The following is a 57671-nucleotide window of genomic DNA, read 5'->3' as shown; positions in this document are numbered from 1 at the left end:
GGCTGGCGATCTGTTCGCCGGTTGCCGCATCAAGCAGGACGCCGCGGGCCGACCCGGTGCCATAGTCCAGTCCGATGACATAGGTTGCGATCATCTCGCCTGCCGCCTTCCCAAGCCCTTTGCGCTGACCGAACGTGCGATTCCGTCGATCAGGCGTAGGAGAGAGATTTCACACACGCAGCCGGTTCACGCATGCTCGCACGTCCTCCTGGACATTACCCTCTTATCTATCGATATATCTATAAGTCAATGTATTATTGCATATATTTATACAAAAGATATCACGCTTTCCCGTGAACGCTGCTTTATCTCGCCTGGGTTTATGGCTAAATCTCAGAGCGAACTGGGGACACGGAATGCCCAAGACAAATGCCATGGCGGAACGCCCCGCCCTTGTAAACAGCGGTGAGATCCTCTCGTTGATTGCGACCGGCGCCGCCACGTCCAGGTCGGCGCTGCTCGAAGCGTCGGGACTGTCGCGTGTGACCGTTACCCAACGGCTGAATGCGCTGATCGATTCCGGCCTGGTCCGCGAGACGGCGCGCACGATGCCGAGCGGCGGCAGGCCGACGCGCGTGCTGGGGATCAACGAACGGGCGGGGTTCTTTCTCGTTGCCAATATTGGCGAAACCTACATCCATCTTGCGGCCATGGATCTCGAGCCCGCGATCGTTTCGCAAAGCACGATCCCGTTCAATGCCTCGGACGGACCGGCGGCCTCGCTCGCGCAGATCGCCGACGGTTTCGACATCCTTGCCGCCGAGGCTCAGGCCAGCCACGGCTCCCTTTTCGGCGTCAGTCTCAGCATGCCTACGCCGGTCGATTTCAAGCACGGCCGCGTCGTCGGTCCCTCGGTGCTGCACGGTTGGGACGAGTTCGATATTATCGGCTGGCTGGGCAGCCGTTTCGATGCGCCGATCTATGTCGAAAACGACGTGAACCTGATGGCGATCCACGAGCACCGTCAGAATTTCCGGCATGTCGACGACATGTTCTTCATCAAGGCGGGAACGGGTATCGGTAGCGGCATTGTCGCCGGAGGCAAGATCTTTCGGGGTGCTCAGGGCGCGGCCGGCGATATCGGCCATATCCAGTTCAGTTCCGACAACGCGCCCTTGTGCCGTTGCGGCAAGCTTGGCTGCGTGGAAGCGCGCGCCGGCGGGTGGGCGATCGCCCGCGATCTCTCGAGCCGGGGCTTCAAGGCCGAGAACGCCCGCGATGTCATTTCGTTGGTTGAAATGCAGAAGCCGGAAGCGCTGATGCTGCTGCGCAGCGCCGGCCGGGTGATCGGCGAAGTCGCCTCCGACGTCGTCAGCATCCTCAACCCCAGCCTGATCGTGGTCGGCGGCACACTGGCCAGGGGCGGCGAGTTTCTGTTGTCGGGCATCCGCGAACTCGTCTACCAGCGCTGCCTTCCGCTCGCCACGCGCGAGTTGCAGATCGTGCTTGCCAACCCGCAGAAGGACAGCGCCCTTTTCGGCGCCGCCTATCTGGCGCTGGAGGACATCTTCAGCCTCGAAAAAGTGGAGGATTTGATCGATAGGCGGACCAGCGACCGATAGGCTCTGGCCTAGGTGACGCCCATGATCATGGCGACAAGGTCCTTCTGGACGCCTTGGCGCACGTCCATCTCGCCGACGCTCCGGCCTTGCCGCATGACGACGGCGCGATCCGCCACGCGCACGACGTGGTCCATATTGTGGCTGACGATGATGACCGACAGGCCACGCTCCGGCAGGCGTCTGACCATCGTCAATATCTCGTCGGATTCGCGCACGCCAAGTGCTGCCGTCGGTTCATCCAGAATGACGACCCGGCGGGCAAACGCCACGGCGCGCGCGACCGCCACGGCCTGGCGCTGACCGCCCGACATCAGGCCGATCTCGTGGGAGGGTGAGACGTGGCTGACGCTCAGCGCACTCGCATGTTCCCGCCACTGCCTCTGCTCTTGCCGTGCGGAGAGAAAGCCCAACGGACCGAGCCAGCGTGGCCACGTCTGCTCGCGCCCGATCAGGAAATTGTCGGAAACGGTCAGATTGTCGAAAACGGCAAGGTCCTGAAATACGGTCTCGATGCCCGACGCCCGCGCGTCGGCGGGCGATCGCAGCCGCAGCGGACGACCATCAAGCTCGATGGCACCGGAATCCAGCGTCACGATGCCGGTGATCGCCTTGATGAGGGTCGACTTGCCCGCGCCATTGTCGCCGAGCAAGGCGACGATCTCGCCTTCGCAAAGGTCGAGCGACGCCCCGGCCAGCGCGGTCACAAACCCATAGGCCTTGCGCGCTTCGCGGACCGAGAGAACCAGGCGTTTGTCCGAGATGCCGTTTGAAATCCGTTCCGGCGAGGCGGCGCTCATTGGTTGACCTGCCTCGCCCGCAGCGTGCGAATGCGGTTTTCGATGTGTTTGCGCAAGACATCGAGTTCGAGCGCCACAAGGATGCCGATGCCGATCGCCACCGACGACCAGAATGGCGAAACGTCGAGCTGCTGCAGGCCGCTGCGGATGGTGGCGATAATAAGCGCGCCGAACAGCACGTTGGTGATGCTGCCGCGACCGCCAAAGAGACTTGCTCCACCGACAACCACCGCCGTGATGGCATCAAGCTCGTAGCCGACACCGGAAAGCGGCGAAGCCGATCCCGTGCGGCCATGATAGAGCATGCCGGCAATGCCGGCCGTCGTTCCACAGATGGCATAGGCGCTCATAATGAGCCTGTCGCGCGGCAGGCCGACCCATTGCGCGACATCCGGATTGCCGCCCACCGCGTAGAGCCAGCGGCCCCATTGCGTACGCCGTAACAGCAGCCAGAACAGACCGGCAAGGATCAGCACCATCAACGCGCCGGCGGGTATGCCGAGCACCTTGCCGTTCGCCAGCCAATGCACGGCGGGCGAGACGCCGACCAGCGTGTTGCCGCCGCTGATCAGCAGGACTACGCCGGCAACGATGCCGAGCATGGCCACGGTGACAACGAGAGGCTGCGGAATGCCGCCCTTGACGATGAGCAAGCCGTTGATCAGGCCGACGACGAGGCCGACAAGCGGATAGATGACCAGGGCAATCGAGCTGGGCTGGTCGACGCCGGTCAGGGTAGCCACCGTTACGACGCTGAGCGCAATGACGCTGCCGACCGAGACATCGACGCCGCGAACCAGAATGACGAGGAATTGCCCGAGGCCCAGGGCGCAGACGATCGCGCTCTGGGCAAGCAGGTTCTGAAGATTGCGCACCGATATGAAATGCGGGGCTAGCAGGCCGAACGCCACGACCAGGGTCACCAGAATAATGATCGGCCCGGCCTGCAGGAGCAGCAACACGATCGAGAGCGCATCGCGGCGTCCCGTCGCCGTGCCGGACGACTTCCCCGCAATGTCGACATCGGCTCCCATCGGTCGCGCTATTTCACGACGTCGTCGACATTGCCGGCCACCACGTCGGAGACCATCTTCAGCATGCCGCCGGCATTCTGAGACGTCTGGACGGGTTGCGCCGGCACTACCACGAGCTTTTCGACGCTCTTGCCGCGCACCAGCTCGGCGGTCGTGTCGGTCGCGGTTCTGGCTATCACCTCGAACGGATAAGGCACCGTGAATTTCCAGTTCTTGTTGCCGGCGGCGATCGCCTTCAGCGCGTATTCCTGGCCGCCCACGGAACCGACAATGGCATTGGATCCGGCGGCCTCCAGCGCCTGCAGCGTTCCCTGCGCCGAAACGTCGAAGATGTCGTAGATGCCGACCAGATTGGGATGCGCGTTCAGCATGCCCTCGGCGATCGTTCTCGATTTCTCGGGATCGCAACGGGCGTCGCCCTCGGCGACGATGTTGAACTTCGTGTCCTTCACGGCATCTTTGAACGCATTGATGAACGCATCGGTGTCCGCCAGGCCGGCAATACAGCGGATGACGCCGATCTCGCCTCCCGCGGGGATCTGCCTGGTAAATTCCTGCACAACCGCCTTCTCTGCCCCGACCGGATCGTAGTTCACCTGAGCGGTCAGGTCATCGATCGGCGGGGGCGCACCGTCGAAGGACAGCACCTTGATGCCTTGCTTGGTCGCGTCATTGAGCGCACTGACCAGTTCCTTGGAGGTGGCGCCCGTGTTGACGGCGATGACCTTGTAGCCCTCGGCGGGCGCATTGACGATTTCCTGGATGAAGAAGTTGACGTCGCCACGCGACGTCCCCGATTTGACGTCGATCTGAACGTCTTCGATCTTTCCCGCGCGGCCCTTGGCGACATTGTACTGCCGCACATAGGCCTGGTCGCCAAGGTACGAAAACAGCATCAGCCCCTTGGGCTTCTCACCGGCAAAAGCGCCAAAGGCGATGCAGCAGCTCGCCGCAAGCAAGGTCGCAGCGGAGGCGTGCAAAAGTAGCTTCGATTTCATTTTGTCTCCTCCCAGAGTGTCGAGGCTACTTCCCGATAGCCTCTCGCAACGCTACACCGCCTTCGCATATATGTCTATATTCATCACAATTATAAGGCAATTTTGTTTATTTATAAACATAAGTGAGGGCGCGACAGGCTGGGATTTCCGAACGATGACGTCGCGAGGACCATCTCTTCAAAAGCGCTTGGGCTCCAGATCTTGAGTTGACGCAAATAGCTCGGAAGCGGCGCCTCGCCCGAAAATCCTCCATGATTTCAAAGCTCCAGGCCACGTCCATTGTTGCGTCAGCGAACGTGTCGCTGACGCTTGATGGTACTATGGCGAAAAGGTCTTGATCGTGCCGGCGGCGGACGGATGATTTTGAAGCAACTCAAACCGGCAGGCGTTCGTCGCGTGCCTGCCGCCTGGGAACTAGGCCGCGAGGACCAGTTGCGCCGCCCTTTCGGCTATCATGACGGCAGGCGCGTGCGTGTTGCCGGATATGATGGTCGGCATGACCGAGCAATCGGCGACGCGCAGACCTTCGATGCCCCTGACCCTCAGTTCAGGGTCGACCACGGCGGTGTCGTCGGTTCCCATCCTGGCCGTGCCAACCGGATGAAAGATGGTCGTGGCGATATCGCCCGCGGCGCGGGCGAGGTCGTCGGGCGTCTGGATATGCACGCCCGGTTTGAACTCCTCCGGCTTGAACTCAGCCATCCGCCTCGTCGCCATCAGCCGGCGCGCGGCGACAATGGAACTGGCCGCGACTTCGCGGTCGCCATCGGTCGAGAGATAATTCGGCGCGATGGCCGGGTGATCGCCGAAGCGCGGCGAGGCGATGCGCACTGTCCCGCGCGACTGCGGCCTCAGATTGCAGACGGAGACCGTGATGGCCGGAAAATCGTGCAGCGGCTGCCCGAATGCTTCCAGCGACAGCGGCTGGACATGGAATTCGACATTCGCGGTCTCGAAACGCGGATCGGACTTCATGAAGATGCCGAGCTGGCTTGGCGCCATCGACATCGGACCCGAGCGCTTGAAGGCGTATTCCAGCGCGATGCGCGCCTTGCCCGACAGCAATGCCTGCCGCTCGTTCAACGTCCGTGCGCCGGTGATCTTGAACGCGGTGCGTATCTGGAGATGGTCCTGCAGGTTCTCGCCGACGCCGGCCAGATTATGCAGGACGTCGATGCCATGCCGCTGCAACAGCGATCCCGGGCCGATGCCGGAGAGCTGCAGGATCTGGGGCGTGCCTATCGCGCCGGCCGACAGGATGAGTTCATCCGCCACCGAGACCTTTGTCGGCGCACCCTTGTGGCGGAACTCCAGGCCCGTCGCCCTGCGGCCCGTCAGCACAACGCGCTCTGCCTGCGCCCCGGTCAGGATGACGAGATTCCTGCGATGGCGGATCGGACGGATGAAGGCGCGAACCGCGTTGAAGCGGAAGCCGGCCTTCTGGTTCACCTCGAAATAGGACGATCCGAAATTGTCGCCGGTGTTGAAGTCGTCGACCTTCGGCACGCCGAGCTCCTCGGCGGCCTCGCGCACGGCGTCGAGGATCGGCCATGAGAGCCGCTGGCGTTCGACGCGCAGCTCGCCGCCCTGGCCGTGGAAGAGGCCGTTCAGCCGCTGGTGGTCCTCCGATTTCCGGAACAGCGGCAGCACGTCATCCCAACCCCAGCCGGGATTGCCGAGCTGGCGCCAGTGGTCGTAGTCGGCGGCCTGGCCACGCATGTAGATCATGCCGTTTATCGAGGAGCAGCCACCCATCACCTTGCCGCGCGGATAGGCGAGCGAGCGGCCGTTCAACCCCGGCTCCTCATCCGTGCGGTAACACCAGTCGGTGCGCGGATTGCCCATGCAGTAGAGATAGCCAACCGGAATGTGGATCCAGTGGTAATTATCAGACCCGCCGGCCTCCAGCAGCAGCACGCGTTTGGCCGGATCGGCGCTCAGACGGTTGGCCAGCACGCAGCCGGAAGAACCCGCGCCAACGATCACATAGTCGAACGTTCCGATGTCAGCGCGCTGGCTCATGCCTGCTTCGGCCCCGATATCAGATCGTTCCACAGCGGACGCATGGCATCGGCCATGGCGCCGTAGAGGCGATAGCGCCTGTCGTAATGCGCGGTCATTGCCGGGTCCGGCTGATAGACGGAGCGCGGCCGCGTCATCGCGGCAATGCCGGCCTCATAGTCGGCAAACAATCCCGCCGCGACACCGGCCCCGATCGCGGCGCCAAGCGCCCCGGTCTCGCGCGCCTCGGGCACGGTGATCGGCACGCCGAGGCCATCGGCGAACATTTGCGGCCAGTGCGGACTGCGCGATCCGCCGCCCGACAAGACAGCGCGGTCGAAGCTCACGCCGGCCTTTGCCAGAACCTCGATATGCCGCCGATGTTCGAACATGACACCCTCGAAAAGCGCGCGCAGCAGATGGCCTTCCCTGTGCCATCCGCCGACGCCATAGAAGCCGCCACGATAATCCGAACCGAGGCGCGAGCCATAGAGAAACGGATGGAAGATCGGATCGTCGGCCGCCGGCGGCACATCGGCAATCCGCGCGTTGCAGTGTCCGAAAGGGTCGTCATGGTGATGACCGCGCTCGACAAGCTCACGCACATACCATTCGAGGTTTGCCGCCGAGGTGGCGCTGGATTCGATGTTGACGAAGCGGCCGGGTCCGAACCGCGCCACCATGAAGACGCCGGCATCAACCCCCGCCGTCCGCGAAAACACCTGGTTGATGGACCACGTTCCGGCGATGATGGACGCCTCGCCTGCCCCGACAACACCGGCGCCCATGGCGCTCGACACCACGTCGAAATAGCCGGCGATCACCGGCGTACCGGCCGCGAGACCTGTCTGCGCCGCGGCTTCGGCCGTTACAAACCCCGCGACATCAGCCGGATCGAGCAGGCGCGGCAGTTTCGCCCTGGCATCCTCGAGCCCATAGAGCGCCAGAAGTTCGTCATCGTAAGCCGCCTCGGGCATTCGCACGAAGCCGGCCCCGGACATATCGGAAATGTCGCTCACCCGCTCTCCGGTCAGCCGGAAGGTGATGAAGTCCTTGCACAACATGACGGTGGCCGCGCCGGCATAGAGCCCTGGCTGATCGGCCTTCACCCAGGCAAGCAGGGTTGGCGTCTGCGATGGCCAGGGCTTCTGCAGGCAGATCGCGTGCAGCGCATCGCCTGTCCTGGCGTCGAGCGACGCCGCGAGCTCGGCAGCGCGCGTATCGAGTGACTGGATACCCAGCAGCGGATTGCCGGCCGTGTCGACAAGGTAGAGGCCGTTGCCATGGCCGGCGCATCCGACGGCCGCGATCGCCGATGCATCAATCCCGGCCGTCGAAATGCAGGTGCGGATCGCCTCGCGCGCATTGGCCCACAGCTCGTTCAGATCGCGCTCGACATGACCGGGCCGCGGCGTATGCGACCGGCCGTCGATCGCATGCATGGCGATCTGCCGGCCGGCGAGGTCGAACAGGACCGCCTTGATGACTGTGTTGCCGGCGTCGAGGCCGAGCAGATAGCGCTGTCGATCAGCCACGATTGTAGATGTCCCATGCTTCGTCGCCGCTGGCCTCATTGTGGATCAGGGCCATCAAGGCGCCAACCACCGCCTTCGGGTTAGAGTGCTGGTAGATGTTGCGGCCATAGACCAGCCCCCTGACGCCGGTTTTCAACAGCGCTGCCGACTTGTTCAGGACCACCTTCAGATCCTCCTTGCCGCCGCCGCGAACCAGCACCGGCACCCTGGCCGCCTCGACGACCTTGTGGAAATCTTCCGCATGCTCCGTCGGGTCGGCCTTGATGATGTCGGCGCCCATCTCCGATGCCAGCCGCACCAGCGTGATGATCTTCTCGGCGTCGCCATCGACCTGATAGCCGCCTCGCACATCGTTGGGCAGCATGACAAGCGGCTCGATCATCAACGGCATGCCATAGCGATGGCAGGCAGCGCGCACGCGGCTGATATTCTCGACGCATTGGCGGAAAAGCTCGGGCTCATCGGGCAGCATGAACAGGTTGACCACCACGCATGCGGCATCCATTTCGAGCGCGCCGATGATCGGTTCGTCGGCATTCTGCAGCATGGACCACATCACGCGATGGCGCTGGGAATTGTAGGGATTGCCCATGTCGATGCGCATGACAAGCGCCGGCTTGTCCTTCTCCGGACGCGCCTGCAGCAGATCCGCCTGCCCATAGGCCATCTGGATCGCGTCCGGCCTGGCGCGGATCAGGGCATCGACGACATCAGGCATGTTTTCCAGACCCGCCAGAAAGCTCGGCTCGTTGCAGACGCCGTGATCGAGAGCCACGTCCAGGCATTTGCCGTTCGTGAACATGCGGTTCATGCGGGCCTTGGTGCTCAAGCGCATGCGGTACTCCTGTCCTGTGTGCGTTGGTCGAGCGTCTCGCCTGAGACGCCGTGATAGGTTTCGAGGTCTCCGATAAACCTCTGCACTTCCTCGCGCCGGCGATTTGCGTTCCAGCGCTGATCGTGCCCGAGAATTGTGGCGACCCGCTCGATCAGTTCTCTCGAAAGCTGCCCCCTGATCGCCAGCGACGTGCGCCGTTGCAGCAGGTCCGACAGGCCGACAACGAATTCGCCCGAGATCAGGTAGACGATCTCGGCTCCGGTGATTTCGGTCCGCTCGTCGAGCCTGACGTCGTCGGCCCGACCGTGGCAAAATGCCATCACCGCGACGGCATTGGCACCATATGCCGCGATAAGATGATCGGCGCGTGATCGGTCGATGCCGTACTCCTTGATCAGGGCTTCGACCGTATCCGCCCCGTCGCCGATGAAACCGGCGCCGCCACCGATTGCCAGCGCCAGGGTTGAAGTCAGCCGTGGCTTGCCGAGTTCGCCGAGCACGGCGTCGGCTGTCTGCTCGGCGAAAGCGCGGAAGGTCGTCCACTTGCCGCCGATCATGCAGAATTGCGGAACGTCGCCTTCGAGCCGGTGCACGAAATGCCCCCGCGAGATGCGCCCGGTGAAGGCATGATCGCTCTTCGGCAGGGGCCGGATGCCGCTATAGCTGTATACGACCTGCGAGGCGTTGACGTCGATCTCGGGGAAGACCAGGCGCAGCGAACCCAGGATATAGTCCAGTTCCTCGGGTTCGCAGCGAACGCGGTCGACCTGGCTGACACGGATATCGGTCGATCCGGCCAGCACCTTGCCCAGATACGGGAAGACGATGCACACCCGGCCGTCCTGGTTCTCGTAGAAAATCATGTGACCATTGAGCGCGCGATAGAGCGGTTCGCAGTCGAGGATCAGGTGAGATCCCTTGGTGCCTTCGACAAGGCGGCCATCGGCGGGAGCGCCAATGCCCAGCTGCGCGAGGGATTGATCGACCCATGCGCCGGTGGCATTGACCAGCACTTTCGCCGTGACATCCAGTTCGATGTCGGCGACGCCATCGGTAACGATCAATCCCGCCCCTTCCCGGGACAGTTGCGCATAGTTTAACGCGACGCTTTGCGGGGCGAGGCGCGCGGTATCGAGGAGCAGCTCGATGCCGAGCCTTTCCGGGTGGCTTATCCATGCATCGTAATAGGTGGCCGAATAGCGCAGCTTCGGATCCAGACCGGGCCATTGGGCAAAGGTCCGCCGCGCGCCGCGAAACACATGGCGAGGCAGGACGCGGCGGTGACGAGTGGTCCAGTCGTAGAGGGCAAGACCGGCCTTTACCGCAAGGGCTCCGCGGTTCGACGGCGTTTCGGACAATCCCAGGAAATTCGCGGCTCCGTTCAGCAGGCCGGAGAATGTCGAGCGGATGGGGATCGTCGTCGGCAACGGCTTCACCATATGCGGTGCGTTGGCCAACAGGGCGTCGCGCTCCGCCAGGGATTCCCGCACCAGGTCGAACTCGCCGTTTTCGAGATAGCGCAACCCGCCATGGATCATGCGCGACGGCGCCGCGCTGCAGCCCGAGCAGAAATCGTTGCGTTCGACCAGCAGCACGCGCAGGCCCTGCAGGGCCAGCTCGCGGAACACGCCGATGCCGTTGATGCCTCCGCCAAGAACAATGACGTCGAATGCACCGTCGAGGCGGATTTTCCTGAGATTTTCGTCTCTTTGTTCGGGCATGGCTTCGCCGTTGACCACCTGAGGCGTGGCCGATCTTTCTTCGGATTGTGCGTTTAGTGTCAGGCGTCGAGATCAGTCAGATTCTGTTTCGCCGCCTCGCTGATGCGTTTGATCTCTTCGTCTGAAAGCCGGATACGCCCGGCCCTGGCGTTTTCCTTCGCCTGTTGCGGGTTGCGCGCGCCGCACAGCGAGAAGGTGATCCCCGGTTGCTGCAGCGTCCAGGCAATCACGATCTGGGCCTCGGTGGCGTCATGCGAATGCGCGATCGGGCCTATCTCTCCCATCAGCCGGGCGACCTTTTCGCGATTGGATTTGGAGAAGCGCGGATTGTCCTTGCGCTGGTCGTCTCCGGAGAACACCCGGTCGGGGCCGACCTTGCCAGACAGAAGTCCTAGCCCCAGCGACGAATAGCTCAGGATCGAGACGCCATTGTCGATGCAATAGGGCGCCAATTCGGCCTCAATGTCGCGCGCCACCATGCTGTATTCCTGCTGGATCGCGTCGAGCTGGCCCGCGGCAAGGTAGGCCTTGACGTCGGCCGGAACCACATTGCTGGCGCCGATCGACCGGATCTTGCCCTGCGCCTTGAGACGCTCCAGCGCCTCCATTGTTTCGGCGACAGGTGTCGTCGGATCCTGCCAGTGCGTGATGTAGTGGTCGATATAGTCCGTGCCGAGCCGCTTCAGGCTCTGCTCCACTTCATAGGCGACGGAGTCGCGCCCGAGATAGCGATGCACCGGCTTGCCATCGTAATCGAAAAAGAAGTTGCCCCTGATCGTGTGCCAGACAAGTCCCAGCTTTGTCGCGAGAACCACCTTGTCGCGCCGGCCCTTGATGGCCTTGCCGACGATCTCTTCCGACAGGCCCTGGCCATAGGCCGGCGCGGTGTCGATCAACGACACGCCCTCGTCGATGGAAGCGCGGATAGCGTCGATCGACTGGCTCTCGTCGGTTCCACCCCACATCCACCCGCCGATCGCCCAGGTGCCAAGTCCGACCGCGGACGCTTCGATGCCGGATCGGCCGATCTTCCGTGTCAAGGTTTCAAGCGACATCTCGAATGCTCCCGGTATTGCCCAATACGGCGTGGGCCGTGTCCTCGTCGACGACGAGTGATTTCAGATAGCCGCCGTTCAGCGCGGCGCGGATCGGCTGTACCTTTTCGACGCCGGAGGCGACGCCCATGACCATGCGGCAACGCGAGAGGTCAGCTGGGTCCAGGGCAACCAGACGCGAATTCGGCGGATAGTCGGCGATCGTCCCGTCTTCCCGGATAAGGTGGGCCAGGAACTCGCCGACAGCGCCGCTCCTGGCCAGGATTTCACGGTCCGGACCCGAGGTTGGCAGCAGGTCGAAGTAGCTCGACCCCGGCGTCTGGATCGAGCCGATGCCGACCAGCGCGATGGCAGCCTTGCGGGCAAGGTCGAAAACCTCACGCACCGACGCCATGTCCATCAAGAGGTCGCGCTGCGTGGAGCTTTCGGCAAAGAGCGGCGCGTGCAGAAGCAGCGTCGAGCCGCCGAGCCGCTCGGCCAGCCGCGTCGCGAGATGATTGACATCGGTGTAGAACTTGCCCTGAACCCCGCCGGTCAGCGGAACCACCGTCACGTCGAACGCACGCTCGGCTTCGATGTTCTCGACGACGGCGCTGACCGCCTTGCCTCCGGTAATGGCAATGACGTCGCCGTCGCGCAGAGTTTCGAGCAGCTGGTTCGCCGCGGCGCGGCCGACCTGCTGCAGCGTGCTGTCGGGACTGCCGATCACCGTCGGCGTCACCAGCGCGCTCTGCAGCCCTGAGAACGCGACGAGCTTCTGCTCGATCTCCACCAGCAACTGGAACGGGCTTTCGATGGCGATCTTCAGCATGCCGAGCTTGCGCCCCTGCGCGATCAACCGGTTCACCTTGGACGGCGACAGGTTGAGCGCGGCGGCGATGTCGTTCTGCTTCATGCCGTCTATGAAATGCAGCACCAGCACGGTGTGGATCTGCCGGATGGTCGAGAACTCTTCTTTGCCGTCAGCCATGGTTTTGTCCGATCCCCCGTCAGCCGCGACGCTTGTTCAGATAGTGGTCGATCGTCACCGCGGTCAGCAGGATCGAGCCGCGGATAATGTCCTGCCAGTAGATGGAAACGTCCAGCAGGGCGAGCGAACTGGACACCACGGAAAGCAGGATTGTCCCCAGGATCGCCCCCAGAATTGTGCCCGAACCGCCCTTGAGGCTTGCGCCGCCGATGACCGCGGCGGCAATCACGTTCAGTTCCATGCCGACGCCGAAGGTCGGCTGCGCCGAGCCGAACCGCGCCATGTAGATGATGCCCGCGACCCCGCTCAGCGCAGCGCAGAGCGTGGTGGTGAGGAAGATCACCTTGCTCGTGCGGATGCCGGAATAGGCCGCCGCCTTTTCGTTGCTGCCGGTGTAGAACACCTTGCGAAAGATCGTCGTGCGCCGAAGCATGAAGTCGAAGACCACGACGAACAGGACGAAAATGACGATCACCACCGGGATCGGTCCGATCGAACCCTGTCCGATGAACTTGAACTCCAGCGGCAACGTGTAGAGGCCGAGCGGACGCCCGCCAGTGCCCAGCAGGCAAAGTCCGCGCGCGATGACCATCACCGCCAGCGACACGATGAAATGATGCAGGCCGACCCGGGTGACGAAAAAACCCATGATCGCACCGATCGCCGTACACGCCGCGATGGCGATCAGCGACGCCGTCCAGGGGTCCAGCCCGTTGAGGAAGAGCCAGCCGGCGATCACCATCGCCAGCGCGGTGACCGAGCCGACCGAAAGGTCTATGCCGCCCGAGATCAGCAGGATTGTCATGCCGACGACGACAATGCCTTCGACCGCGAAGGCCATCGCCATCGCCCGCATGTTGTCCCAGGTGAGGAAGTAGGGCGACGCGAAGGACATCACGATGAACAGCACCGCGATGATCAGGATAAGGCCGGTCTCGCGCATCCTGAACAGACGGCCAAGCGCGTTGCCGGCTGAGCCCGCCTCACCATCCACGGAGTTGGTTGTCGTTGCCATGGTTCCCTCGACACTCATGCCGCGCGCGGCCGTTCGTCCGCGATCGATGCCAGGTACATGATGTTCTCCTCCGTCATGTCGTCGCCGGCGACCTCGCCTGTTATCCGCCCCTCGCGCACAACCAGCACGCGGTCGCACACGCCGATCAGTTCAGGCAGTTCCGATGAGATGATAACCACGCCGACGCCGCTGCGGGCGAGATCGCGGACGATCCGGTGAATCTCGGCCTTCGCGCCCACATCGACGCCTCGGGTCGGCTCATCCAGAAAGATCACTTTCGGCGCCACCGACAGCATCTTGGCGATCGCCACTTTCTGCTGATTGCCGCCCGAGAGCGTGGAGACCGCATCGTTGACATGGCCGCACTTGAGCGCCAGGCGGCGGCCCAGTTCCTGTGCCTGCCTTGTTTCGCGGCCAGCGTTGATCAGCCCCGCGCGAGAAGCGACCCGTTCGACCGCGAGCGCTGAAATGTTCGAGGCGATCGACATGTCGAGGAACAGGCCCTCGCCCTTGCGGTCCTCGGAGAGATAGACCAGGCCGGCGTCGATGCTGTCGCCATAATGCGCCAGCGAAAGCGGCTTGCCGTGCAAGGCGACCGTGCCGGTCACGTCGCCTTCGAGACGGCAGATGCCCTTGACGATTTCACTGCGCCCCGCGCCGATCAATCCTCCGAGGCCGAGGATCTCGCCCTTCTTCAATTTAAAGGAGACGTCGCGGAAGCGCGCGGCTTCGCAGAGGTTGGAAACGTCGAGGATGATCTCATCCGACTTCTCGTCCGCGCGCTGCTTTTCCGGATAGAGCTTGTCGATGACGCGCCCGACCATCGCCGCGACCACCTGTTCGGGCGTCGTATCGCTGATGTCGTGCGTGGTGATGTAGCGGCCGTCGCGCAAGACCGTGACGCGGTCGCAATTGTCGAAGATCTCGGCCATGCGATGCGAGATGTAGATGATGGCGATGCCCTGGCCCGCCAGCCGGTGGATGATCTCGAACAGGATCTTGGCTTCGCGCTCGGTCAGCGCGGCGGTTGGTTCGTCGAAGATCAGGATGCGGCAATCGAGCGTCAGCGCCTTGGCGATCTCGACCAGCTGCTGCTGGGAAATGGAAAGCGTGCGCACCAGGGCGGAAGCATCGATGTCGCCGAGTTGCCGAAGGATGGCCGAGGCGCGTTTCCTCAGGTCCGCGTAATTCATCAGCAGGGCTTTGCTGGTGTTGGTCACGCCCATGAAGATGTTCTCGGCGACCGAGACATCAGGGCAGAGCGCGATCTCCTGATGCACGAAGCCGATGCCGAGCTTTTGCGCCTCGGTCGGCGACGCGATGGTGACCGCTTTCCCGTCGATGACGATGTCGCCGCTGTCGGGACGCAGGATGCCGTCAATGACCTTCATCAGGGTCGATTTGCCGGCGCCGTTCTCGCCGGCGATCGCGTGGATTTCGCCCCGGCGCAGTTCCAGATCGACACCCTGCAGCGCCTGGACCGGTCCGAACGACTTGCTGAGGTTCGATATCTTGAGGATGACAGGGTGATCCATTGCATTCACGACAGCGTTGGAAGGAAAGGCCCACGCCATGAGGAGGCGCGGGCCAGAGAGGTTGCGGTCTTAGCTCGGGTCGCGACCTTCCATGTACTTGTTCAGGTCGAACGAGTCGGCGTTCTCCTTGGTGATGACCGCAAAGCCGTTGTCGGCAAAGGGGATCGCCATCGGATTGTACCCCGAGGTCTTGTAGTCGTTGAACGGATCGATCAGGTCCGGATGCGCCGCCATGAAGGTTGCGACGAAGCCGAGATAGCCCTGCATGCCCTGGTTCGGGCTGAGCGCCATGTGGATGTTGCCGGCCTTGATCTGCTCGAGCGTCGCTGGCGTGATGTCGGCATGCATGATCAGCACCTTGGCCTTGGCTTCCAGAACCGCGGCCACCGCGCCTTCAGCCGAGCCGGCTTCCGGAATCCACAGCGCCTTGAGGTTGGGATTTGCCTGCAGCATCGAGGCGACCGCCTTGTTGGCGACCGTGGCATCCTGGTTCGAGGCCTGACGGCCGACCAGTTTCATCTTCGGGTAGTTCTTGGCGAGATAGTCGATCAACGCGGTGACGCGAAGATCGTGGTTGCTCTGGCCGGGGTTCTCGAGAACCGCGTATTCGGCGCTGTCGCCGACCTGCTTGACGATCTCCTCGGCGGCGAACTTGGCTTCCGCCAGATTGTCGGAGGTGATGTAGGAGACGCGCTTCGACTTCGGCGAGTCGGCGGCGAAGGTCACGACGGTGGTGCCGTTGGCGATCGCCGCGTTGATGGGCTCGATGAAGGGGTCGGCCTGCATCGGATGCAGCAGCACGCCGGCCGGCTTCTTGATCAGATCCTGTTCGAACGATGCGATCTGCTTGGTGATGTCATAGTCCGGGGTTCCGGAAAAAACCGTCTTGCAGCCCATGGCCTGGGCGGCCTGCTTGAAGCCCTGGTAGACCGGAACCCAATAAGGATGCGCCGAAACCATGACGTTCATGACGTAGGTCTCGCCTTCCTTGCACTGGAATTTGCTCTGGGCCGATGCGATGCCCGTGGACATGAGCGCAACAGCCATCGTGGCCGCGCTCAGCGCGCCGGCCAGTTTTACCCTTTTCATGTTTTCCTCCGCTTGAAGCCCAAGGTGATGGAGCCCATCACCTGCATGGTGCAAGAAATTTCACTACATGAAATCCCTCGCGATCCTGCATAGGCGGCTTGAGAGTGCCCGTCAAGGCTTTTGGTAGAAAAATCAGTACATGAAATTTCGTGCAGGCCTACGAGCGCGGCAGGCGCCGCAAGATCCGGCAACACGAACTGGAGAAAGGGCTACGATGTAGCGGCGGCCCGCTACGAAAATCCACCCAGACTGTTGAAATCATACCGAAGACGCGACCCCATGGCAGCGTCTTGTCCCCGAAATCTTCAATGATTTCAGCCGTTAGCCCACTACCCGCGCAAAGCCTGATCGATGGCTTCACCCAGCCGCTCGACAATAGCGTCGACGGCCGCGACGTCGCAGATGAAGGGCGGCGCCAGCAGTACGTGGTCGCCATTGGCGCCGTCGACCGTGCCCCCCATGGGATAGACGAGAAGCCCGTTGGCCATCGCGGCCTTCTTGATGCGCGCGTGCAGCTTCCGCTTCGGATCGAAAGGCTGCTTCGTCGAACGGTCCTCCACCAGCTCGACGCCCATGAACAGGCCGCGCCCTCTGATATCGCCGATGTTGGGATGGTTGCCGAAACGCTCGCCAAGCCGGCGCGCCAGATGCGCGCCCATGGCTTTCACATTGTCCATGAGCCTGTCGCGAGCGATGACTTCCTGGACGGCGAGCGCCGCGGCACAAGCCATGGGATGGCAGATATAGGTATGGCCGTGCTGGAAGAGGCCCGAGCCTTTGGCGAAGGCGTCGAATATCTTTCGGCTAAGCAAGACCGCTCCGATCGGCTGATAGCCACCGCCCAGCCCCTTGGCGATCGTCATCAGGTCGGGAGCGACGCCGTCCTGCTCGCAGGCATGCAACGTTCCGGTGCGGCCCATGCCGCACATCACCTCGTCGAGGATCAGGAGCACGCCATGGCGGTCGCAGATATCGCGGATGCGGCGCAAATAGTCCGCTACCGGCGGCACCGCGCCGGCCGTCGCGCCGACGACCGTCTCGGCAACGAAGGCCATCACCGTCTGCGGCCCGAGTTCGAGGATCTTGTCCTCGAGCGCTTGCGCCGCCCGGGTGGCATAGGCCTCGTCCGTCTCGCCGGCTTCCTGGAAGCGATAGGCGAAGCAGGGATCGATGTGGTGCGTCTCGATGAGCAGCGGCCGGAACTGCGCGCGGCGCCATTCATTGCCGCCGGTCGCAAGGGCGCCGAGCGTATTGCCATGATAGCTCTGCCGGCGTGCGATGATGTTGCGGCGCTGCGGCTGACCGATCTCGACGAAATACTGCCGCGCCATCTTCAGCGCCGCCTCGACCGCTTCCGAGCCGCCGGAGACGAAATAGGCATGGCTGAGGCCGGCCGGCGCGTCGGCCACGAGCCGGTCGGCCAACGCTTCGGCAACGTCGCTGGTGAAGAAGGAGGTGTGGGCATAGGCCAATGTGTCAGCCTGCCGGTGAATGGCGGCGATGACATCGGGATGGCCGTGGCCGAGACAGGAAACGGCGGCGCCGCCGGAGGCGTCGATATAGGCGCGCCCATCGCTGTCGAAGAGCTCGATGCCCTTGCCGCAGCTGGCGACCGGAAGCGCGGTGTTGATCTGGCGATGCAGGATATGGGTCATGATGTTCTCCGGCCGCGCGGCGGCAAGATGTGGATGTCGAGTTGCGACAGTTGCTCCTCGGTGCGGCGGATGGCGGCCAGCGCCTTGTCTCCACCCTTGCCGGCGATCAGCGCCGCGAGGATTTCGCCGACCACGAAGGCCGGCGTCATGGTGTGGAAGAAGGATGGGCTGTCCGTCGCAACCAGCACCGACAGAGCTGCAAGGCCAGCGAGCGGCGAGACCGCGCTGTCGGTAAGCGCGATCACCGGCACGCCACCACTCGCGGCACGCCGGGCCAGCTCGACGGTAAGCCTGGTGTAGGGAGCGACGCTGGCCACGAACAGCATGTCTTGCGACGTCGCGAGCCGGATCGCGTCCGTGCCCGCCCCGGACGCTCCATCCAGCATGACCGTCTTCTCGCCGAGGAAGGACAGGACGTAGCCGAAATGCGCGACGACTGGGTGGCTGGAGCGCAGTCCGAGGCAGAATATCCGGCGCGCGGCATAGAGCCGCTCGGCCGCCGCGACAAGCGTGTCGAGCCGTTCGGGTTCGCCCAGCCGGGCGACCTGCTCGGCCAGCGACCTCACCATCTCGCCCGCCAGGGCGCGGTCGCCGACCTCGCTTTGCCGCGCGAGCTGCGCGCCCGCCTTGCCGGCAAAGCCGAGCTCGCCCTGCCGCATGGCATTCGCATAGAGCGAGCGAAGCGGCTCGTAGCCGTCGAAACCCAGCCGCTTGGCCAGCCGCACCATCGTCCAGGGCTGCAGGCCGGCGCGGCGCGCCTGCTCGCGCATGGACAGCAATGCGACGTCCTCTGGATTGTCGATGAGATAGCGGGCGGCGTCCTGCAACTGCGAAGGCAAACTGTCGAAAACCTCGACGATGGCATCGGTGAGCGGTGCGCGGATCATGCCGACAACGATAGACGCGAATGCATGACTATGCAATATATGTTGCAATACTTCCTAATTTTGCAACAATTGGAGCAACCGATGCCGGACCAGAATCGCGTTGCGATCGCCGTGGCACCAAACGGCGGCCGGCGCATGAAAGCCGATCATCCAGCCTTGCCGACCACTCCGGACGAGTTGGCGCTGGTGGCGGCCGCCTCGCTCGAGGCCGGCGCCGCCATGATCCATGTCCATGTCCGCGACGACGACGGGCGCCACCTTCTCGACGCCGAAGCCTACCAAGCCGCGACCGCGGCGATCAGGACAAGCGTCGGTGACAGGCTCGTCCTCCAGATCACCAGCGAGGCGCTGGGCATCTACCGGCCGGAACAGCAGATGCAGGTGGTGCTGGAAGCGCGGCCCGAAGCGGTTTCGCTAGCCTTGCGCGAGCTCTTGCCCGACCAGACCCATGAAGCGGGCTTCGCCTCCTTCCTCGAAACATTGCGCAGGGAAAAGATCACGCCGCAGATCATCCTCTATACGCCCGAGGAAGCGACCTATCTGGCGGCGCTCGCGGGCCGCGGCCTGATCCCTTTCGACAATCCGGCGGTTCTCTATGTGCTCGGCCGCTATACGGTCGGGCAGAAGTCCGCTCCAGCCGACCTGCTGCCGTTCCTGGCGCCTGGCCGTCCATCATTCGGCCATTGGATGGTTTGCGCCTTCGGCGGCCAGGAAACGGCCTGTGTTGCCACCGCCGCCTTGCTCGGCGGGCACGCCCGCGTCGGATTCGAGAACAATCTTTTCCTGCCGGACGGAACGCAGGCTTCTGGCAACCAGGATTTGGTCGCCGCCGCAAGACAGGCCTTTGAAGCCTGCGGCCTTGCTGTAGCGGATGCCGATGCATTGCGTGGCCAATGGGCCGTCTGACGCCTCCCTGACCGGCTTCGCCACACCATCCATCGGGTGCGCCCGCACCGGTTCGCCGCCGTCGGCCGTGCGGGCGCGAGCGAGCGTCAGCCTCACGCCACCGCGACAAAGACCTTGTCGCGGCGCCAGTGCATTTCACCGTTTCCGTGAAACGGTGAAATGCTAATGCCGGACCATGCCCGCGTCGACGTTGAGCGTCTGGCCCGTTATCCAGCGCGCGTCGTCGGAAGCAAGGAACGCCACGACGTCGGCGATATGCTCGGGCTGCCCCTTGCCCTTCATGGCCTGCAGCATCTCGACAAAGCCGAACGCCTCGTTGTGCGGGCTTGCCTTGACGCCGTCGCTCTCGATCAGGCCCGGCGTCACCGCATTGGCGGTGATGTTGTACTTGCCGAGTTCCGTGGCGAGCGCGCGGGTGAAGCCGATGACGCCGCCCTTCGCCGCGACATAGGCCGCCATGTTCGGCGTGCCAGCGAAGAAAGTGTTCGAGGCGATGCTGACGACGCGCCCGGCCTTCCCGGCGGCCCGCATCTGGTCGGTCGCCGCGCGGGTGACGATGAAGGTGCCGGTGAGGTTGACGTCGATGATCTTGCGCCAATGGTCGAGGTCGACCTCGTCCCAGGCGACGAAAGGCACGATGCTGGCGTTGTTGACGAGGATGTCGACGCCGCCGGTCAGCTTCTGGATCTCGCCGAACAGCGCCTTGACCGATGCCGGATCGGAAATATCGGCCGCGATGGCCTTCGCCTTGCCGCCGATCGAGGCCGCGGCCGCCTTGGCGCCCTCGGCGTTGATGTCGCTGACGATGACGGTCGCGCCGTCGGCCGCCAGCCGTGCCGCGATCGCCTTGCCGATGCCTTGTGCCGCGCCGGTCACCAGCGCCGCCTTTCCCGCAAGCCGTTCAGTCATGAAATATCTCCCTCAATATGTGATCCGATGATGTCTGTTCATGCGTCGGCGTCGATGACGGCCAGCGCCGCGTCGATGCCCTTGCCGACCGCGAGTTTCTGGCCGGCCGCGTTCATGGCGCCGCCAAGCGCCGTCAGCGCCGCGATCGCGTAGATCGGCTGCGCGGTCGGCCCCATGTGGCCGATTCGCGTCAGCTTGCCCAAGGTCTCGCCACGGCCGGAAGAGAACACCACCCCGTAGCGGGCGCGGGCAGCGGCCCGAAGCGCCTTCTCGTCGACGCCGTCGGGCGTACGAACCGCCGTCGTGCTCGGCGAGGCGATCTTGTCGCTGGCGGCCCAGATCGACAGGCCCATGGCGACGACCCCGGTCCGCATGGCCTTGGCCGTCAGCGCATGGCGCGCCCAGACCGCTTCCGGCCCTTCGTTGAGATAAAGGTCCAGCGCCACGTCGAGGCCGTTCACCTCCGCCACCGACGGCGTGAAAGGGAACGGCCTTTCGCGGGACCAGGCATTCTCCCAGTCGACGATGCTCAGCATCGAGGCGCGCGGCGCCGCCTTGTTGGCCTTCATCTTGGCCCAGGCGCGCTCACTCACGCCCATGATCGTCAGCGCCGGCGGCGCGCCCAGGCACTTGCCGGGGCCGGTCACGTAGATATCGGCCTTGCAGTCTTCCGGATGCGTCTTCATGCCGCCGAAGGAGGAAACCGCGTCGACGATCAGATAGCCGCCATGCGCCGAGACCAGCGCGCCGATTTCATCGATCGGGTTGATGGTGCCCGACGGCGTGTCGTGATGGCAGACCGAGACGATGGTGATCTCGGGATGCGCCTTCAGCATGGCCGCGACCGCTTGCGGGTCGATCGCCTCGTTATAGGGCACTTCGATTTCGAGCAGATGCGGTGAATAGCGCTTTGCCCAGTAGCCGAAACCCTTGCCGTAGACGCCAGATGCAAGGTTCAGCACCACGTCGTCCGGCGTGATCAGCGATGCCGCCGCCGCCTCCAGGCCAAGCACGGGTTCGCCGTGCAGGATGAGCGGCTTGTTGGAGAGCCGCATCGCCTTCTGCGCCTTGTCGACGACCTTCTCGTAGAACAGCTGGAAGGCCGGATCGTAGTCGTAGAGCACGGTACGGCTGAGGCCCCGCAGCACCTCGGCATAGGCGTTTACCGGGCCCGCCGTCAGCGTGAGCACCGGATCGGCATGATCGGAATAGCGCATGGTCTTGGTCTCCGGATTAAAGGCTCAGCCGTAGAACTGGGTGCCGGTCTTGTAGGTTTTGAAGTTGTCCATGTCGTGCGAGTACATCAGCTCGGCGCCATGATCCTCGGCCAGCTTCTTCACCTTGCGCATCGAATTGACGCCCGCGACCGGGTCGATATGGAAGGCCGCCTGGCACAGCGTTTCCAGGCTTTTCTGCGTGTAAGCTGCGTCGATGGTGAACATGATCGGCTTGCGCTTCGGAAACTCGACCAGCAGGCTGTAATGACCGATCGAGTGCCCGGGCGTCGAGATCAGCTTGACCCCCTTGGCGAGATCGACGTCGCCCTCGATGCCTTCGAAGGTCGAGTTGGCGCGGGTCGTTCCCTCCAGAAGCTGGGCCGTGGCGCCGCGCGCTTCCGCGGCCTCGGCCGAGAAGCTGAGGTCGGAGTAGCCGAGATGCTCGAAGGGCTCCGGATTGCAGGCCTGCGGCACTTCGGAACGATGGCAGATCTTCTTGGCATGCGGGAAGTATTTGTTGCCGCCGCAATGGTCGAAATGGAAGTGCGAGTTGACGACGACGTCGATGTCCCTCGGCTCCAGTCCGAGCAGGCCGAGCGCGCCGGGGATGGTCTGGTGCTTTTCCTGGATGGGCTTCTCGAAGGGCAGCACCTTCATCACGTGGTCATAGTCGTAGCCGGTGTCGATGAGGAACCGGCCCTCGGCATGTTCGATCAGGATCGAATAGACCGGAAAGCGCACTTCGCCGCCGGGCCCGCGATTCCAGAACACGTGATAGCCGTCGAGGACGAGCGAGCCGCCGTCGAGCAGATAGACCTTGGTATCCGTCATTGTTGCCTCCTGTTTTGGCGCGGGTCCCATCCGCGCGTTCGTTGTCGTCAGCGCGCGCCGCGCTCGTATGGAATGCCGAGTGCCGCGGGCAGACTGGCGCGCCTGCCGAACAGCACAAGCATGATCATCACCGCCAGGAACGGCAGCATCTGGATGACGTCGGTCGGGATATTGATGCCCGCTACCTGCATGGCCGTCGTCAGCGACAGGCAGACGCCGAACAGCAGCGCGCCGAACAGCACCCAGACCGGACGGCCGCGCGCCAGCATGGCGAGCACGATGCCGAGGAAACCGGCGCCGTTGGTGATGAAGGGAATGAACAGCCCCGCGCCGACATTGGCGAGATAGGCGCCGCCCAGCCCGGCCAGCGCGCCGGTCGACAGTACGGCGATGGTGCGGGTCCTGACCACGTCTATACCGGCGACATCGAGCGCTGCCGGCTTGTCGCCGGCGGCCTGGAGATTGAGGCCGAGCTGCGTGCGCCGGTAGAGATAGCTCATGCCGAACACCAGGGCGACCGCGAGATAGACGATCAGGTGATGCTTGAAGAAGGCGGGGCCGATGACGGGGATGTCCGACAGCAGCGGAATGACGGTCGCGTCCGCCGCCGGCAGGCGGGGATAGCTGCGCGAAAACTGGAAGTGATGCAGCAGCGCCGTCAGCCCTTCGAGGCCGAGCGTCAGCGCGATGCCGATGACGATCTGGTTCAGGCCGATGCGCACGCAAAGCAGCGCCATGATCAGCGCCACGGCGACGCCGCCGGCGGCGCCGGTGAGGAATCCCAGCCACAGCGACCCCGAATAGAAGGCGCCGACGAAGCCGAGATAGGCGCCGGCCAGCATCATGCCCTCGATGCCGATGTTGAGCACGCCGGCCTTCTCCGACATCTGCTCGCCAAGCCCAGCAAGCAAAAGCGGAATGGCGGCTGTGACAGCACCGAACAGAAGCGCGCTGAGAAAGACTTCGCTGAAGAGCCCGGTCATGCCCTAAGCCTTTCTCGACTGGTTGAAGCGGTGATCGACATATTCGGCGAGAGCGAGCACGATCAGCACGATCGAGACCAGCACCAGCGTGAAGTGATTGGGCACGCCAAGCCGCCGGGCAGCACTTTCGCCGCCGATCGACAGCACCGAGAGCAGGAAGACGAAGCCGATGGCGGCAAAGCCGTTCATGCGCGCCAGGAACACCGCGGGGATGACCGCCAGCCCGTAGGCCGGGTTCCAGTCGGCGCGGACATTGCCCTGCACGCCAATGATGTCGACCGCGCCCGCAAGACCCGCGAGGCCCGCCGAGATGGCAAAGACGGCGATGGTCAGGCCGGGCACGCCGAGACCCGCATGAACCGCCGCGCGCGGATTGGCGCCGACGATCCGCAATTTCAGTCCGAATGCCGTGCGCGTCATCACCAGATGCACGATGATGATCGTGGCGAGGCCGAGCACGAGGCCGCTGGTGATGGTCGTGTCGAAGAGCCGTGGCAGCCTGTCTTCAACGGGTAGCGTGCGGGTCTGCGGCACGGTTGTGCTGGGGTCGCGGAACGCCAGCTTGACCAGCACATTGGCGAAGGACGTGCCGAGGAACGTCATCATCAGAGTGGTGATGATCTCGTTGACACCCTGATAGGCGCGCAGCAGCGCCGGCACCAGCGACCAGACCATGGCCACCACCATGGCGATCAGGAACGAACAGATCAGGGCCAGCCAGGCGGGCATGATCTCGACGAAGACAGGAGCGCTGGCTGCGGCGGTGACCGCGCCGAGCAGGAACTGGCCGTCGCCGCCCAGATTCCACATGCCGGCGCGGAAGGCCACGATCAGGCCGGCGGCGAGAAACAAGAGCGGCGCCATGCGCGTCAGCGTCTGCTGGATACCGAGCGGCGAGAACAGCCCCTTCTCCAGCACATAGCCGTAATAGGCGAGCGGATCGACGCCGACGGCAAGCAGGATGCAGCCGGCAATGACGAGCGCGGCAAGGATCGGCCCGATCGTCATCAGCAGCCGGTGCAATATGTCGCGGCGGGTGGCGGCGCCGCTCGTGGCATCGAGTGCGGTGGCGCTTGCGCTGGGTGCGGTGTCGATGCTCATGCGGCAAGTCCGATCATCAGGCGGCCGACCTTGGTGCGGGCGTCGTCGGCATTGGCGACGGTGCCGACCAGCGCGCCATTGGCGATGACGGCGATGCGGTCGCACATGCTGAGCAGTTCCTCGAGGTCTGTGGAGATCAGCAGCACGGCCAGTCCGCGCGCCGCCGTGTCGCGGATGCGCTGGCGCGAGGCCAGCGTGTTGGCGAGGTCGAGCCCGTAGGTCGGCTTGTTGAAGATCACCACCTTGGCCCCTTCGGCCAATTCGCGCGCCAGGAGCACCTTCTGGATGTTGCCGCCAGAGAGCCGTGCGACCGGCGTCTTCAGGCTCGGCGTGCGCACATCGTATTCGCGAACCAGTTCGGCCGCGCGCCGATCGATCTCGGCGCGCTGCTCGACGCCGCCGCGCCAGAAGGGTGCCGCGCCGACCTGCTTGAGGAAGAAGTTGATGGAGACCGGGAAGGTTCCGACCGTGCCCTCGCCGAGCCGGTCGTCGGTCAGGTAGCGCAGTCCGCGCTGGCGGCGTTCGCCGACGCTCAAACCCTCGATGGGCGCGCCTTCGAGCCGCACCGATCCACTGGTCGCCGTGCGTTGACCGGCAAGCGCCTCCGCCAGCTGTTTCTGGCCGTTGCCGTCGATGCCGGCGATGCCCAGTATCTCGCCCGGGCGGATATCGAAGGAGATCGACGACAGCCCCGGCGCGTTGTCGGTCGCGGCGACCGCGAGGTCGGCGACCTGCAGCAGCGGCGCGGCTTGCGCTTGGACCGTGCGGATGGGGCGTTCGGCAGCCTCGGGATCGTCCTTCTGCTTGCCGAACATCAGTTCGACGATTTCGGAGATGATTTCCTGTTCGCCGAGCGCGCGAAAACGCTCCGGCGGGATTTCGCCCACCTTGCGGCCGAGCTTCAGCACCGAGATCCGGTCGCCGAAGGCCGCCGCTTCCTTGAGTTTGTGAGTGATGAAGACGATAGCCAGCCCCTTCTCGACGAGCCGGCGCATCAGCGCGCCAAGTTCCTCGATGCCCTTCGGCGTCAGCATGGACGTGGATTCGTCGAGGATCAGCAGCCGGCTGTTGCGCACCATGGCGCGCACGATCTCGACCTGCTGCTGTTCGCCGAGCGAAAGCTCCGACACCTTGGCATGCAGCTTCACGGTGATGCCGAGGCTGCTTGTGATCTCGGCCACCCTCGCCTCGAGTTCCTCGGTCCTGGGGCGTTGCCACCAGGAACCGCCGAGCAGCAGGTTCTCCGCCACGGTCAGCGTCGGCACCAGCATCATGTGCTGGAACACCGTGCCGATGCCGAGCGCCAGCGCATGGCGCGGCGATGTGATCGGCGTCGGCCTGCCGTCGACCAGTATCCGTCCCTCGTCCGGCTGCTGAAGGCCCGACAGCATGCCGATCAGGGTCGACTTTCCGGCGCCGTTCTCGCCGAGCAGCACATGCACCTCGCCGGGGCGGATCGACAGGTTGATGCTGTCGTTGGCGACGATGCCCGGAAAACGTTTGGTCACGCCTTCGAGCGCGACGATGTCGCGCTTCTCGACGGACGATGAAGATTGACTGCTCATGAAAGCCCAGCACTGAAAAACAGGAGATATCCGGAGGGGCGAACCGATCACCCCTCCGGAGCAGACTGTTGGTCGCCTTACTGCGCGACGCTCGTCATCAGCGCCCTGACCGCGGCGGCGTCATAAACCGGATCGACCTTGATCTTGCCGGAAATGACGTCCTCGCGCACCGCCTGGATTTCGGACCAGACCTTGTCCGGGATCGCGGCCGTCTTCAGGAGCTTCACGGAATCGTCCTTGAGACCGATCGCGTAGTGCTTGGTGCCGAACGTATCGGCCTTGATGTCGGCGATCATCGCCGCGTAGACCGGCTCGATGTTCCACACCACCGACGACAACAGGAAGCCCTTGTCGATCGGCGACTTGTCGCCGATGACGTCGATGAAATAGACCTTGCCGCCATCCGTTGCCTTGGTCGTTTCCACCGCCTGCAGCATGCCGAAGCTGGAGCCGTTGCCCTGGCCGAAGATGATGTCGGCGCCGGATGCGATCACGCTTTCGGTGACGCGCTTGCCGCCGGCCGCGTCGCTATAGGCGGCCGGTCCGATCACCGCGTAGGTGATCTTGACGTCCGGATTCTCCGCCTTGACGCCCTGCGCGAACGCCGCCGACTGCGAGTTCCACGACGGAGGCTCGCCGGAGACGACGATGCCGACCGACTTCGAGCGCGACATCTTGGCGGCGAGACGGCCGGCGAGATAGGCGCCCTGATGGCCGCTCAGCGTGTAGTCGGCGACGAGGCCCTTCTCCAGGCCGTTCGGCGTGTCCACGATCGCCACCGGAACCTTCAGTTCCTTGGCGATTTCAGGCGCCGAGGTGTTGTAGCCGCTGGCGTGGGCGATGAGCAGGCTGGCGCCGTCGGAGGCGAGCTCGCGCAAGGTCGGACGGACGTCGCCATAGCCGAGGCCCTGGGCCACGACCACTTCGACGCCGGCGGCCTTGCCGGCAGCCTTGGCGGCGTCGATGCCCTGCTGGTTCCAGCCGTAATCCGTGCCTTCTTCCGGCGTCAGGATGGCGATAGACTTGACTTCTCCAGCAAGCGCGCTGCCAAGAAGAACACTGCTCAATATAAATGCACTTACGCTGCTTTTAAGAATCTTTAGCATGTTACCCTCTTCGTTTGATTTACACATCAATATTCTTGTTGTTATTGCGCGGAAGCGAGATAGACTGCCTGAGAAAATTACCCCTTGGAGATCAGGCAAAGTGAAGATCCGTTATGTCCTCCCCGTTACGTTGGCGCTGACGTCCTTCGCCAACGCGGTCGAGTTGCACCATGTCATCGTCCGCACCGGCACCGACGGCCTCGACATGGTGCCGCTGACGATCTCGAATGCGGGCAAGGAAGGCGTTTCCTGCAACGCCGATTTCGCGCACTGGTATTCAGCCGGCGTCGCGACGGTCGAGCCGGGCAAGAGCGCCCGCCTCGAACTCTGGTTCGATCCCAAGACGGGCACCTTCACCATCCTCAACGACAAGCGCGAGAACCTGCCGATCGAACGGCTGTGGTGCGGCTTCTCGGGCCGTGCATATGCCACCCGGTCGCAGATCACGCTCGAGCGGGCCGACGCGGCCAAGGGCGCGCGCACCGTGTCCTGCGATGACGAGCAGGACAGGCTGGCGTGCCGGTAGGCGCCCATCGATCCGTCGGCCAGCGGCATGGCGCGTCCTACTCCTTCGCCAGGAACTTGTCGGTGAACACGTCGTCCGCCCGCAGGGCCGCTTTCAGCACGCCCTGATCGGTGAGCGTCTTCAGCGTTTCCTCCCACTGCGTCTTGGTCATCCAGCCGAGGCCATGTTCCTTGGTGTCGTCGCTGGTGAAGGTCGAGGCGATGTCGGCGTTGATCTGCGCCAAAAGCACATCCTTCTTGTCGGCATAGCCTGGAGCCGCCTTGGCAGTGATTTCGGCGGCCTCTTCCGGATGGGCCACGACATAGTCGAAGGCTTCGCGATAGGCCTTGACGAAGCGCGCGACGACCTCGGGCTTGTCCTTGATCATCTTCTCCGAGGTGAACAGGCCGGAGCCGTAAGCCTTCCAGCCGTGATCCGCGCCCATCATGATGCTGAGCGAGCCCGGACCGCCGGCCTTGGCCTCCAGTTCGGGAACCTCGGCGTCGACATAGCCGACCACGGTCTGCACGCGGCCGAGCAGCAGGTAGCTTTCATAGGGCGGCGAGACGCTGTTCAGCGTCATGTCCTTTTCCGTCAGGCCGTTGGCCGCCAGGAAACCCTTGAAGAAGATGTAGGTCGAGCCCGCCGGATGAATGCCGATGGTGAGCCCCTTGAGATCTGCCGGCGAGCCAAGCTTCACCGTCTTGGCCAGAGAGATGATTGCCAGTGGCGAATGCTGGTTGACGGCGGCCAGCGCCACGACGGGAACACTCTGCGAGCGGGCGACGGCGAGCGTCGGAAGATCGCCGAAACCGAAATCGGCGTTCTCGTTGCCGACCAGACGCATGGCGTCCGGCGAGCCCGAGCCCTTGCGGATCTCGGCGACGTCGATGTCGTTCTTGGCGAAGAAGCCCTTTTCCTTGCCGACGAAGAACATCGCGTGGTTGCCGCGCACCACCCAGTCGAGCTGGACGTTGACCTTGTCGGCCGCAAACGCCGCGCTGGAGAAGCCGAGTGTCCCGACACAGGCCGCAAGCGCGGCTGCCTTGATGAGTGAGCGTCTCAGCATTGTTCGATCCTTCCTGAAGTTGGCTGTCCTAGGGGCCTAGGCGTGGCTGAATTTCGGTGCCCACGGCACCACGATGCGTTCGAGAATTTCGGCTGCGTAGTAGAAGGCGATGCCCAGCACCGAGACGAGCAGCAGGGCCGCGAAGACCAGCGCGGTATCGAGCTGGGTCGAGGCGAACTGGATGACGTAGCCCAACCCGTCCGAAGCACCGGCGAATTCGCCGACGATGGCGCCGATGACGCTGAGCGTGGCGGCGATCTTGGTTCCGGCCATCAGGTTCGGTAGCGAATGCGGAACGCGGATTCTGAACAGAATCTGCGTCTGGCTGGCGCCGACCGAATTCATCAGCGACAGCAGCGAGCGGTCGACCGACTGCATGCCAGCCAGCATCGACAGCGTCACCGGGAAGAAGGCAATCACCAGGATCAGGCCGATCTTGGGCGCGAGCCCATAGCCGAACCAGAGGATGAAGATCGGCGCCAGTGCCACCTTGGGCACGTTCTGGAACAGCACCACCAGCGGATAGAGCGCCCTCCCCAGCCAGTCGAAGCGCACGATGACCAGCGCGATAGCTATGCCGACCACGACGGAGACGAGGAAGCCGAACAGGATTTCTCCCGCCGTCACCAATGTCGCCTGCATCAGCGTCGCCCAGTTCGCGGCCAGCGACTTTGCAATCTCGGATGGAGCGGGAATGATGAAAGCCGAAATGGCGAAGACCCGCACAACGATTTCCCACACCGCAATCGTCGCGAGCAGCAGGATGACCGCCGGCAGCCAGCTGCCCGTCGCCGCGCTCCAGCTGGAGGCAAAACGCGATTCGGAAAGATTGGTCACGGATTGATCGCTCATGACGCGCCTCCCGGTTGATGGCTGGCGCGCAGCATGGTGCGCAATTGAACCACCAGCCTGACGAATTCCGGATCTTCCGTCACCGAGAGATCACGCGGATAGGGCAGTCCAATGTCGAGGCTTTCGGTGATACGCCCCGGCTTGATGCCCAGCACATGGACATGGCGGGAGAGATGGATGGCCTCGTCGATGGAATGGGTGACGAGCACGATGGTCTTGCCGGTGCGCTGCCAGATCTCCAGCAGTGACTGTCCCATGGAATCGCGGGTAATGGCGTCGAGCGCGCCGAACGGCTCGTCCATCAGCAGCACCGCCGGATCGAGCGCGAGCGCCCGCGCGATGGCGACGCGCTGGCGCATGCCGCCGGACAATTCATGGGGACGCTTATGGGCGCTGTCACCCAGCCCCACCAGTTCCAGCATCTCCTGGCCGCGTTCTTTCAACTGCGCGCGCGACAGCGACTTGTCGGCGATGCCGAGCAGCATCGAGGCATTGTCCACCGCATTCTTCCAGGGCAGCAGATTCGCCTCCTGGAAAACGAGGCCGATCATGCGCTTGCGCGCCGCATCGACCGGCGAAAGCCCGGCGATCGAAACGCTGCCGCTCGTCGGCTCCACCAGCCCCGCCAGAACCTTGAGCAAGGTGCTCTTGCCGCAGCCGGACGGGCCGATGAGCGAGACGAAGGACCCCTTCGGTATCGCAAGATCGATATTCTGCAGCACCAACTGCCTGGCCATGACGACCGAAACGCCCTTGGCGGCGATCAGGTCGTCATCGTGGCGGATGTGGGTCGACCGGCCGCCTGCTGCTCGAATGGGTTCAATGCGCATGGCTAGTCCCGGCCCTCCAGGATGCGCCGCACCGCGACGAGCTTGCGCGCCCGCTCGCCCTGCAGCGCCTTGATCTTCTCGGGCGTGTAGGAAAACATCCCCTCGCCCGACTTGATGCCGAACTTCGAGGCGTTGGTCTTTTCCAGCACCATGGCCGCGACATCGTCGCGATTGGAGAGATCGGCGTTGAGGAAGGACGAGACCGACTTGTAGATATCGAGGCCAGCCATATCGAGCAGCGCCATCGGCCCGATCACGGCGATCTTGTAGCCGATGCCCCAGGACACGCATGTGTCGAGGTCCTCAGGCTCGATGACGCCGCGCTCGACGAGGTCGACCGCCTCGCGCAGCAGCGCGTAGAGCACGCGGTTTTCGACGAAGCCGGGGACATCCTTCTTCACCACGACAGGGAGCAGGCCGATCGAGCGGATCAGGTCGCGGATGACAGTCACGATCTCAGGCGCGGTCTTCTCGCCTGCGATCACCTCGATCATCGGGATGATGTGCGGCGGGTTCGACCAGTGCATGCCCACCATCCGCTCCGGATGCGAGATATGCGCCTGCAGCTTGGTGATCGGGATGCCTGACGTGTCCGAAGCAACGATGGTCTCCGGCCCGATCAGGCCGTCGATGGTGCGATAGACATCGGCCTTGATCGAGATGTTCTCGGGAACGTTCTCGATGACAAGGTCGGCGCCCGACACAGCGTCGGCGATGTCGTCGGTGAAGCGGACCGTTCCAGCGCCGGATGCCGGCGGCGTTATGCCGAGGGAATCGAGGACGCCTTCCGCAACGCCAAGCATGGTGCCCGCGCGTTCGATCGCCGCAGGCGCAACGTCGTAGGCGACGACCTGCAGGCCACCCCTGGCGAGCCGGGCGGCCATGCCCGGCCCCATCGTGCCCAGACCGATGATGGCGATACGTCTGATCATCACGCTGCCCTGCTTTCCATTGCCATGTTTGATGCCGCGATGAGGTCGGCGGCTTTTTCGGCAATCATGATCACCGCCGCGTTGATGTTTCCGCAGACCAGGTCGGGCATCACGGAGGCGTCCACCACCCTCAGGCCGGCGACGCCGCGAACGCGCAATTGCGGATCGACGACCGAGGCCTCGTCGGCTCCCATGCGGCACGTCCCGGCCGGATGGTGCACGGTGATGGAGGTCTTGCGGATATGCTCGTCGATCTCGTCGTCGCTCTGGCACTTCGGTCCGGGAAAGAACTCCGCCTGGATGAAGGGCTGCATGGAAGGCTGCGAGGCGAGGTTTCTCGCCACCCGGAATCCGGCCCGCAGCGATTCCCAGTCCTTGGGCGAGGCAAGGAAATTCTGGTGAATCAGCGGCGCCGCTGCGGGATCGGCCGAGGCCAGTTTCACCGCGCCCCGGCTCTCGGGCTGCGTCGCCACGATCCGCGTCGCGAAGCCGTCCGGGAACGGCGCCTTGAACGGCTTGAAATAGGGCCACGCGGCAAGAGGCGCCGCCGTGAACAGCAATTGCACATCCGGCAATGGCCGCTCCGGTCCGCTCTTCAGGAAGGCGACGACGCCACCAGGCACGTCGGCCGAGAACCCATGACCCGTCAGATAGGTTTTGGCGAAATCCAGACCGATCCTGTCGGCACGCATATTGCGCAGGAACGGACCGCCCGGCGCCCGGCGCCGGTACATGAGAATGACCGAGACATGGTCCTGCAGGTTCTTGCCGACCGCGGGCAGGTTCACCCGCGTCTGGATGCCCTGCGCGGCAAGCTCATCCTGCGCGCCTATCCCCGACAGCATCATCAGTTGCGGCGTGTTGATCACACCGCCGGAAAGCAGCACTTCCCTGCGGGCAACGACCGTGCGCTCGCTTCCCTGATGGCTGATGGTAACGCCTGTCGCCCGAGCGCCTTCGAGCACGATCTTGGTCGCGCTGGCTTCCGTCAGCACCGTCAGGTTGGGGCGCTTCAGCACCGGCCGCAGATAGGCGGTCGCGGTCGAACAGCGCCGGCCTTTCGAGATCGTCATCTGCAGGCGGCCGAACCCTTCCTGCCGCTCGCCATTGTAATCGCTCGTCTGTTCGTAGCCCGCCTGCACGCTGGCCTGCGCGAAGGCGTCGATCAGCGTGTCCTTGTAGCGGCAGAACTGCGTGGTTAGCGGGCCGGAGCCGCCGCGAAATTTGCTCTCGCCGCCTTCCCAGCTTTCCTGCTTGCGGAAATAGGGCAGTACTTTCTCATACGACCAGTCGCTGAGGCCCGAGGCCGCCCAGCGATCGTAATCGCCGCGATTGCCGCGCACATAGGCCATGGCGTTGGTCGACGACGAGCCACCGATGACCTTGCCCCGTGCGCACTCGACCTTGCGCCCGCCGACATTGTCTTCCGGCTCGCAGAAATACATCCAGTCATGGCGCCGCTCGGTCAGGATCTTTCCCCATCCGAGCGGAATGTGGATCATCGGATCGCGGTCCCAGCCGCCGGCCTCCAGCAACAGCACCGAGCATTTGGGATCGGCGCTCAGCCGGTTGGCCAGCACGCAACCGGCCGATCCGGCCCCAACGATGATGTAGTCGTAGCTTTCAGCGTGCGGCATTGTCTGTTTCACTGCCTTGGTCCGGCTCATATGCGCCAGGGAACTGTTGAAACCGGGCCTGGATCATCAGGGCATGCGCTCGGATGATCCAGCTATTCCTGAGGCCCGCCGGCGCTAGACCAGGCCAGCCTCTCTCAGACGCTGCGACCAGTGATTCCATCCACGGTCGATCTGGGCGCCGACGAGTTTTCCCGCCGTCTTGATCTCGCCCGGCGACAGATATTTGACCTTGCCGATCTGCAGGCCGGCCGTGAGCGCCTTCGCTTCCTGCTCGAGATAGAAGGCGCGGAAGACGACCTCGCGCACGGAGTTGCCGACATTGACGACGCCATGCCGCGCCATCAGGACCACGGTCTGTTTGCCGAGACTTTCGGCGATATCCGCGCAGACGTCGTGGCTGCCGCCGAAGAGATCGGTCGCGTCGCCATGCTTGTCGCGGATTTCGTAGACCGGGACGGACTCGCCGATGAACGCGCCCATATGGGTGACCGGCCGAAGCGGCGTATCAACGAAGCAGTAGGGCAGCACGGCCGGAGAGTGGGTGTGGAGCACGCACTGGACGTCGGGCCGCGCCTTGTAGATCTCGCTGTGGATATAGCGCTCGAGATAGGATGGCCGGTTGTCCGAGGTCTCGCCATCCAGGTTGAAGCGTTGGATGTCTTCGACGGTGATCAGGCTCGGAGCGAGCTTCTGCGCCAGGAAGAAGCTTTCGGGATCCTCGGGGTCACGGACGCTGATGTGCCCGAACGTATCCATGATGCCTTCGTTCAGAAGGATCTTGGTGGCGGTAACCAGCTCTCCGAAGAGCTTCTGGCGCGCGGGGTTGCTGTCTGTCATTTCCAATTCTCCCATTGCGGCGGTGGCGGCCATTCTTGTTATTGTTATCGGCCGCCGACGCCGCGGATTTCACTTGTTCTCGTAGAGCCCGACGATCCGGTTCTGCTCGATGATGTTATCGGCGTATTTTGCCAGGAACTCCTCCCGGGTGGGCGTCCCTTCGACCTTGGTGTCGAGGGCGTAGACCCAGAAATAGTAGTGATGCTCACCGTGGCCAGCCGGCGGCTGGGGACCGTAATACTGCTTGTGGCCGGCGCCGTTGGGACCGACGCGGAACTTTTCCTGCGCGTCCGAAAGGTCGGTGGTCGAGGGATCGATGCCGTAGACGACCCAGTGTGTGAAACCATTGGCGAGCGGCGCGTCCGGATCATGGCAGATGACCGCCAGTTCCGTCGTCCCCGCCGGAACGCCACTGACTTTGAGCCGGGGCAGCACGTTGCCCTTGTCGCCCGCGTGCTCGTCGCGCAGTTTTCCGAGCGGCTGGAAATCAACCGATGTTATCTTGAGGTCCTTGATATTCAGGGGCATTGAATTCGTCCTTGAGCGATTTCGGTGAAACTAGACGCCAGCCTTCAGGTCGGCGACGGTTTTGCCGCCGACGCGCTGATGCACGCGCGGGCCCGATGCGACGGCGATGCAGATCAGCAGTTCGTCCGGACGCGGCGCATCCGGCACGGAGAAGGTGACGGCATCGTAGTGGGAACGGATATAGAGCTCGTCCTTGTGGGCGAGCGGAATGTCGATAGTGGTGCCGGCCACCGCGACCTTGCTGACCGACGAGATCCAGGCCTTGCCGCCGCCCACCTGCTCGCGCAGCGGATCGCCGAATACAGTCGTGATGCAGGCGACGACATGTTCCTGTTCGCCCGACGTGCCCGCGATGCCGCCCTTGCCATAGCTCTCGACCGGCCTGTTGCCGAGCAGCGCCACGGCGCGCTCACCAAGCGCATGGCCGATAGCCGCGCTCGGACCGGTCAGATCGGACAATTCGGCGACGAACTTGCCGGCGTACGGGTTGCGGATGACGACGCCTGTCGCGATCTTGACCAGCGCCTGTCCAGGAGCGCCGCCATCATGGCGGCTCTCCTGGACCGACGCGTACCACCCCCGGACATCGTAATCCCGTTCGACTGCACTGGAATAATTCATCTCTATCTCCTGAAGGGAGCGCGCATCTCATGCGCGCGCCGATTAAATCGTTGGCCGGCCTGTCCGCGCTCTATTGCGGCCCAAACTCTATTGCGGCCCAAACACTACTGCGGCCATGAAAAGACACGGCGCAGCGGGTCGTAGCGCGCGGCTTCCAGCGCGGCCGGTGTGAACATGTTCCCCTTGGACAGCGAACGGTTCGCCGCATAGTCGCCGGACAGGGCCTGGCAGCGATCGGTGATTGGGCGGATACGCTGTTCCCAAGCGACGAGCGCGTCCTCGACCGATGAGCCTGCTTCCAGATCCTGCGACAGGCTGAAGGCGTTGACCATGGCGCAGCCGGCGCCCTGGGCGAGAGCCGGGCACATCGCATGCGCGGCGTCTCCCACAAGGGCCACCTTGCCTCTCGTCCAGCTGTCCAGCTTGGTCGTTTCGTACTTGTCGTACCGGGCGGTCTGCAGCTTCGCCGCCTCGATCAGGCAGGGCTCCAGGAACGGGAACATCTCGACCCAGACTTCGAGATCGATCGGCACGCGCGATCCGCGGGGATCGGCGGCCGGCGCCATCAGGCCCAGATAGAGCTCGTTCTCGTTGCAGGGCGAGTAGAGAATGCGCTGCACACGCGGCCAGAAATTCCACATGTCGATGGTGTTGTCCCATTCGCCATGGCCGAGTTCTTTCTTCATGCGCGGCACGATCAGCCGGATGAGGCCGTCCTTGGAAATCCACCGGTCCTGCTTGAAGCCGATGGAATCGCGGACCTTGGAACCGACGCCGTCGGCGCCGACAATGAGGTCGGCTTCGAGAACCTCGCCGGTCTGCAGGGTCAGGCGGCCTTCCGGATCGGCGGCGACCGCTTCGGAGTTGGCTCTGATATCGACACCCACGGCGCGAGCCCGGTTGACCAGCGCATTGTGCAGATGGCTGCGGGTCATGATGCGCCAGGGAAGGCCGTTGAACGTCTCCTTGGACACCGACTTGTTGTGCATCCAGGTTTCGTAGGTCGGCGGCGTATGCGAACCCTGCAGGACCTCGTCCAGCGCGCCCACTCCCTCAAGCACGCGAAGCCCGTTGTGCCAGAGATAGATGCCCGCGCCGAAAGCCCTGAGTTCGGCGCTCTTTTCGTGCAGCCTGACGTCCCAGCCGTTCTGCCTGAGAGCAATGGCGGCTGTCAGGCCGGCAAAGCCGCCGCCGGCAACCTCGGCACAACGCGTTTTACCCGAACTCGTGTTTACATTGGCCATTTTCTGATCCTGCTGCGTACCAAGGGACGGCGATTTGCCGTCAGGCATCGATGAAATTGGTGATGGCTCTCAGAGTGATCTCGGGAGACACCTCGTTGACATAGTGGTCGGCGCCCGGAACGACGACGACGGGCAGATCGGGGCGCAACCGGCTGGTCTTTTCCAGCGCCGCCGCTGAAACCAGCTTGCTCGCCTCGCCGCGAACGATGAGCACAGGCTTCGTCACGTCCCGGTAGGCGGGAACTAGGTCGGCCCGCAGCCCTTTGGCGGTCTGCGCCATCGCCGTTGGCGAAGCCAGGGGACGCAGGCCGCCATCGACCGCCTGATAGCCGCTTTCGGCCCTGATCCTGATGGCAGCGGCGGGTATGTTCACATAGCGGCCGGCAAGGTAAGCCTCGACGGCCCCGAGATTGTCGAAAAGTTGGCTACCCGCATTCACCCGGGCTTCCAGCGCGTCCAGCGCTTCAACCTCGATATAAGGCGTGAAGTCGATCGCGACGACCGAGCGCACCAGGTTCGGATACTTCGCCGCCGCCGTCACGGAATTCCTGGCGCCGAGCGAATGCCCGACGAGAATGGCCGGGCCGCGATCGAGCGTGCGGATCAGGGCCGCGATGTCCTCGGCATAGTCGTTAGCCTCGTAACCAGTCTCCGGCTTGTCGCTGAGGCCATGCCCCCTCTGGTCTACCGCTATGGTGGTGAACCGGTCCGACAGCCGCGCCATCAGGGGCGTGAAAACAGCGGAGTTGGAGGTAATGCCGTGGAAAAACAGCATCAGCGGGCCGGCGCCTCTCTCGCGGACATTCAGCGAGATGCGGCCCGTATCGACGCGTCGCGAACCCGGCTGGCCGGAAGGCATGTCTGTCGCCACGTGTCTGTTCCTCACCACTGCTACCCGTCTGACCCAAGAGGATCATAGAACGATGGGGCACGTCAACAGGATTGTCTGACATTCTTTCAATCTTGAGAATTGACAATCTGACTATTCCTGCTGTCCAATGGCTGCGGTGTCGCATATGATGCGTGAGATCGTGACCCCAATGCCCGTTACTCTAGCGCCCATCACCCCAACGCCCATGAGACGTAACCGATGCCGCCAGATCTGAATTTGCGGATTTCGCCACGAACGGTGCAGCAGGAGACTGTCGACAAGCTGCGGCTCGCCATCCTGTCCGGGCTGTTCCAGCCGGGCAGCCGGTTGATCGAAAGCCAGCTCTGCGCGCAGTTGGGCATCAGCAGGCCCTCGCTCAGGGAAGCCCTGCGCAGTCTCGAGGCCGAGCGCCTGATCGAGATCGTGCCCAATCGCGGACCGTCGATACCGGCGCTCTCCTGGGAAGTGGCGACCGCCATCTACGAGGTTCGGGAACTGCTGGAAGTCGAGGCGGCAGGCCGCTGCGCTTCGAGAATTACCCCCGCGCAGCTGCGTGAACTCGAGAGATCGCTTTCCGCTTTCGAGGAGGCGGCGTCCAGCAATGACAGCATTGCGCAGGTGATGACCGCAGCCGACTTCTATTCGATCATTCTTGCCAATTGCGGCAATCCGATCCTGGAGGAAGTCCATCGCGGCCTGGTGGCCAGGATCAGCTTCTTCCGGGGACGGTCGATGTCATTGGAAGGCAGGGCGCAAAGCAGCCTGGCGGAGATGAGGGAGATATTCGAATCCATCGCTGCCGGCGACGAGAAGGCCGCCCGAAAGGCTTCCAAACAGCACGTCCTGCGGGCGAAGGCGGCAGCGAAAATATCCATGGACAGCGACGTCTGAGTTTTTCGAAGGGCGGCGCCGGAAACTCGACGTCTTCCGAGATTGCGGATCGCGTATCCGCCAAACGCAGCGTTGCGCGGGCTTTCACCATGCCCGCGCCAGACATGCCGGCCACCCGGACAAGCAAGCGCCAGATGGAGTGATGATGAGCAGTGCCAATTCCGAGCGCAAACAACACGCCGATCTCGTCATCGTCGGCGGCGGCTCGGCCGGTGCGTTGCTAGCTGCCAGACTGAGTGAGGATTCCGCCCGCCGCGTCCTGTTGATCGAGGCAGGCGAAGAGGCGTCGGACCCCGACATCTGGAACCCGGCCGCCTGGCCAGCGCTTCAGGGGCGCAGCTACGACTGGGACTATCGCACCGAGCCGCAAGCCGGCACCGCGGGCCGCGTGCATCACTGGGCGCGCGGGCGGGTGGTGGGCGGCTCCAGTTGCCTGCACGCCATGGGCTACATGCGCGGTCATCCCCTGGACTTCCAGGCCTGGGCCGAAGCGACCGGCGACAACAGATGGAGCTGGGACGGACTGCTGCCCGCTTTCCAGGCCAACGAGGATCATCCGCTCGGCGGCAATGGTCTCTACGGCAAGGGCGGGCCGATGCCGGTCCATCTGCCGACGGACGAAGTCAGCCCGGTCGCGCGCGCCTTCATCGAAGCCGGTGCATCCCTCGGCCTGCCGCGCCTTGAGGGCCACAACAGCGGACAGATGATCGGCGTCACCCCGAATTCCCTCAACATTCGCGACGGTCGCCGGGTGACGGTCGCGGATGCCTGGCTCACGCCCACGGTCCGCAGCCGGGCCAACCTGACGATCCTCAGGGGATCCAGGGTCCGCCGGCTCGAACTCGACGGCAACAAGGTCCGGACACTGGAGGTGGTTGGACCGGACGGTCCCGCCGAAATCGTCGCGGACCGCATCGTGCTTTGCGCCGGGTCGCTGGAAAGCCCGGCCTTGTTGATGCGTTCAGGAATCGGCCCGCGAGACACGCTCCGTGACGCGAACGTGGATTGCCTGATCGACATGCCCGATATCGGACGCAACCTTCAGGACCATCTGCTTGGTGCCGGCAACCTTTACGCCGCGCGCCAGCCGGTTCCGCCATCGCGCCTTCAGCACTCGGAATCGATGGCGTATATGCGAGCCGGCGACTTCACGGCCGGCGGCCAGCCGGAGATCGTCGTCGGCTGCGGCATCGCTCCGATCGTCTCGGAGTGTTTTGAGGCGCCCGCCGCCGGCACGGCCTACTCGCTGCTTTTCGGGATCACCCATCCGACGAGCCGTGGCAGCGTGCGCATCAGCGGACCGGAACTGGGCGATCGCCTGATCATCGATCCCGCCTATCTGCAGACCGGCCGTGACCGGGCGCTGTTTCGCCAGGCCCTGGCGGCGGCGAGAGAGATCGGCCATCACGACGAACTCGGCGAATGGCGCGATCATGAACTTTTGCCGGCGGGCCTGGACAAGAGCAGCATCGACGATTTCATAGCGAAGGCCGTCATCACCCACCATCATCCCTGCGGCACCTGCAGGATGGGCAAGGACGCGGATGCCCCCGTCGATGCCGATCTGCGGCTCAAGGCGCTCGACAATCTCTTCGTCGTCGACGCCTCGATCCTGCCAAGCCTCACGGCAGGACCGATTCACGCCGCTGTTTTGGCAGTCGCGGAAAGCTTCGCTCGGATGACGGACAGCAAAAACTGACGTTTGAATGTCCGCCTGGTGATATCGCTTATGCCAGAAGCAATAGGTTGCATTGCCTTCTGCGAGAGCGCGCTGGATAGTCCCGGCGATGTTCGAAGACCTGGCGACTCACTGGCCTCATATCCTGGCGTTCATCTCGGTGGTGATGGCGGCGGTCGGCATCAGCCATGCCGTCATGACCAAGGAGGATGTGCGCGCCGCCACCGGATGGGTCGGCGTGATGGTGCTGTCGCCGATCCTCGGCGTGCTGATCTATGCCGTCGCCGGCATCAACCGCATCCGCCGCGCCACCATCAGCGCGCAGCGGCCACTGTCCGGCGACGCGGCCTCCGCCAAGCATGAGCGCGACCTCGCCGCCGAAGAAGCGCTGATCATCGAGCGCTACGGTCAGCGTTTCACCGGTTTGCGCACGCTCGGCGACAGGGTGGCGCGGCGCGCGCTCAATCCGGGCAATGCGATCGACGTGCTGGAGACCGGCGACGAGGCCTATGCCGCCATGTGCGCGGCCATCGACGGCGCCGAACGCAGCGTCCTGCTCGAAACCTATATTTTCGACAATGACGCCGTCGGCCTGCTTTTCGTCGAAGCGCTGGCCAATGCCGTTCGGCGCGGCGTCGCCGTTCGCGTGCTGATCGACGCCGTCGGCGCCCGCTACTCCGTCCCCAGCATCCTGGGACATCTGCGCCGCGCCAACATCACCGCGGACGTCTTCAACGGCAACATCGTCATGGGGCTGCGCCTGCCCTATGCCAATCTCAGGACCCACCGCAAGATCCTGATGGTCGACGGCACGTTGGCCTTTACCGGCGGCATGAACATCCGCAAGGGTTTTTCAGCCGAATTCGCCGGTTCCAACAGCGCCCGGGATACGCATTTCCGGGTCACCGGCCCGGTTGTCGCCGATCTGTTCTCGGTCGCCGCGGAGGACTGGCGCTTTGCCACCAACGAGGCGCTGAAGGGCGAGGCCTGGGCAATTGCGCCGCTATCGCCGCAAGCCGGACAGCCGATGATGGTGCGGGCGGTCGCCTCCGGGCCTGATGCCAGCAACGAGACCAATCACAAGCTGCTGATCGGCGCCTTCTCGGTCGCCCGCAAGTCGATCCGGCTCATGTCGCCCTATTTCCTGCCCGACCGGGAGTTGATCAGCGCGCTCATCACCGCCGCCCGGCGCGGCGTCGAGATCGACATCGTGGTGCCGGCGGTGAACAACCTCTTCCTCGTCGACCGCGCCATGACGGCGCAATTCGACCAGGTGCTGAAGCACTATTGCCGCGTCTGGCGCACGGAAGGACCGTTCGATCATTCGAAGCTGCTGTCGATCGACGGCGTGTGGGCCTATGTCGGCTCCTCAAATCTCGACGCCCGCTCGCTGCGTCTGAATTTCGAGATCGACCTCGAGGTTCTCGACGCCGGCTTTGCCGGCGAGATCGAGACGCGCATCGGATCGGCGATGAGTTCCGCCGTGCCCGTGACGCTCGAAGCCCTGCGCGCCCGGCCCTTCCTCATCAGGCTGTTCGACCGGATCCTGTGGCTGGGATCACCCTATCTTTGACAAGGTCACCGTCTTCAACCGCATCTTCACCAAAAGGCGCGTTTGCCAGATAGTTTTATGCCGGTCATGGAACATTGGCGCAAAGACTCTATTTTGAAGGCATGGCGAGAGAATCAGGCATGTCAGGCATACGATGCGGATGAACGGACGCAGCCTGCCGGCGACCATGCTCTTGTCCATTCGCGACCGGCGGATGCGCAAGGCAAACGCCGCCGCGCACAAGGCGACCGGCACCACCGGCACGCTGGTCGCCTCCTACAACGTCCACAAATGCATCGGTGTCGACAGGAAGTTCGACCCCGAACGGACCAGCCGCGTCATCCGCGAGATCGATCCGGACGTCATTGCGCTGCAGGAAGCCGACAACCGCTTCGGCGAGCGCGACGGGCTTCTCGACCTGCCCCGGCTCGAGCGTGAAACCGGCCTCGTGCCGGTGCCGATCTTCGCCACCGGCAAAGGCCATGGCTGGCATGGCAATGTCCTGCTGTTCAAGAAAGGCGTTGTCCGCGACGTTCACCAGATCAGGCTTCCCGGCCTTGAGCCGCGCGGCGCGGTGGTGGCGGAGATCGACCTCGAGGGAAGCCAGACGCTGCGCATCATCGCCGCCCATCTCGGCCTGCTGCGCCGCTCGCGCTCCCAGCAGGCCCGTGTGGTGCTCGACCTCATGAGCAGCCCCGACGAGAAGCCGACGCTGCTGCTCGGCGACCTCAATGAATGGCGGCTCGGCAATCGTTCCGCCCTCAACACACTGCACGCGACGTTTGGTCCGCAGCCGCCAGCGGTTCCCACCTTCCCGTCCAACCTGCCCCTGCTGGCGCTCGACCGGATCATGGCTAACCGGCATGGCATGATTGCCACCGTCGAAGCCCATGACACGCCGCTTTCGCGCGTTGCATCCGACCATCTGCCCCTGACAGCTTTCGTGCGGCTGGAGCGCACGAGCGATAACAGCTTGATATCCGCAGTGTCGCAAAGCGTGTAAATCCGAGCGGAACAGCCAGTTCTTCCGCGAGTTATTGGTCTTGAAACTCGCAGGAGGATGAAATGAAAAAGTTGATTCTGGCTTCCATGCTGGCTTTTGCCGCAACAGCGGCAGTCATTGCCCCTACGCAAGCTGCCAGTGTCGTCATCCAATCCGATGACGGCAACAGATATTCAACCGATGAGGATTCCGGCATTGTCATCCGCCGGCATCATGACCGCCGCTATGACAACCAGTACGGCGGCGAGAACGGCATGCAGTATGGTGATTACAAGGGAGACGGCTATCGCCGGCACCACTGGCGTCACCGCTGCCACATGGAGACCGTGGTGCATTGGCGCCACCACCATAAGGTGATCGAGGACGTTCGCGTCTGCGGTTGATTTCGATTGAGACAGCGGGCCGGCGGGAAGCCGGTCCGCTTCTTTTCCGTGATCAACTGACGAAATAGCGCTGCCATTCGAAATCGGTGATGTGCGAAGCCTGCCAGGCGTCGAACGCCGCCTGTTCGGCCCGCCGGCTTTCGGCATAATTGTCGCGGAACGCCTCGCCGAACGCTTCAGCGCAGAAATCGGAGGCAGCAAAAGCCTCGATCGAGGCGTTGAGCGTGCGCGGCAGTTTCGGTTTGTCCAGATCGGCAAGGTTTGAGGTGACCGGCGCCTCCAGCGGCAAATCCTTCTCGATGCCCTCGCAGCCCGCAGCGAGGATCGCGGCGATCGAGAGATAAGGATTGATGTCGGCGCCCGGCGCGCGGTGCTCCAGCCGGCAGGCGCCGTCATTGGGCGTCGTAATGGCACGGATCGGCGCGGTGCGGTTCTCGAACCCCCAGGCGACATCTTCCGGCGACCACGCCCCACGGTCGAAACGACGATAGGAATTCACTGTCGGACGGAACAGGAGATGCGTTTCCTGCATCCGCTTGAGCACGCCGGCCAGGAATTTCTCGGCCACCGGCGTCAGTCGGTTCGGGCCGGCTGCGAAGGACGGCTTGCCGTCCTGCCACAGGCTGACATGATGGTGCGCCCCGCAGGCGCTCTCCTTGCCCGGCGGCTGGAAGCGCGTCATGAAGGTGGCCACCAGCCCGCGCTCGGCGCAGAGTTCGCGCAGATGCAGTTTTGCGCGCATGGCATCATCGGCCGCCTGCAGCGCCGGCTTCGGCGTCAGCGCGTATTCATACATGCCATAGCCGTATTCGGTGACCAATGAGGCGACGCCGATGCCGATGCTCTTCATGCGGGTGATGAACTCTGCGGCGAAATCCTGGTACTCGCCGCTGCGCACCAGATCGTAGTTGATCAGCGAATGGCCCCAGGGCTTCAGTTCGCGGTAGCGTCCGGCGCGCATCAGGTCGTGATCGGCGTGGAAGATGCCGAACTCATATTCGAGCGCGACCATCGGCTCGTAGCCGAGCGCCCTGGCGCGTTGCTCTACACGGGCCAGCACGCCGCGCGGATCGAAGGGACAGACCGCGCCGTCAAGCATGTAGGAGGACGTGATGCCGGAGGCGAATTTCGGCTTCCAGCCATGCTGGACGACCGTCGCGGGATCGATGATGCCCTTGATGTTGGGGAAGCCGTTCTCCTCATTGGCGCTCGGCGAGGCGAAGGCGACATCACCCAGCGGCTGGCCGTCGCCATGGGTGACGCAATAGAGAATGGCATTGATGGATTCGCCATAGGTCGAGAGCTTCAGCGGCGCGATCTTGGAGCGGAACGCGCCCGACGTGTCGACCGTATGCACCTCGACGAACTCGACGCCGTTTGCCGCGAGTTTCTTCTGCAACGCCTCGAGCTGGGGCGCGTAAGCCGCGGCCTTGTCCTCAAATTCCACTTTCAGTCCTCCACCAAGAATACCGGACGCCGCTATTTCGCGTTGCGCCGGAAAAATCGCGACAAGAGTTCGTCGAGCTCGTGGCGGCCGCTGATGCCGCTTGGCCGGAACGCCATGCACAGCACGATGACGACGCCGAGCGCCACACCGGACAGGCCGAGCAGTTGCGGCAGCTGGATAGCGCCGATGGTCACGCCGGATTCGATGCTGCGGATGAATTCCAGCCCGACCGACAGCACGATCACGCCGGTCACAGCGCCCGTCACCGTCGCCATGCCGCCCAGGATCAGCATCGCCAGCGTGTTGAAGATCATCTGGAAGTAGAACAGCTTCGGGCTGATCGTCCCGGCGAAATAGGCGTAGAGCACGCCGGCAAGGCCGCAGATCAGCGCCGACAGCACCCATGACATCAGCCGCAGGCGCCGGGCGTCGATGCCAAGCGCGGCGGCCGCCTGCGGGCTCTGGGCGCTGGCCCTCAGCTGCAAGCCCCAGCGGCTATCCTTGAACAGCCGTGCCGCCACGATCACCACCACGGAGAACACCAGCATCCAGGGCAGGCCGACCACCTTGGGGATGCCGAAGAAGGCCTGGTTGCCCTTGAACAGGTCGGTCCAGTTGAGAAACACCGAATGGACGATGATCAGCAGGGCGAGGCTGACGATGGTCGCCGCCACGCCCGACAGCCGGCTGATCACCTTGCCGCTGACGGCGGCGACGATGCCGACCACCATCAGCGCGATGAGCGCCGAGGAAACCGGATCGAGCTGCAGCGTCGCGAAGCCGAACGGCGCGTTGGGGATCGACAGTTTCTTCATCGCCAACGGCGTCGACAGGATGGCCACGCCATAGGCGCCGAGGCCGACAAAGGCGCTGTGGCCGAGATTGGCGATGTTGGAATTGCCCATGAACACTTGCAGGCCGACGACGACGATCAGGTTCACGAAGGCGCCGAGCGCCAGATAGGTGTAATAGGTCGGTGCGAAATTCAGGATCGCCAACCCGATCGCCAGCACCGGCAGCGCCGTCACCAGTCCGCCGACCAGCGAGCGCATCATCGCACTGCCTGGCTGCGCGACAGCGGCGGAGGGCGCGGTATTTTCGATTGCTTGCGCCACGTCTGATCTCGCCACGTCAAATCTCCTTGTCGCCGAGTTCGACCCGCTGGCCGAGCAGGCCTTCCGGCCGGTAGACCAGCAGCGCGACGATGATCGCGTAGGTGAGCGCGTCCTTGAAGCCTCCATATTCCTGCGGCAGGGCGACGAGCAGGCCGACCTCGATGAAGCCGAGCAGCATGCCGCCGGCTGCCGCTCCCGCCAGCGAGCCGAAACCGCCGATGACGCAGGCGACGAAAGCCTTCAGCACCAGGCTGAAGCCGAGATCAGGCGAGACGCTGCCGCGCCGCGCGATGATGAACACGGCGGCGATGCCGGCCAGCGCGCCGGAGATGGCGAAAGCCGTGGCGATCACCCGGTTGGCCTTGATGCCCATCAGCCGCACCGTGGCGAAATCGCGCGACGCCGCGCGGATGGCGAGGCCGAGCGTCGAGCGGTTGAGGAACAGCACCAGCGCCAGGATGGTGAGGCCGGAAACGATCAGTTCCATGACCTGCAGCGACGACACCGCGAAAGGACCGACGAACCACATCTGGTTCAGCCCGTTGAGGATCGAGACCGATTGCGGCTTGGGCGAGATCAGCAGCATGAACAGGTTCTGCACCACGATCGAGACGCCGAAGGCTGTCAACAGGCCGGTCGTGGTCGGTGCGTAGCGCACCGGCCGGAACGCCACGCGTTCGAAGGCGACGGCCGCGAGAGCGGCGGCGGCGACGGCGAGCAGCACGGCCACGACAGGCGAGGTCAGCCCGAGCGCAGCGGCCAGGAACACGCTGTAGGCGGAAACGCCGATGATTTCGCCATGCGCGAAATTGACCAGGCCCATGATCGAGAACACGACAGCCAGGCCGAGCGCGACCAGGGAATATTCCGCGCCGAAGGCAAGCGCGTTGAGAAGCTGCTGCAAGGCATAGTCCATGTCGCCGCCTACCCGCCAATATAGAGGTTGAAGAGGCCGTGTTCGTCGGCGAGCTCGGCGGGCGGCCCCTCGTAACGCAGCGTGCCGGCGCTGACGACGTAGACCCGGTCGGCGAAGCGCAGCGCCTGCCTGGCGTTCTGCTCGACCACCAGCAGCGTCAGCCCTTCCCGCTTGAGCTCGCCGATGAAGTCGAAGATCCGTTCCACGATCTTCGGCGCAAGGCCCAGCGACGGTTCGTCGAGCAGAAGCAGCTTCGGACGCGACATCAGCGACCGGGAGATCGCAAGCATCTGCTGCTCGCCGCCCGAAAGCGTGCCCGCCGCTTGCCCGTAGCGTTCCGAGAGCACCGGAAAGAGCGCCAGGAACCGGTCGATATCGCCGCGCACGCCCTTGGGATCGCGCCGTGTCGCCGCGCCCAGCCGCAAATTCTCGCCCACCGTCAGATTGGCGAAGATGTGCCGGCCCTCCGGCGTCGAGGTGAGGCCCGCCCGGATGCGATCCTCGGTCCGGACCCGTGAAATGTCCTGGCCGTCGAGAACGATGCGGCCGGAAGCCGGCGTGACCAGGCCGGTCAGCGCGTTGATGGTCGAGCTCTTGCCAGCGCCGTTGGGACCGAGCAGGGCGACAAGCTCGCCCCGCCCGACCTTCAGGCTGAGGTCGCGCACCGCGCTCACGGCGCCGTAGCGCACGACCAGATTGTCGACGCTCAGCACGACGCGGCCTGCCAGGCTCGATCCATCATCACTTCCCCCGCCTGCCCTAGTTCAGCGCCGGGACGAAGGTCGGCGGCGTGTCGGTGATCAGCACCCGCTTGCCATCGGAGAAACCCATCACCGGCACGGCTTTCACCGGATAGCCCTTCTTCTCGGCGAAGGAGATGGTGGGCGCCGTGGTGCCTGGATAGCCGCCCGGCGCGCGGATCGCCTCACGAAGGGCGGCCGGCTCGACCGTGCCCGACTTCTTCGCCGCCTCGTAGCTGATCTGCACCATGTCGGCGCCGAGCGCGTCGAAGATGCCGTTGATCTTGTAGCCATCGGCCTTGCACTGGGCGAGGAACTTGTCGATCGGGCTGTCGATCCCGGTCGCGCCATGGGTGGCGAACATCACCTTCTCCAGCGACGCCGGATTGCCGACCGTGCCTTCCAGCGACTTGTCATCGAAGGCATCACAGCCGGCGACCCAGCCGTCATAGCCATTGGCGCGCAACTGGCGGATGAAGATGCCGATATCAGGCAGCACGCCGCAAATGTGGATGGCGTCGGGCTTCTGCGGCAGCGCCTTGATGCTGGCGATCTGCGGCGACCAGTCCGTCGTGCCCCAGGAGTAGTTGAACTTGCCGACGACCTTGCCGCCCTGATGCTCGAACACCTCGCCGAACCATTCCGGCAGTTTCTCCGAATAGGAGCCGGCATCGGGCGACACCATCAGCGCCACGGTGCGCGCGCCCTTGCCGTAAAGAGCGTTGGCGGTCGCCGCCGCGTTGATCGGATCGGGCACCGCGCCGGCAATGAAATTATCGAGCCCGGCCTGCTGCATCTCGAGCTGCGTGTTCGGCGCCGAGAACACGGTGGCGCCATAGGGTGCGGCGATCTGCGCGGTGGGGATGAGCGCGTCAGGGAACGGCACGCCCGTAATGATCTGCGCGCCGGCGTCGAGGAACTTCTGGCCGAGCGAAACCGAGAGCTGCGGGTCGGACCTGTTGTCCTCGATCATCAGCTCGACCTTGGGATCGCCTGCCGCGGCCGCCTTGTTCAATTTATCGGCCATGCAGCGCGCGCCCTCGGCCTCGCTATAGGGCGCATAGGTGCCGGTCATCGCCACGGCGAGGCCGATCTTCAGATCGGCGGCGCCGGCATGCGTCACCTGCAAAAGCCCTGCGGCGACGACCGCTGCCCCCAAAATCATCTTCTCCATTCGAACCCCTCCTCCTACTTGTTGTTGGTATTGTGGGCGCCGTCACGCCGGCGCGGACTGCCCGACATAAACCTCGATGACACGCGGATCGCGCCACACCTCCTCGGTCTGTCCCGATGCGATCACCTGGCCCTGGTCCATGACGCAGAGCCGGTCGCACAGCCGGTTGATGAAGCGCAGGTCGTGATCGATCACGATGGTGGCGCAGCCGACATCCCTGCGAATGCCCTCGATCGCGATCGCCAGCGTCTCCGACTCGCCCTCGTTGAGGCCGGCCGCCGGTTCGTCGAGCAGGATCAGCGACGGCCCCAGCGCCAGCGCGCGTGCGATTTCCAGCCGACGCTGGCTGCCGTAGGAAAGCGTGCCTGCGGGAACATCGGCAAAACCGTCCAGCTGATATTGGGCGAGCAATTGGTCGACGCCGATGCGCGCAGCTGCATCCGGGCGCACCGCCCGGCATGTGATATGCGCGACCTCGACGTTCTGGCGAACGGTCAGATCCTTGAACAGGCGAATGGTCTGGAAGGTGCGGCCGACCCCGGCCCGCGCGCAATGTTCGGGACCGCGCCCCGTAATGTCCTGGCCCGCCAGTTTGACACTGCCGGTGTCGGGCCTGAGCACACCGGAAATGGCATTGACCAGCGTCGACTTGCCGGCGCCATTGGGGCCGATCAGGCCGAGGATTTCCCCCGCCTCGCACGACAGCGAGGCATTGCGCAATGCCTGCACGCCGCCAAAGGTCTTGCTGACTGCCTCAACCGACAGCATCGGTCACATCTCCCATCCCGGCCGATGGCTATTTCTCCTGTCGGCCGGTCAAAGGGATGCTAGACCTCCGACTTTTCCATAACAAGCATTTTTTTCCATTTTAGAAAATATTCTTGAGGACCCAAGACGGGGTCAAGCGCCTGCGCCAGGCGGCAGCCCGTCGCGCGGCACCGTGTTCGACATCAGCATGACGACGGGCTGGTCGCCGAGCGCGATGTAGGCGTGCTGCATCTCGCCGTCGAACAGGATGCTGTCGCCGGGCTGCAGCACCGTCGGATCATAGTGGATCGTGTGCAGTTCCAGGCTGCCGCTGAGCACATGGATGAACTCTTCGCCCGAATGGCTGCGCCAGCCGCCGTTCTCTTCGAAGCTTCGTGCCCGCAGCGTGACGCGCCAGAAAATATTGGTCTTGTCGCGGAAATCGCTGCACAGCACCTCGAATTCCATGGCGTTGCCCTGGTGCAGTATGCCGCTGCCGGCGCGCGTGATGGAGCGGCGTGCCTGCATGCCGGGCTTGGGGCTGAACAGGAAGGATGCCACCGGCACATGCAGCACGCCGGCGATCATCAGCGCGACATCGACCGTCAGGCGCGCCTTGCCGTTCTCAAGCTTCGACAGTTGCGAGACCGAAAGGCCGGAGCGTTCGCTGAGGTCGCGCAGCGTGATGTTCTGTTCCTTGCGCGCGTCGCGGATCTTGCTGCCCACATTGCCCTGCATCGTCCACGCCCTTGGCTGTCGTGTTTCCAATTCGACAAGCTCTAGCGGGGTGGCCTTAGGGCGTCCAGCTTTTAGACGGCTATAGCTTGTTTCGGCCATAGCGACATCGCGACGGTGGCAAACGCAGCCTCGAGCGTGGTGCTGACGCGCTCGAATGTTTCCGGATCGGAAAGCAGGTCGTTGCGGACTTCGAGATAGAGGCAGGGCCGGCCCTGCTCCAGCCCGTGCCGGTTCAGCGTGTAGCCGATCGCCTGGCGCCAGTCATAGGGCTCGTTGTCGCCGATCCTGAAGCCCGCCCGCGCGCCCATAGCGCCAAGCGTCTTGAGCACCGAGGTGACGAAGGGGGACTGTTCTCGCCACAATATGCCGATATCGACATCGCGCCTGACGCCACCCATTACCGGCGTGAAGGAATGCACGGAGATCAGCGCCCGTCTGCCGGCGGCCGCCTCGGCGATCGCCTGTTCGAGCGGCGCCCAGCCGACCCGCCTGCGCAATTCCACGTCCACGGCATCTGGCGCCAGATTGCCAGGGACCGGGATGCCGCCAAGGTCCGGACGCATGAAATCCCATTCGGTCGATGGCCTGTTGTAGTCGAGGAACAGCCGCGAATAGTGCGCGACCACCGCCGGCGCCCGCAATGTCCGCGACAGCCGCCGCGTCAGCGCATCGACGCCGATGTCGACGGCGAAATGCGTGCCGAGATAGGGAAGCGCCAATCCAAGGTCCCGCCACGGCTGGGGGATGCGATTGCCGGCATGTTCGGCGATCAGCAGATAGGGGCTTTCCGCCTCCATCCCCAGCAGTTCGACGCTCGCCGCCGCCAGCGCGGCGATGGCCGCATCGTCAAGTCCTGCAAGGCTTGCGGCGTCCATCTGGTTCACCTCGCGGTCAGCCGATGACCGAACGGATATGGTAGGATTTCGCCGCCGTCGCTTCCGCCAGCCCGGCGCGGCCATTGGTGCGGCCGAGGCCGGAATTCTTGATGCCGCCCCAGGGCAGATGCAGGTCCGCATGGTCGCAGCGGTTGAGATAGACGGTGCCGGCCTCGACCTCGTCGAGCAGCGCCACGCCACGCTCGATATCCCGGGTCCAGATCGAGGCGCTCAGGCCGAAATCGCTGTCGTTCATCAAACTGATGGCTTCGTCATCGCCGCCGACCGCCTGCACGCAGGCCACCGGCCCGAACAGTTCGTCGCGCATGATCTGCATGGTGTGATCCACCCCCACCAGCACCTCCGGCGCGACATAGGCGGCGCCGAGGCCCGAGGCCTTCAGCGCGCCATCCCCCGGCATCAGCCGCCGCGCGCCTGCCCGCACCGCGCTCTCCGTGAGACCGCGAATTGTGTCGGCGGCACTTGCCCGCACCACCGGGCCGACCATCGGCTTCTCGTCGAAGGGATGGCCGACGGTCCACTTCGCCGTCTCGGCGACCAGGGCCTCGACGAAGCGGTCATGGATCGCTTTGTCGACATAGATGCGCTCGACCGAGCAGCAGGACTGGCCGGCATTGGAATAGGTGCCTTCGGCGATCTGCGGGATCGTGGCATCGAGATCGGCATCGGCCCTGACATAGGTCGGATCCTTGCCGCCAAGTTCGAGATGCACCTGCGTGAAAGTGCCGGCGGCGGCGGCGTGGACGCGCCTTCCGCCATTGACCGAGCCAATGAAATTCACCGCGTTGAACGCGCCCGACGCGATCAGCTTCTCGGCATCTGCATGGTCGAGATGCAGGCTCTGGAACACACCCTCGGGACCGCCTGCGGCGCGGAAAGCCTCCTCTGCCACCTCCGCGATCAGCGGCGTCTGCGGCGAATGCTTGAAGATCACGACATTGCCGGCGGCGAGCGGCGCGGTGACGAGATAGCCGAGCATGGCGGTGGGGTAATTCCAGGCGCAGATCGACAGGTGCAGGCCGCCGGCGACCGGCCTTGCATAACGGCGAATGTTTTCGTCCGAAGGATAGGGCATGTCGGCCAGCGTTTGCGGCGCCACATCGGCAAGCAGTTCCCCGACCAGCGCCAGGCGCGGCGTCTCGTCGGCCTGCCACAGCGGCCGACCGATCTGCCAGGCCACCATGTCGGCCAGCGGCGTCGCGCGCGCCTTCATCTCCTCGCCGAAAAGCAGCAGGATCGCCAGGCGGTCGGCGAGCGCCATCCGCCGCCAGGACGGCAGGGCCGCCCGTGCCCGGATAAGCGCGGCCTCGATCGCCGCGCCGTCCGCGTAGGAGCGCGTCGCATAGGTCGAGCCGTCGACCGGAGAAGTCACCGAAAACGTCCGCGCGCCGGTGTGCAGGTTCATGATTGCGAAATCCGTCCTTGATGAGAGGTCATTGGCGGCACGATACCGCTATTTTCCATTTTGGCAAATTTTTTCTAATACGGCTTGATGGATTTCTGGTCCGCCCCTATTGTCCGGCGATAACGCATCGGCGGCAGCACATGAGGGGGTTCAGATGATCGCTTACGATTTCACCGGCAGGCACGCGGTCGTCGCCGGCGCCGGCGGCGGCATGGGCGAGGCGATCACGCTGGCGCTGCTCGATGCCGGCGCCTCCGTCACCGCCATCGACGTCAAGGCTCGCCCGTCCTCGCTCGCCGCCTATGACGACAGGCTCACCTTCGCCCAGGGCGATCTCACCGACGCTGCCTTCGTCGAGCAGGTCGTCGGCACTGCCGGCCGCGAGCGCGGCGGCATCGACTATCTCGCCAATGTCGCCGGCGTGCTGTGGTTCGGCCGGGACAGGTCGGCGCTCGACATGGACCTCGGCGTCTGGGACGAGGTCTTCAACATCAATTTGAAATCCTTCGTCCACACCGCACGCTCGGTGGTGCCGCACATGCGCGCCGGCGGGCGTGGCGGCGCCATGGTGCATTTCTCGACCATCCAGTGGTATCGCGGCGACGCCAATCCGCAGGACGCCTATCAGGCATCGAAGGCCGGTGTCTGCGCGCTGTCGAAATCGCTCGCCATGCAGCTTGCCGGCGAGCGCATCCGCTCCAACGCCATCTGCCCGGGCATGGCGCTGACGCCGTTGCAGGCGCGCTGGGACACGGAAGAGAAGCGCTCGGCGGTGGCCAGCTACGCCCCGCTCGGCCGGATCGGCACGCCGCAGGACATGGCCAATGCGGCGCTCTTCCTGCTCTCCGACGCCGCGAGCTACATCACAGGGATCGAGCTTGCCGTCGATGGCGGCCTGCTGATGCGCATGTAGCTTGCGAAGGGCGCTGCCGGCCGCAATCGCAGCAATCACGGGCGCTTGAGCGGTCCGCGAGGGCGCGCCGAACCTGTCCAACTGTTAATTCGACTTCGCCGGGGTTCAGTCATATTGGTTGATGGGGTTGAAAGATGCCGCCATGGACCAGCAATTGGAAATGCCCCTGCAGACGACCGTCGCGCAACGCCGCTCGCGCGGTTGGATTCCGTGGCTGATCTTCATCGCCATCGTCGCCGCCGGCGGCGCCTATCTCTACGAGCGGCCGCAGGCGGTTCCGAAACAACAGGGCAACCGGCGCAACGCGCAGCCCATGTCGATCGGCGCCGCCACCATCGACAAGGGCACGATAGACGTCAGTCTCGGTGCGCTGGGAACCGTAACCTCGCTCTCCACCGTCACGGTCAAGACGCAGGTTACCGGCCCGCTCCTCCAGGTGAATTTCAAGGAAGGCCAGGACGTCAAGAAGGGCGATCTGCTGGCGCAGATCGATCCCCGCCCCTACCAGGCGGCCCTCGCCCAGGCGCAGGGCCAGCTTGCCCGCGACCAGGCCATGCTGAACGATGCCCAGCTCGACCTCGCGCGCGACAAGACGCTGGTCGACCAGGGGGCGGTGACGCACCAGGCCTATGACGCCCAGGTCGCCCTGGTCGGGCAGGACGCGGGTACGATCGAATACGACAAGGCCTTGATCCAGTCCGCCACGGTCAATCTCGACAACTGCCGCATCCTGTCGCCCACGGACGGTCGGGCCGGCCTGCGCCAGGTGGACGAAGGCAACTACGTGACGCCGGGTGACGCCAACGGCATCGTCGTCATCACCCGCATCCAGCCGATCAGTGTGCTGTTCAACGTACCCGAGGACGAACTGCCGGCGATCGCGCAGCGCATGCAGCAGGGCGCCACCTTGCCCGTAACCGCCTTCGACCGCGCCGGAACCAAGAAGCTCGCCGACGGCCAGCTCGAAACCTTCGACAGCCAGATCGACCCGAGCACCGGAACCATCAAGCTGCGGGCCAGCTTCGCCAACGACCAGCGCCTCCTCTATCCCAACCAGTTCGTCAACGTCGAGCTTCTCGTCGACGAGCACAAGGATGTGGCGATCGCGCCGATCGCCGCGATCCAGCGCGGCCTGCCCGGCACATTCGTCTACCTGGTCAATCCCGACAGCACCGTCTCCGTGCGCAAGGTGGCGCTCGGCGTCACCAATGGCGAGCGCGTCGAGATCGCGTCCGGGCTGAACCCCGGCGACCGTGTCGTCGTCGACGGCGCCGACAAGCTGCGCGACGGCGCCACGATCAACCTGCGCCAGGACGGCCAGGCGCCGGCCGCGCAGGCCTCCGCGCCGGCGCAGGGCACAAGCCAGGCGGCAGCGCCCGCCCAGGGCACCAGCCAGGCGGCGCCAGCCCAGGCCGGAAATCAGACCGCGCCACCGGCGCAGGCGCCGGCGCAGACCGACGCACCCTCCGACGGGCAGGGAACTGATGGCGCAACCCACAAGCACCAGGTCCACAAGCACCGGCATCCGGATGCGGCCCAATCCGGACAGCAAGGATCAGGACAGCCGGAGTCCGGGCAGCAGCAATGAGCCCGTCGCGCGCCTTTATCCTGCGGCCGGTGGCGACATCGTTGTTCATGGTCGCCATCATGCTGTCGGGCCTGCTCGCCTACCGCTATCTCCCGGTCTCGGCCCTGCCCGAGGTCGACTATCCGACGATCCAGGTGCAGACCTTCTATCCCGGCGCCAGCCCCGACGTGATGACCTCCTCTGTCACCGCGCCGCTGGAGGTCCAGCTCGGCCAGATCGCCAACCTCAACCAGATGAACTCGGTGAGCTCGGCCGGATCCTCCGTCATCACGCTGCAGTTCAGCCTGGCGATCTCGCTCGATGTCGCCGAGCAGGAAGTGCAGGCCGCCATCAACGCCGCCGGCAATCTCTTGCCCGCCGACCTGCCGGCGCCGCCGATCTACGCCAAGGTCAATCCGGCCGACGCGCCGGTGCTGACGCTCGGCCTGACCTCCGCCACCATGCCGCTGCGCGACGTGCAGCAGCTTGCCGACACGCGGCTGGCGCAGAAGATATCGCAATTGCCGGGCGTCGGCCTCGTCAGTCTCTCGGGCGGCCAGCGCCCAGCCGTGCGTGTCCAGGCCGATCCGCGCAAGCTCGCCGCCTACGGCCTCAACCTCGACGACCTGCGCACCACGCTGGGCAGCGCCAATGTCAACACGCCGAAAGGCAATTTCGACGGCCCCTCGCGCGCCTACACCATCAACGCCAACGACCAGCTGAAGAGCGCCGACGAATACCGCTCGCTGATCATCGCCTACAGGAACGGCGCCCCGGTGCGGCTGACGGACGTGGCCGATGTGATCGATGCGACGGAAAACAACCGGCTCGCCGCCTGGATGAACGAGACCCCGGCGATCATCCTCAACATCCAGCGCCAGCCCGGCGCCAATGTCATCGAGGTGGTCGATCGCATCAAGGCGCTGCTGCCGCAGCTCCAGGCCTCGCTGCCGAGCGCCGTCGACGTCAAGGTGCTGACCGACCGCACCACCACCATCCGCGCCTCGGTGCGCGACGTGGAATACGAGCTGACGCTCGCCATCATCCTGGTGGTTCTGGTCATTTTCGTCTTCCTGCGCAGCGCGCACGCCACGCTCATCCCGAGCCTCTCGGTTCCCCTGTCGCTGGTCGGCACGCTGGGCGTAATGTATCTGTTCGGCTTCAGTCTCGACAATCTGTCGCTGATGGCGCTGACCATAGCCACCGGCTTCGTTGTCGACGACGCCATCGTCGTCATCGAGAACGTCGCCCGCTATGTCGAGGAAGGCGACACACCGTTGCAGGCGGCGCTGAAGGGGTCGCAGCAGATCGGCTTCACCATCATCTCGCTGACCGTCTCGCTGATTGCCGTGCTGATCCCGCTTCTGTTCATGGGCGATGTCGTCGGCCGGCTGTTCCGCGAGTTTTCGATCACGCTCGCCACCACCATCCTGATCTCGGCTGTGGTGTCGCTGACCCTGGTGCCAATGGCCTGCGCCAAGCTGCTCAAGCCATTGGAAGCGGTGCACGAGAACGCCCTGCAGCGCGCCAGCCACGACTTCTTCGATTGGGTGATCCGCGGCTACGGCCGGGCGCTGACCTGGGTGCTCGACCGCCAGACGCTGATGCTGGTCGTCGCCGCGGCCACCCTTGTGCTCACAGCTTTCCTCTACGTGGTCATCCCCAAGGGCTTTTTCCCGGTCCAGGACACCGGCGTCATCCAGGCCATCACGGAAGCGCCGCAGTCGATCTCCTTTGCCGCCATGGCCGACCGCCAGCAGCAACTGGCCGCCATCATCCTGAAAGACCCCGACGTCGACAGCCTGTCGTCCTTCATCGGCGTCGACGGCACCAACACCACGCTCAATGTCGGCCGCATCCTGATCAACCTCAAGCCGCACGAGCAGCGCACCGCCGACATCACCGACGTCATCGCGCGGCTGAAGGAGGAGGCCGGCGCGGTGGCCGGCGTCACCCTCTACATGCAACCGGTACAGGACCTCACCATCGACGGCCAGGTCAGCCGCACCCAGTATCAATTCGTGCTCCAGGACGCCAATGCGGACGAGCTCAACGAGTGGACGCCGAAGCTGCTCGCCAGGCTGAACACGTTGCCGCAACTCGCCGATGTCGCTAGCGACCTGTCGAACAGCGGCCTTGCCGTCTTCGTCGACATCGACCGCGATCAGGCCGCCCGCTTCGGCATCACGCCGGCGACCGTCGACAACGCGCTTTACGACGCGTTCGGCCAGCGCATGGTCTCGACCATCTACACCACATCCAGCCAGTATCGCGTCATCCTCGAAGCCGCTCCCTCTGAACAGGATTCGCTGAAGGCGCTTTCCTCCGTCTACCTGCCGTCGTCGACGGGCGGCGCACCGATCCCCTTGTCGGTGGTGGCGAGCACCCACGTCACCACCACGCCGCTGCAGATCACCCATATGGGGCAGTTTCCGGCCGCCACCGTCTCGTTCAACCTCGCCCCCGGCGCATCGCTCGGCGAAGCCGTGACGGCGATCGAGCAGGCGCAGGCCGACATCGGCATGCCGCTCAGCATCATCACCAGCTTCCAGGGCGCGGCGCGCGCCTTCCAGGCCTCGCTCGACAACACGCTGTTCCTGATCCTGGCCGCCGTGGTGACGGTCTACATCGTGCTCGGCGTGCTCTATGAGAGCTTCATCCACCCGATCACCATCCTGTCGACCCTGCCCTCGGCCGGCATCGGCGCGCTGCTGGCGCTGATGATCGCCGGCCAGGATCTGACCATCATCTCGATCATCGGCATCATCCTGCTGATCGGCGTCGTCAAGAAGAACGCCATCATGATGATCGACTTCGCGCTGGACGCGCAACGCAACGAGGGCAAGACGCCGCGCGAGGCGATCTACCAGGCCTGCCTGCTGCGCTTCCGCCCGATCCTGATGACCACGCTGGCTGCCATGCTGGGAGCGTTGCCGCTGATGCTCGGCACCGGCGTCGGCTCGGAATTGCGCCATCCCCTGGGCGTCACCATCGTCGGCGGCCTGCTGCTCAGCCAGTTGCTGACGCTGTTCACGACGCCGGTGATCTATCTCTGGTTCGACCGGCTTTCGAACCGGCTGCGCGGCGTCCAGCCGGATCTTCCCCGCGCCTCCAAAACTGTCCGTCCCCCCAAATCTCCCCGCCCCCATGGTGCGGACGCCAGGCCATGAACCTCTCGGTTCCCTTCATCCGGCGGCCGGTGGCGACGACCCTGCTGACGTTCGGCCTGCTCGCCGCCGGGCTGGTGGCCTATCCGCAATTGCCGGTCGCGCC

At 64.3% G+C, this 57671-nt stretch carries 52 protein-coding genes (1 of these 52 running past the window's edge); 11 read left to right on the top strand and 41 right to left on the bottom strand.

What is annotated here, in order from left to right:
* Positions 1-94 carry the 5' portion of an FGGY-family carbohydrate kinase gene (locus J0I79_RS04535; protein ID WP_292855414.1) on the bottom strand. It extends 1502 nt beyond the left edge of the window, so only the first 94 of its 1596 coding nucleotides appear in the window; it begins with the start codon at positions 92-94; its stop codon lies beyond the left edge, outside the window.
* Between the two features lie 262 nt (positions 95-356).
* Between J0I79_RS04535 and J0I79_RS04530 the strand changes: the two genes are divergently transcribed.
* The gene (locus J0I79_RS04530; RefSeq protein ID WP_292855413.1) at positions 357-1562 is read left to right on the top strand and encodes an ROK family transcriptional regulator; all 1206 of its coding nucleotides are present in this window, start codon (positions 357-359) and stop codon (positions 1560-1562) included.
* An 8-nt stretch (positions 1563-1570) separates the two neighbouring features.
* Here the strand turns inward: J0I79_RS04530 and J0I79_RS04525 are convergent, their stop codons facing one another.
* The 14 genes from J0I79_RS04525 to J0I79_RS04460 form a co-directional block, all read right to left on the bottom strand.
* Positions 1571-2359 (bottom strand): ATP-binding cassette domain-containing protein, encoded by a 789-nt coding sequence (locus J0I79_RS04525; RefSeq protein ID WP_292855412.1) that lies wholly within the window; start codon positions 2357-2359, stop codon positions 1571-1573.
* Positions 2356-3393 carry an ABC transporter permease gene (locus tag J0I79_RS04520; protein ID WP_292855411.1) on the bottom strand — a complete coding sequence of 346 codons (1038 nt, stop codon included), beginning with the start codon at positions 3391-3393 and terminating at the stop codon, positions 2356-2358. The genes J0I79_RS04525 and J0I79_RS04520 overlap by 4 nt, the downstream gene beginning before the upstream one ends.
* Before the next feature lie 8 nt (positions 3394-3401).
* Positions 3402-4391: a sugar ABC transporter substrate-binding protein gene (locus J0I79_RS04515; protein ID WP_292855410.1), complete on the bottom strand. Its 990-nt coding sequence runs from the start codon at positions 4389-4391 to the stop codon at positions 3402-3404.
* Positions 4392-4805: 414 nt separating this feature from the next.
* Positions 4806-6413, bottom strand: coding sequence for a GMC family oxidoreductase (locus J0I79_RS04510; protein WP_292855409.1), 1608 nt, complete (start codon positions 6411-6413; stop codon positions 4806-4808).
* A complete protein-coding gene (locus J0I79_RS04505; RefSeq protein WP_292855408.1) occupies positions 6410-7927 on the bottom strand; it encodes an FGGY-family carbohydrate kinase in 1518 nt (505 codons plus the stop codon). Before J0I79_RS04505 ends, J0I79_RS04510 begins: the two co-directional genes overlap by 4 nt.
* Positions 7920-8762 carry an aldolase gene (locus J0I79_RS04500; RefSeq protein ID WP_292855407.1) on the bottom strand — a complete coding sequence of 281 codons (843 nt, stop codon included), beginning with the start codon at positions 8760-8762 and terminating at the stop codon, positions 7920-7922. Before J0I79_RS04500 ends, J0I79_RS04505 begins: the two co-directional genes overlap by 8 nt.
* On the bottom strand, positions 8753-10483 hold the full coding sequence (locus tag J0I79_RS04495) for a glycerol-3-phosphate dehydrogenase/oxidase (RefSeq protein WP_292855406.1): 1731 nt from the start codon (positions 10481-10483) through the stop codon (positions 8753-8755). Before J0I79_RS04495 ends, J0I79_RS04500 begins: the two co-directional genes overlap by 10 nt.
* 59 nt (positions 10484-10542) lie before the next feature.
* The gene (locus J0I79_RS04490; RefSeq protein ID WP_292855405.1) at positions 10543-11538 is read right to left on the bottom strand and encodes an aldo/keto reductase; all 996 of its coding nucleotides are present in this window, start codon (positions 11536-11538) and stop codon (positions 10543-10545) included.
* Entirely contained in the window at positions 11528-12508 is a 981-nt protein-coding gene (locus J0I79_RS04485) for a sugar-binding transcriptional regulator (RefSeq protein WP_292855404.1), read from the bottom strand. The genes J0I79_RS04490 and J0I79_RS04485 overlap by 11 nt, the downstream gene beginning before the upstream one ends.
* 19 nt (positions 12509-12527) lie before the next feature.
* A complete protein-coding gene (locus J0I79_RS04480) occupies positions 12528-13451 on the bottom strand; it encodes an ABC transporter permease (protein WP_292855463.1) in 924 nt (307 codons plus the stop codon).
* An 86-nt stretch (positions 13452-13537) separates the two neighbouring features.
* Positions 13538-15058 (bottom strand): sugar ABC transporter ATP-binding protein, encoded by a 1521-nt coding sequence (locus tag J0I79_RS04475; RefSeq protein WP_292855403.1) that lies wholly within the window; start codon positions 15056-15058, stop codon positions 13538-13540.
* 69 nt (positions 15059-15127) lie between these two features.
* Entirely contained in the window at positions 15128-16147 is a 1020-nt protein-coding gene (locus J0I79_RS04470; protein WP_292855402.1) for a substrate-binding domain-containing protein, read from the bottom strand.
* A 329-nt stretch (positions 16148-16476) separates the two neighbouring features.
* Positions 16477-17802 (bottom strand): aspartate aminotransferase family protein, encoded by a 1326-nt coding sequence (locus tag J0I79_RS04465; RefSeq protein ID WP_292855401.1) that lies wholly within the window; start codon positions 17800-17802, stop codon positions 16477-16479.
* Positions 17799-18689 carry a MurR/RpiR family transcriptional regulator gene (locus J0I79_RS04460; RefSeq protein WP_292855400.1) on the bottom strand — a complete coding sequence of 297 codons (891 nt, stop codon included), beginning with the start codon at positions 18687-18689 and terminating at the stop codon, positions 17799-17801. The genes J0I79_RS04465 and J0I79_RS04460 overlap by 4 nt, the downstream gene beginning before the upstream one ends.
* A gap of 81 nt (positions 18690-18770) precedes the next feature.
* Between J0I79_RS04460 and J0I79_RS04455 the strand changes: the two genes are divergently transcribed.
* Positions 18771-19595 (top strand): 3-keto-5-aminohexanoate cleavage protein, encoded by an 825-nt coding sequence (locus tag J0I79_RS04455; RefSeq protein WP_292855399.1) that lies wholly within the window; start codon positions 18771-18773, stop codon positions 19593-19595.
* Positions 19596-19757: 162 nt separating this feature from the next.
* On the opposite strand, the gene J0I79_RS04450 is transcribed toward J0I79_RS04455, so the two are convergent.
* The 7 genes from J0I79_RS04450 to J0I79_RS04420 all read right to left on the bottom strand — a co-directional run bounded on the left by J0I79_RS04450 (position 19758) and on the right by J0I79_RS04420 (position 27307).
* Positions 19758-20504 (bottom strand): SDR family NAD(P)-dependent oxidoreductase, encoded by a 747-nt coding sequence (locus J0I79_RS04450; RefSeq protein ID WP_292855398.1) that lies wholly within the window; start codon positions 20502-20504, stop codon positions 19758-19760.
* 38 nt (positions 20505-20542) lie between these two features.
* Entirely contained in the window at positions 20543-21721 is a 1179-nt protein-coding gene (gene ppaT / locus J0I79_RS04445; protein WP_292855397.1) for a pyridoxamine--pyruvate transaminase, read from the bottom strand.
* Positions 21722-21745: 24 nt separating this feature from the next.
* Entirely contained in the window at positions 21746-22552 is an 807-nt protein-coding gene (locus tag J0I79_RS04440) for a 4-pyridoxolactonase (protein ID WP_292855396.1), read from the bottom strand.
* A 47-nt stretch (positions 22553-22599) separates the two neighbouring features.
* Complete coding sequence (locus J0I79_RS04435) at positions 22600-23535, bottom strand: ABC transporter permease (RefSeq protein WP_292855395.1); 936 nt, start codon at positions 23533-23535, stop codon at positions 22600-22602.
* A 3-nt stretch (positions 23536-23538) separates the two neighbouring features.
* Positions 23539-24636, bottom strand: a complete 1098-nt coding sequence (locus J0I79_RS04430; RefSeq protein WP_292855394.1) for an ABC transporter permease — start codon at positions 24634-24636, stop codon at positions 23539-23541.
* Positions 24633-26201 carry an ABC transporter ATP-binding protein gene (locus tag J0I79_RS04425; RefSeq protein WP_292855393.1) on the bottom strand — a complete coding sequence of 523 codons (1569 nt, stop codon included), beginning with the start codon at positions 26199-26201 and terminating at the stop codon, positions 24633-24635. Before J0I79_RS04425 ends, J0I79_RS04430 begins: the two co-directional genes overlap by 4 nt.
* Positions 26202-26278: 77 nt before the next feature.
* A complete protein-coding gene (locus tag J0I79_RS04420; protein WP_366013750.1) occupies positions 26279-27307 on the bottom strand; it encodes a BMP family protein in 1029 nt (342 codons plus the stop codon).
* A gap of 100 nt (positions 27308-27407) precedes the next feature.
* Here J0I79_RS04420 and J0I79_RS04415 point away from each other — a divergent pair, with 100 nt between their 5' ends.
* A complete protein-coding gene (locus J0I79_RS04415; protein ID WP_292855392.1) occupies positions 27408-27833 on the top strand; it encodes a hypothetical protein in 426 nt (141 codons plus the stop codon).
* Between the two features lie 37 nt (positions 27834-27870).
* On the opposite strand, the gene J0I79_RS04410 is transcribed toward J0I79_RS04415, so the two are convergent.
* From J0I79_RS04410 to J0I79_RS04365, 10 genes are all read right to left on the bottom strand, one after another.
* A complete protein-coding gene (locus J0I79_RS04410; RefSeq protein ID WP_292855391.1) occupies positions 27871-28881 on the bottom strand; it encodes an ABC transporter substrate-binding protein in 1011 nt (336 codons plus the stop codon).
* Between the two features lie 36 nt (positions 28882-28917).
* Positions 28918-29733: an ABC transporter permease gene (locus J0I79_RS04405; protein ID WP_292855390.1), complete on the bottom strand. Its 816-nt coding sequence runs from the start codon at positions 29731-29733 to the stop codon at positions 28918-28920.
* Entirely contained in the window at positions 29730-30563 is an 834-nt protein-coding gene (locus J0I79_RS04400; protein WP_292855389.1) for an ABC transporter ATP-binding protein, read from the bottom strand. Before J0I79_RS04400 ends, J0I79_RS04405 begins: the two co-directional genes overlap by 4 nt.
* A gap of 2 nt (positions 30564-30565) precedes the next feature.
* Positions 30566-31495 (bottom strand): 5-formyl-3-hydroxy-2-methylpyridine 4-carboxylate 5-dehydrogenase, encoded by a 930-nt coding sequence (fhmpcd1, locus tag J0I79_RS04395; RefSeq protein ID WP_292855388.1) that lies wholly within the window; start codon positions 31493-31495, stop codon positions 30566-30568.
* Entirely contained in the window at positions 31495-33132 is a 1638-nt protein-coding gene (locus J0I79_RS04390) for a choline dehydrogenase (RefSeq protein WP_292855387.1), read from the bottom strand. The genes fhmpcd1 and J0I79_RS04390 overlap by 1 nt, the downstream gene beginning before the upstream one ends.
* Before the next feature lie 114 nt (positions 33133-33246).
* Positions 33247-33969, bottom strand: a complete 723-nt coding sequence (locus J0I79_RS04385) for a class II aldolase/adducin family protein (RefSeq protein ID WP_292855386.1) — start codon at positions 33967-33969, stop codon at positions 33247-33249.
* A gap of 69 nt (positions 33970-34038) precedes the next feature.
* On the bottom strand, positions 34039-34497 hold the full coding sequence (locus J0I79_RS04380) for a YbhB/YbcL family Raf kinase inhibitor-like protein (protein WP_292855385.1): 459 nt from the start codon (positions 34495-34497) through the stop codon (positions 34039-34041).
* A 30-nt stretch (positions 34498-34527) separates the two neighbouring features.
* Complete coding sequence (locus J0I79_RS04375) at positions 34528-35118, bottom strand: amino acid synthesis family protein (RefSeq protein WP_292855384.1); 591 nt, start codon at positions 35116-35118, stop codon at positions 34528-34530.
* Positions 35119-35222: 104 nt separating this feature from the next.
* Positions 35223-36362 (bottom strand): NAD(P)/FAD-dependent oxidoreductase, encoded by a 1140-nt coding sequence (locus J0I79_RS04370; RefSeq protein ID WP_292855383.1) that lies wholly within the window; start codon positions 36360-36362, stop codon positions 35223-35225.
* 40 nt (positions 36363-36402) lie between these two features.
* The gene (locus J0I79_RS04365) at positions 36403-37221 is read right to left on the bottom strand and encodes an alpha/beta hydrolase (protein ID WP_292855462.1); all 819 of its coding nucleotides are present in this window, start codon (positions 37219-37221) and stop codon (positions 36403-36405) included.
* A gap of 231 nt (positions 37222-37452) precedes the next feature.
* Between J0I79_RS04365 and J0I79_RS04360 the strand changes: the two genes are divergently transcribed.
* The 5 genes from J0I79_RS04360 (at position 37453) to J0I79_RS04340 (ending at position 42740) form a co-directional block, all read left to right on the top strand.
* Entirely contained in the window at positions 37453-38124 is a 672-nt protein-coding gene (locus J0I79_RS04360) for a GntR family transcriptional regulator (protein ID WP_292855382.1), read from the top strand.
* 145 nt (positions 38125-38269) lie between these two features.
* Positions 38270-39823, top strand: a complete 1554-nt coding sequence (locus tag J0I79_RS04355) for a GMC family oxidoreductase (protein ID WP_292855381.1) — start codon at positions 38270-38272, stop codon at positions 39821-39823.
* A gap of 88 nt (positions 39824-39911) precedes the next feature.
* Positions 39912-41375 carry a phosphatidylserine/phosphatidylglycerophosphate/cardiolipin synthase family protein gene (locus J0I79_RS04350; RefSeq protein ID WP_292855380.1) on the top strand — a complete coding sequence of 488 codons (1464 nt, stop codon included), beginning with the start codon at positions 39912-39914 and terminating at the stop codon, positions 41373-41375.
* A gap of 133 nt (positions 41376-41508) precedes the next feature.
* On the top strand, positions 41509-42357 hold the full coding sequence (locus tag J0I79_RS04345) for an endonuclease/exonuclease/phosphatase family protein (RefSeq protein ID WP_292855379.1): 849 nt from the start codon (positions 41509-41511) through the stop codon (positions 42355-42357).
* Between the two features lie 62 nt (positions 42358-42419).
* Complete coding sequence (locus J0I79_RS04340; RefSeq protein ID WP_292855378.1) at positions 42420-42740, top strand: hypothetical protein; 321 nt, start codon at positions 42420-42422, stop codon at positions 42738-42740.
* A 52-nt stretch (positions 42741-42792) separates the two neighbouring features.
* On the opposite strand, the gene J0I79_RS04335 is transcribed toward J0I79_RS04340, so the two are convergent.
* The 9 genes from J0I79_RS04335 to J0I79_RS04295 form a co-directional block, all read right to left on the bottom strand.
* Positions 42793-44187, bottom strand: a complete 1395-nt coding sequence (locus J0I79_RS04335) for a glutamine synthetase family protein (protein WP_292855377.1) — start codon at positions 44185-44187, stop codon at positions 42793-42795.
* Between the two features lie 32 nt (positions 44188-44219).
* Positions 44220-45317: a branched-chain amino acid ABC transporter permease gene (locus J0I79_RS04330; protein ID WP_292855376.1), complete on the bottom strand. Its 1098-nt coding sequence runs from the start codon at positions 45315-45317 to the stop codon at positions 44220-44222.
* A gap of 1 nt (position 45318) precedes the next feature.
* Positions 45319-46218 (bottom strand): branched-chain amino acid ABC transporter permease, encoded by a 900-nt coding sequence (locus J0I79_RS04325; protein WP_292855375.1) that lies wholly within the window; start codon positions 46216-46218, stop codon positions 45319-45321.
* A gap of 8 nt (positions 46219-46226) precedes the next feature.
* Complete coding sequence (locus J0I79_RS04320) at positions 46227-46931, bottom strand: ABC transporter ATP-binding protein (protein ID WP_292855374.1); 705 nt, start codon at positions 46929-46931, stop codon at positions 46227-46229.
* Positions 46932-46977: 46 nt separating this feature from the next.
* Positions 46978-48132, bottom strand: coding sequence for an ABC transporter substrate-binding protein (locus J0I79_RS04315; RefSeq protein WP_292855373.1), 1155 nt, complete (start codon positions 48130-48132; stop codon positions 46978-46980).
* 42 nt (positions 48133-48174) lie between these two features.
* Positions 48175-48900, bottom strand: coding sequence for an ABC transporter ATP-binding protein (locus tag J0I79_RS04310; RefSeq protein WP_292855372.1), 726 nt, complete (start codon positions 48898-48900; stop codon positions 48175-48177).
* Positions 48901-49032: 132 nt separating this feature from the next.
* Positions 49033-49617, bottom strand: coding sequence for an XRE family transcriptional regulator (locus J0I79_RS04305; RefSeq protein WP_292855371.1), 585 nt, complete (start codon positions 49615-49617; stop codon positions 49033-49035).
* Positions 49618-49688: 71 nt separating this feature from the next.
* Positions 49689-50492 carry an N-formylglutamate amidohydrolase gene (locus J0I79_RS04300; RefSeq protein WP_292855370.1) on the bottom strand — a complete coding sequence of 268 codons (804 nt, stop codon included), beginning with the start codon at positions 50490-50492 and terminating at the stop codon, positions 49689-49691.
* 16 nt (positions 50493-50508) lie between these two features.
* Entirely contained in the window at positions 50509-51918 is a 1410-nt protein-coding gene (locus tag J0I79_RS04295; protein WP_292855369.1) for an aldehyde dehydrogenase family protein, read from the bottom strand.
* Between the two features lie 154 nt (positions 51919-52072).
* Between J0I79_RS04295 and J0I79_RS04290 the strand changes: the two genes are divergently transcribed.
* The 3 genes from J0I79_RS04290 (at position 52073) to J0I79_RS04280 (ending at position 57568) form a co-directional block, all read left to right on the top strand.
* Positions 52073-52831, top strand: a complete 759-nt coding sequence (locus J0I79_RS04290) for an SDR family oxidoreductase (RefSeq protein ID WP_292855368.1) — start codon at positions 52073-52075, stop codon at positions 52829-52831.
* Positions 52832-52973: 142 nt separating this feature from the next.
* Positions 52974-54419 (top strand): efflux RND transporter periplasmic adaptor subunit, encoded by a 1446-nt coding sequence (locus J0I79_RS04285; protein ID WP_292855367.1) that lies wholly within the window; start codon positions 52974-52976, stop codon positions 54417-54419.
* Complete coding sequence (locus J0I79_RS04280; protein ID WP_292855366.1) at positions 54416-57568, top strand: MdtB/MuxB family multidrug efflux RND transporter permease subunit; 3153 nt, start codon at positions 54416-54418, stop codon at positions 57566-57568. The genes J0I79_RS04285 and J0I79_RS04280 overlap by 4 nt, the downstream gene beginning before the upstream one ends.
* Positions 57569-57671: the final 103 nt, after the last annotated feature.

It is taken from the genome of Mesorhizobium sp. (assembly GCF_017306585.1).
Classification (GTDB): domain Bacteria; phylum Pseudomonadota; class Alphaproteobacteria; order Rhizobiales; family Rhizobiaceae; genus Mesorhizobium.
Note: the sequence above shows the minus strand (reverse complement) of the source record. Positions and strands in the feature narration are given on the sequence as shown.

Coding starts and splice junctions, on each gene's coding strand:
- J0I79_RS04530 (WP_292855413.1), top strand. CDS start 357: ATGCCCAAGACAAATGCCATGGCGGAACGCCCCGCCCTTGTAAACAGC.
- J0I79_RS04525 (WP_292855412.1), bottom strand. CDS start 2,359: ATGAGCGCCGCCTCGCCGGAACGGATTTCAAACGGCATCTCGGACAAA.
- J0I79_RS04520 (WP_292855411.1), bottom strand. CDS start 3,393: ATGGGAGCCGATGTCGACATTGCGGGGAAGTCGTCCGGCACGGCGACG.
- J0I79_RS04515 (WP_292855410.1), bottom strand. CDS start 4,391: ATGAAATCGAAGCTACTTTTGCACGCCTCCGCTGCGACCTTGCTTGCG.
- J0I79_RS04510 (WP_292855409.1), bottom strand. CDS start 6,413: ATGAGCCAGCGCGCTGACATCGGAACGTTCGACTATGTGATCGTTGGC.
- J0I79_RS04500 (WP_292855407.1), bottom strand. CDS start 8,762: ATGCGCTTGAGCACCAAGGCCCGCATGAACCGCATGTTCACGAACGGC.
- J0I79_RS04495 (WP_292855406.1), bottom strand. CDS start 10,483: ATGCCCGAACAAAGAGACGAAAATCTCAGGAAAATCCGCCTCGACGGT.
- J0I79_RS04490 (WP_292855405.1), bottom strand. CDS start 11,538: ATGTCGCTTGAAACCTTGACACGGAAGATCGGCCGATCCGGCATCGAA.
- J0I79_RS04485 (WP_292855404.1), bottom strand. CDS start 12,508: ATGGCTGACGGCAAAGAAGAGTTCTCGACCATCCGGCAGATCCACACC.
- J0I79_RS04480 (WP_292855463.1), bottom strand. CDS start 13,451: ATGCGCGAGACCGGCCTTATCCTGATCATCGCGGTGCTGTTCATCGTG.
- J0I79_RS04475 (WP_292855403.1), bottom strand. CDS start 15,058: ATGGATCACCCTGTCATCCTCAAGATATCGAACCTCAGCAAGTCGTTC.
- J0I79_RS04470 (WP_292855402.1), bottom strand. CDS start 16,147: ATGAAAAGGGTAAAACTGGCCGGCGCGCTGAGCGCGGCCACGATGGCT.
- J0I79_RS04465 (WP_292855401.1), bottom strand. CDS start 17,802: ATGACCCATATCCTGCATCGCCAGATCAACACCGCGCTTCCGGTCGCC.
- J0I79_RS04460 (WP_292855400.1), bottom strand. CDS start 18,689: ATGATCCGCGCACCGCTCACCGATGCCATCGTCGAGGTTTTCGACAGT.
- J0I79_RS04455 (WP_292855399.1), top strand. CDS start 18,771: ATGCCGGACCAGAATCGCGTTGCGATCGCCGTGGCACCAAACGGCGGC.
- J0I79_RS04450 (WP_292855398.1), bottom strand. CDS start 20,504: ATGACTGAACGGCTTGCGGGAAAGGCGGCGCTGGTGACCGGCGCGGCA.
- ppaT (WP_292855397.1), bottom strand. CDS start 21,721: ATGCGCTATTCCGATCATGCCGATCCGGTGCTCACGCTGACGGCGGGC.
- J0I79_RS04440 (WP_292855396.1), bottom strand. CDS start 22,552: ATGACGGATACCAAGGTCTATCTGCTCGACGGCGGCTCGCTCGTCCTC.
- J0I79_RS04435 (WP_292855395.1), bottom strand. CDS start 23,535: ATGACCGGGCTCTTCAGCGAAGTCTTTCTCAGCGCGCTTCTGTTCGGT.
- J0I79_RS04430 (WP_292855394.1), bottom strand. CDS start 24,636: ATGAGCATCGACACCGCACCCAGCGCAAGCGCCACCGCACTCGATGCC.
- J0I79_RS04425 (WP_292855393.1), bottom strand. CDS start 26,201: ATGAGCAGTCAATCTTCATCGTCCGTCGAGAAGCGCGACATCGTCGCG.
- J0I79_RS04420 (WP_366013750.1), bottom strand. CDS start 27,307: ATGCTAAAGATTCTTAAAAGCAGCGTAAGTGCATTTATATTGAGCAGT.
- J0I79_RS04410 (WP_292855391.1), bottom strand. CDS start 28,881: ATGCTGAGACGCTCACTCATCAAGGCAGCCGCGCTTGCGGCCTGTGTC.
- J0I79_RS04405 (WP_292855390.1), bottom strand. CDS start 29,733: ATGAGCGATCAATCCGTGACCAATCTTTCCGAATCGCGTTTTGCCTCC.
- J0I79_RS04400 (WP_292855389.1), bottom strand. CDS start 30,563: ATGCGCATTGAACCCATTCGAGCAGCAGGCGGCCGGTCGACCCACATC.
- fhmpcd1 (WP_292855388.1), bottom strand. CDS start 31,495: ATGATCAGACGTATCGCCATCATCGGTCTGGGCACGATGGGGCCGGGC.
- J0I79_RS04390 (WP_292855387.1), bottom strand. CDS start 33,132: ATGCCGCACGCTGAAAGCTACGACTACATCATCGTTGGGGCCGGATCG.
- J0I79_RS04385 (WP_292855386.1), bottom strand. CDS start 33,969: ATGACAGACAGCAACCCCGCGCGCCAGAAGCTCTTCGGAGAGCTGGTT.
- J0I79_RS04380 (WP_292855385.1), bottom strand. CDS start 34,497: ATGCCCCTGAATATCAAGGACCTCAAGATAACATCGGTTGATTTCCAG.
- J0I79_RS04375 (WP_292855384.1), bottom strand. CDS start 35,118: ATGAATTATTCCAGTGCAGTCGAACGGGATTACGATGTCCGGGGGTGG.
- J0I79_RS04370 (WP_292855383.1), bottom strand. CDS start 36,362: ATGGCCAATGTAAACACGAGTTCGGGTAAAACGCGTTGTGCCGAGGTT.
- J0I79_RS04365 (WP_292855462.1), bottom strand. CDS start 37,221: ATGCCTTCCGGCCAGCCGGGTTCGCGACGCGTCGATACGGGCCGCATC.
- J0I79_RS04360 (WP_292855382.1), top strand. CDS start 37,453: ATGCCGCCAGATCTGAATTTGCGGATTTCGCCACGAACGGTGCAGCAG.
- J0I79_RS04355 (WP_292855381.1), top strand. CDS start 38,270: ATGAGCAGTGCCAATTCCGAGCGCAAACAACACGCCGATCTCGTCATC.
- J0I79_RS04350 (WP_292855380.1), top strand. CDS start 39,912: ATGTTCGAAGACCTGGCGACTCACTGGCCTCATATCCTGGCGTTCATC.
- J0I79_RS04345 (WP_292855379.1), top strand. CDS start 41,509: ATGCGGATGAACGGACGCAGCCTGCCGGCGACCATGCTCTTGTCCATT.
- J0I79_RS04340 (WP_292855378.1), top strand. CDS start 42,420: ATGAAAAAGTTGATTCTGGCTTCCATGCTGGCTTTTGCCGCAACAGCG.
- J0I79_RS04325 (WP_292855375.1), bottom strand. CDS start 46,218: ATGGACTATGCCTTGCAGCAGCTTCTCAACGCGCTTGCCTTCGGCGCG.
- J0I79_RS04315 (WP_292855373.1), bottom strand. CDS start 48,132: ATGGAGAAGATGATTTTGGGGGCAGCGGTCGTCGCCGCAGGGCTTTTG.
- J0I79_RS04310 (WP_292855372.1), bottom strand. CDS start 48,900: ATGCTGTCGGTTGAGGCAGTCAGCAAGACCTTTGGCGGCGTGCAGGCA.
- J0I79_RS04305 (WP_292855371.1), bottom strand. CDS start 49,617: ATGCAGGGCAATGTGGGCAGCAAGATCCGCGACGCGCGCAAGGAACAG.
- J0I79_RS04300 (WP_292855370.1), bottom strand. CDS start 50,492: ATGGACGCCGCAAGCCTTGCAGGACTTGACGATGCGGCCATCGCCGCG.
- J0I79_RS04295 (WP_292855369.1), bottom strand. CDS start 51,918: ATGAACCTGCACACCGGCGCGCGGACGTTTTCGGTGACTTCTCCGGTC.
- J0I79_RS04290 (WP_292855368.1), top strand. CDS start 52,073: ATGATCGCTTACGATTTCACCGGCAGGCACGCGGTCGTCGCCGGCGCC.
- J0I79_RS04285 (WP_292855367.1), top strand. CDS start 52,974: ATGGACCAGCAATTGGAAATGCCCCTGCAGACGACCGTCGCGCAACGC.
- J0I79_RS04280 (WP_292855366.1), top strand. CDS start 54,416: ATGAGCCCGTCGCGCGCCTTTATCCTGCGGCCGGTGGCGACATCGTTG.